Genomic DNA, 57,671 nt, shown 5'->3' with positions numbered 1-57,671 from the left:
CAAGGATATGGGCGACAAGCTGGCGGAAAACGATAAGGCACCCATCACCAGTGCGATAGAGAAAGTTCGCACCGAAGCCAAGGGCGAAGACGTGGCAGCCATGAAACAGGCACTGGATGCCCTGCAGCAGGCCAGCTACGCGATGTCGCAACAGCTTTACAAGGGCTCACAGGGCCAGCCCGGCGCTGAACCTGGCCCAGGCGGCGCCTCCCCCGCAGGCGACAAAGGCAAGGACGACGTAGTCGATGCGGAGTTTGAGGTGAAAAAGTAATCCGTTTGCTATATAAGCAGGCAGGCCGAGCATGAGAGTGCTCGGCTTGTTTTTGGTGTTCAATTACTTGTCTGCTGGCGATGGCGAGGCTTTCCTGACTTTCACCATCGTAACCATCGTCATCCCTTCTTTCAGTCTGGTGGTTGCTGTCGCATCGTTGCTGAAACAGAAGTACTTGTCCTCAGCCAGGGCTACCGTAAAGCCTTGCGAGATCAAAAGCTCCCTGTCAGTGTTCTTGCCTGGTACGGTTATTTCCTGACTCAAAGTCAGTTCGATCTGATCCTTGGTAAATTGTTTCAGCAGGCAACCAATGGAAAAACACTTACCTGGCTTTTGACCAATTTCAATCCTCGCTGGCCTGCCGGCAATAGTGACTAATTTGGGAGTTGCGAGAACGCAGTTTCTGACATCAGACATCACGAGAGTCATGAACTGTTCGAAATCGTCGCCAGTAAGAACGAGCTTTCGATCCTGTTCCGACAGCTTGTCTGATTGACTTCCTGCCCGCTCCTTGAGATGTTTCTGAAATTGATCCTGTTTCACTTCGGCTATCCAGACATTAATCTCATAGTTCTGTTTGTTCTCAGCTTTCACCGTATCCTTAGTAACCGGGTGCACTGATGGAACCGAGACAAAGGTTACTCGAACCAGATCTTTCTTATCAGCATCATCGCAAGATGTTACGAAGCAGGCGCATTGTCCAATCTGCATCCTGCTGGATATTTCTAGATCAACGACCGGCATTTCTGGATGGGGATTTTTCTTAACGGTCGCGAAACTGGATTTCAATTCAATTGATTGGCCTTCATCAGTAACGCAGGGGGTGACTAAGAACACTTTGTCTTCCGTTTCCTTTCTGGAGAGGCAGATACCTGTTGGAACTTCACTCCAAGCGGACCTGGTGCAAGAAGGTACTGTTTCTTTGAAAGAGATTCCAGCCAGTTGCTTTTTGATCTCCTCCATGCTTTTTGAGATGAATATCGTGGCGGGCAAATTTTTCTGTTGATGGAAGGCAAGCTTGTGCAAATCAGCTTCCTTCATCTCCACTATCATCACTTTCATGTTGACGACGCGTGAATTCGGATGCGGCTGGGGTCTAAAGTAAACTATGCTATCAGTCTCCTTCTCATCTGCCACAGTCCCTGTGCGGAAACCTGAGATGGCTACCGCTAGCGTTGCCAAGAGACCTGCCAGGCAAAGTCGGCTCCAGATGCCGTGCGTCAGCCTGAATGTTTTTGGTGAACGTAACATCATCATCCTCCATGACAAAGGGATTTGCACTGGAAAGAGTGCCAGGGTCAAGGTGCCTGCTCTTCGGCGTCCATGCCGAAGTGCGAGTTGGCACAGGGTACGCATGTAGTGGGTTGTCCCACCTGCAAAAGGGGCAGCCAGCCGATCAGCAGCCAGTTCGAGTTCGCCCAGCAGTTGTCTCACCAGGTAGCGAACCAGAGGGTGATAAGTGTGAAGTGCTGCAGCAAATTGAACAGCAAGCCAGAGAGGAAAATCCCGATTGCGGACGTGAGCCAACTCGTGGGCCAGTACCGCCTTGCATTCATCTTTTTGCCATTCAGTCCAGGTGGCGGGCAGCAGAATCGTCGGTCGCCACCAGCCAATCGTAGCTGGCGACCCCAGGAATGGAGAAACACGCAATGCAACAGACTGACGAATGCCCATGTGCTCACAAAGTTGCGATGCCTGCTGAAGAAGCAACGCATCATCAATGGTAACACTGCTTCGCCGCCAATGTTCGAGTGCGATAATTCCGAGTAACCATCGCAGTAACGAAGCAGTTACCAGCAAAGCAAGCAGGGCAATTACCACCGAGGTCACATCGCCGAAACTCAATCCCGTTGGTATCGAGACTGGCTCAGCTGAGACAGGTGAAAGAGAGGTGGATGGTTCCAGTGTTGTCTCAGATTCTGTTGTTACCGTCCAATTGCCGGTGACAGTAGAGGTTGCTGTCCGCCAGGATGCAGGCAGGTTCCAGAGCTGCAGGGGAAACAGTATCAGCACCGACAACGCCAGTATCCCCAGGCAAAAACAAAGGAGAAGATATCTGCAACTGGCAACCATGCGCTTGCAGGCCAGGTACACTAGCAGCCCAGCCGTGGCCCAGAGCGTGACTTGAGCGATCAATTCGAGAGCTGATTGACGAACGGGTGACATCCATTCGAGTAGAGAGTGCATCATGAGAGTTCCTCCAGCAGTTTCTCTAGTGCAGCCTGCTCTTTGCGAGGCAACGGACTGTCTTCCATCAGTCTCAAAACCAGTTGTTTGCGGGAGCCGTGAAATACCTGCTCTACCAGGTTATCGAGCATTCGACCTGAGACCTTCTCGTAAGGCTGCTTAGCCTGGTAACGAAATGGCTTTTCCTGATGAGCGATGCTCAGGTGTCCCTTGTCGACCAGGATGCGAACCAGCGTTGCCACCGTGGTGTAAGCGAGGTTCAGCTTCTTTTTGTTGAGTTCAACCTGCACTTCCTGAGCGGTGCATTCTCCTCGCTTCCAGAAAACATGCATGATCTGCAGCTCACGCTCGGTGAGGTCCTTACTTGGCAGCCGTGCCATCGGCCATCTCCTGTCATCTAATTCGTTAGAACTAATTCGTTAGATAGCAGAGGGTGCGAAAAGATGCAATAGCGATTGCGTGGTGTGGTTGGAGATTGGCAGCCCGAAGCGCGAGCGAGGGGAAACCTGCAATAACTGAGAGCCATTGCACATCGCCCCTTGCTGGCGCTGCGGGCTGCCAGTTGCAAGTAACCAATGGAGCCTTTGATTTTATCCATGCCTGGAAGGGCATGGTAAGCTACGCTGCCAACTCCTCAATCATCTCGAGCCGCCATTTCCTGGGTTGAATCGGATTGGTCATAATGCGGGGGTAGTCATCATAGGTTCTGCCTTCGAGCATGCGGCCTGCTGCTTTCTTCCGCACGCCACCCCATTGTTTGAAGAAGAAGGCGACGTTGGCCTCGTTGCACTGGTTGCGAATGTCGACAACCCATGATGGATCGAGTGGTCTGGCGCCGTGGCCACTTTCGCCGCCGACGATGACCCAGTTGATACCATTGAGGTTGATCGGCCCCAGGTGTTCCAGAAGCGGTTCCACCGAGAGGAACTTCATGGCAGCAGGTGTGGAACGGAGATGATCGATGCGAGGCAACCCATACTTGCGATCCTCCACGCTGACACCCCACCAGATGTGCTTGAGTAGAGCGATATCTCTGAACCTGGTGTTGAGCAGATTCGCGAGCCGATCCGCCCGTTTGGTGAGCACCTGATAAGTATGCCAATCTGCCACTTCCATGACACGCACTACCTGGACAATGTAGTCGTCAGGTATTTCAGGATGGAACAGATCGCTCATCGAGTTGACGAAAATTTTCTTAGGCGATGACCACTTCAGCGGCTCACTCAACTTTTCAGGAATCAGCTTCAGGTCAAAACCCTGTTCATAGGGATGCCCAGGCACACCACGAAAACGTTCTGCAAAGGTTTCCGCATAGCAGTGCTTGCAGCCGGGACTGATCTTCGTGCAACCACGCACTGGGTTCCAGGTCGCGTCGGTCCATTCGATGGTGGAGGAGATACTCATTGGTTTGCCTCTGGAAAGGATACCACAACATCTTCTGGAAAAGTATTCTTCCGAATGCTTTTACCCAACGGTCTGGATGCGTCAACAGCACCTTCTTCAAAAAGTGTTCTCAAAACCTCTTTGTAGTTTTTTAGAATGTAAGGTGTATCTACATTGTGATCATCAAATATCTGTTGCACTGACATCTGCTTCCCTGTATATTTTTGGAGGAGAAGATTTCGCAAGTCATCCAAAGGTTGAGTGAGCGCGAATAGTAACGGTTGATCAACATCAGCAGGATTATATTCAAATTTTGCGACACCTTGATCAGACGTTGAACTCTCCCTTGCCATTATTTCCTTCATGATCCCATACCCAAGAGGATGCTTGCTTACAAAGATCAGATGGTGGCTGGTCCGCGATCCATTCGCTGTTTTAAAGGTAAATGGCAACACATATCTTCCACCCATCTCCTTTAATGCTGAGCAAATCTCCTCAACGATCGCCAATTCTCGCTTCTCTGCTGACAAACATTCCAATCGTTTCGATACAGACTCGGCTCGTCCTTTTCCAAACAGTGCCTCCATGTGTTCTTTAACCACAGGATTACTTATTCCCATATTGACTCTTGTGTAGTTGAAGAAAAAGATGCATTCACAAGCCCAGTCTTTCAATACAGAATTTATCAATCGCAATGAGAGACCTTTGTAGCCCCAAGGATCAACAAAGAATAAGGTTGGGACGAAATTGAGTTCTTCAAATTTCTTGACGATTTGCTCTCCAACCTCCTGTGATTGAACTTGAGGTTTGTACTTTAGGCGTTCAATTCCAGGAAGTTCCGAAATCGCCTTCTTTAAAGTACTTGATGACGCGCTATCTTTGTCATTGAAGTACGTGACGAGGCAATCATGGAATTGTGGATCATTGATCGCTTGTTCCAAAATCAACAGGGGAGTGGATTTCGCGCCGCTCTTGTAACGCCCTGGTCCAGCAAATAAATCGATGTATGCGATTCGCCTATCAATTCCGATTTTTCCCTTTGTTTTGCTGATAATAGTAGCCCAAGCCCAGAAGTATTTAGCGACAATTGTGGCTTTGACTTGAGATTGATCTGTTTGTTCGTTGAAGAAATCGTCGGCCATATTTACCTCTGTTAATAATTTCAAACATGCTGCGAACAAATTCAAGTTTAAACGAATTTATTTGTATTATACAAGTGTACAAATAGCAGATGGACAGAAGTTCTTTAACATCAACAATGCAGTTGTTAAGAGTATTGTCTTTGTTACATCATTTTATGAATTTACACTGCTACCACCGGCATTACATACGGCCCCTTGGGGATGACAGCCAGGCTGGCGTTGGCACCGTACTGTTGCAAACATTCCGCCACTGCTGATTCGACGGTAGTTGCGGGTTCTACGTGGCATTGACGCAAGGTTTCAGCCGACAGGCCGTCGCTGACTACTTTCACTTTGCATTGCCGCAGCACCTTGGCCAGTTCTTCGAGCTGCCATTGATCCATCACGAAGTAGTCCTTACCCATGATGCGCTGGATGAAGACATCCAGGTCGGAATTGTCGTGAATGAGGTGCTGAAACTCCGGGCTGCCTATCCCTTCGCTGAGCGATGCAGCGAGGATGATAGTGCCACCCTTTTTGACGATGGGCAAAGCGCCGGTCAGGCCTTTGACTGCCTGGTACCAGGTGGTATCGAGCGGGTAGCCCGCACAACTGGTGACAACGACATCAACCGGTTCAGGCAGTTTGGCTTTGACCACCTGTTCGCAGAAGAGCACGCCTTCCATCCAGGCGACGACCATGTCGCCCGCGCCGACCCAAGTAACTTGACGGTCGCCATCCAGGCAGACGTTAACGATGAAATCGCACCCGGCTTGTTTGGCGATGTAGGTGTTTTCTTCATGCACGGGGTTGCCATCGAGTATGCCACAGTCAGCATTGGGGTTTTCGAGGAATGTTGGCCCGTGCCAGATTTTGACGGTTTCAAGAGCGACAATGCCTGGGCAAATGACTTTGCGTCCGCCTGAGTAACCCGCCATCAGGTGCGGTTCAATCAGGCCGGTGGTGATTTTGAGTTCTGCTTTCATGTAACGCTGGTCGATCCACATCGGCACGCCGCGAGGTGATTCGCCAAGGTAGATGTGTTCCTCTAGGCGTTTGCCAAAGTGATTTTCGATGCGGTAGTTCTGCATGATGTCGCTGCCGACCATCTCTTCGAGTTCCGCGCCTTCATTGGGGCGATGCAAGCCGGTGGCGATGAGGATGCAGATCTTTTCACGGGGAATGCCGCTCTCTTCAATCGTTTTGAGTAGCGGTGGCAGAATCAGCTTGTTGGGTACAGGTCGGGTGATATCGCAGATGACGATGCAGGCGGATTTCTTGCCTTTGGCTAACTCCGCGAGCGGCCTGGTGCCAATGGGATTAGCGATGGCGGCTTCGATAGCCTGTGCCGGGTTCTCCAGCGGCGGAGCTGGCTTGATCTTGAGTGGCCCCTGACAATGATCGGGCAGATCGACCCAGAGTCCCGTTCGGCCATAATCGAGTTTTATACGCATGGATGTTTACTCAAATTCGCCAAGTCAAGGGGCTGTGCCAGACCAGCATGGTTACGTCGAGTACGACGAAACCATGGCACCCAACTATTACAGAAACCTGCTGATCTCCAGTTTAAACCCAGGTAGCACAACTTCACCAGTGAGTTTGCCTTTGTGATCCAATACTTCCGAGGTGCCATCAGCGCGGTAAACAGCGACAGTGCGTTTGCGGGGGTCGATGATCCAGACGAGTTGCACGCCGGCGGAAAGGTACTCTTTAAGCTTGTTCTCAATCTCTTTCCTGGTATTGGACTTGCTGATAATCTCGATAGCGAGTTCTGGAACGACATCACTCACGGGGTGTTTATCCAGATCACGGGCACGATGGGGAAAGTGTTTCCATGAGAGATAGGCAATATCGGGCATGCGGATGGTTCGCGGAGAGATGCGAAACGGTCCATCGGGGGCGGTCAGGAAGCCAATGTCGTGCTGCATTAGGTAATGCTTGAGAAAATACCCCAGATCGAATGCCAGCCGCGACTCATTCATCCCCATGGTTTTCTCCACCAGAGTTCCGTTCACCAATTCGCAGAGTCGTTTGGGCTCGCTTTCCATCAAACGAATCAGATCAGCTTCGGTGGCAGTGCCTGGAGTTGGTGTCAGCAGAATCCGATGGGGTTTGATGCTTCCCAATTCCTTGACGAGATCGGCCATGGTGCGCGACAGTGCAGTTACGCCATTGCTGTGAGCGGGAGCTTGTTTGGCTAATCTCCGATGTTTCTTAACCGCCGTTGGCATGACAATCTCTCAACTGTATTTGACTCAGTACATCATAACAGCCCCTGGGCTTGTTTGCCTAGGGGCTGTTGTGCGGTTACTACCATGTACTATCGGAAACTACTCGCCCACCACTTTGAACTTCAACTTTTCTGGTGAACTCTTGCGTTCCACCAGAAGAGTCAGTTCCTGGCCGGGTTTGAAGGCAGCCATCACTTTCATGTAGCTGTTCTCTCCTTCATTCATGGCGGTGATTTCCTTGTCGTTGATTTTCAGAATGCGGTCACCTGCCTTGATGCCGGCTTTCTGAGCGGGTTTGCCATCAGTGACATTATCGACCATCACGCCTGGGCCTGGGTCGTTGTAGTCGAAGATAATGCCCATGCGGGGAACCTTCACACGAGGCAGATCGGGGTTGCCTGCAGCACCTGCGTGGGGATCATTATCCGGCTTTTTGGCAGGTTCCACCTTCTTCGCAGGTTCTGCTTTCTTGGCAGGCGGATTGGCATTGCGTTGCCTGCTCGGAGTGGTGGTGGTTGGTTTCTGGAAAACAGGGCGAGGCATGGTTGCCAGGCCTTCCAGTATGTTCTGGCCCAGTTCAGCACATTGGCGGATGCCCTTGATGTTGACCGTTTGCCAGACATCGGTGGGGCGATGGTACTGGGGGTGCATGCCCGTGAAGAAGAAGAGCACGGGAATGTTCTTCTTGTAGAAGGAGTAATGATCGCTGGCGCCAAAGAACTGGCTGGAGCGTGGCTTGATCACTTCAACCTGCAGATCAGCATTGGCTTTATCGATCAATGCTTCAAACTCTTTCGCAGAGGTGGCGCCGTTGATTTCGAGAGGGTATCGTTTTTCCTGTGCCCGCTTGATGCCATCAGCATCCAGGTTTTTGCCTACCTTATTTTCATCAAAGCCGAGCCGACCGACCATGTCGAGGTTGAGCATGGAGGCAGTCTTCTCTAATGGGAACAATGGATTCTGCACATAGTAGGCGGAGCCGATCAATCCCCATTCTTCAGCGGAATACCACTGGAAGACGACGCGACGGCGGTTCTTCTGGGCATTGGGGCCAGACTGGAGTTCCTGCCAGCGGCGGGCAATTTCCAGATTGCAGCAACTGCCTGATGCATTGTCATCTGCACCATGATGAATTTCCTTGCTGCGGGCCAGTGAGCCGGTTTCGCCACGCCCAACGTGATCGTAATGGGAACCAACGACAACAACTTCATCAGCCAGGTCGCCTGCGCCAGGCACGGTGGCAATGATGTTGTTGATCTTGATGCCATCGCGGTTGATGTCAGCTTTCAAGTTAACGGTGACATCCTTGATTTCGCAACTGGTGGTCTTCAGATCCTTCGCCATCTTGTCTTCGAGTGCGTTCAGTGAATCCATGCCAGCTTCTTTGAGGAGGTTGTCCACGACGGTGCGTTTGACCATGAATACCGGAGGTGTACCGCTGTTGGCACGGGTGCCTGCAAAATTGAAGGTCAGCAGGTCATCTTTTTCCTTCGTGCTGGTGGAATCATTCACCAGGATAATAGCTGCAGCTTTCTTTTCGGTGGCCTTGCGAATCTTTGCATTCAGACTCATCAGGTCTTCGCCGAATTTATGCTCAGCTTTTTCATCCTGGCGAGGACCTTTGCGGAGAATGATAGCCACCTTGCCCTGCACGGTGAGATTGGCGTAATCATCATAGGCGGGTTCATCGCTGGTCAGACCGAAACCAGCAAAGACGACATTGGCTTTTTCGAGCGATCCGGCGTTGCCTGCACCAAGTACCTGCATGTCGGAAGCTGCGCAAGTAACAGTCTTGTCTCCAACGGTGAACTGCAACTGATTATTGTTGCCGAGCCGGGGCCCTGCCAGTTTGAAATCGTATGGCTGGAAGTACGTGCCATCGACACCGGCGGGCTGCAGACCGGCCTGTTTCAGTCGGCTGACAATATAATCAGCGGCCAGGTGGATACCTGCCGTCGTACTGCCTCGTCCTTCGCATTCATCACTGGTGAGGTAATAAATGTCGGACATGATGCGGGTTTCGGAATCGAGCGAGTTAAAGAGCTTGGCATTACTGGTGACGGGTGCTTTGTCGCTGGCCCACACCAAACCCGCCACGCTGGCTACCAGCAGGGACAAGGTCATCAATCGACGACGGAACATGAGGAATGGTCTCCACAAAAGTATCGCGCAAACGGTTACAGGTTATCTTAGTTAAAAGTAAGTAACGGAAGGTGAGAAGGTTATGATAAAAGAGGCCAAACTTAAGAATTCTACGTTATTCTAACGAGAAATGACTCGTCTTGCCAAGGTTGACAGTGGCTGTTATAGCCCGTTTGCAAGTTTACCTCATTCTCCCCTCTGCCCTCGAGGGAGAGAGGTTGGGGGTGAGGGGGTTCTGAATAGAACTTGCTGGTTGGGTATCACGGTTTGTGTGTACTCACGCTAGCCGTGTCAGATCACAGCATAGTTACATTTACAAGCTTGCTTAGAACTCGCGATCAGGTGGCTTATGATACGTCCGTGCATTGCCTTGATTCTCTTGATTGCCACAACCCTGGCTATTTCTGCCCAGGCACCGGGCCTATCGCTGGTCGCGCCTCCTTCGAATATTGATTCGCGATTCTTTTTAGCTGCCGATATGCAGTGGGCATCGGTAAAAATGAATGGCACCGTCAATCCAACAGATTTTGAATCAACTCTGGTACCTCAGTTGACGGTAGGCTGGCAGCGATTGGCCGAGCAGCTTTTCTTCGCCAACTATCGCTTTCTTGGTGCGGATGTCGGTGAAAGTTTCAACGTGGGTGTGCCTGACCTGGAGTCGAGCATGTCTCGGCGAATCAGGCTCAACACTATCGATATTGTGTACCGCGAACGACTGGGAGGCGAAGGTGTGCCTTTTGGTTTGGATGTAGATATGGGCAGCCGCTTTGCATGGGCTTACTTTACTGATACGAACCATGCTCTGACGATTGCCGGGCCGGTGAATACGCAGCGTGAACTCGATTTCTATGTGGGCGGCGCCAGGCTCGGCATCAGACCCTACTGGATGTTCGATGAATCGGCATGGCAGATGACGCTCTATGCCCAAGGCAACATCGCCTGGCTATGGGGGAATTTTGATTCGAAGTATTATCAGAACTCCGCCATCAGCGGGGTGACTTCCCGTTCCAGCAACAGTTGGGATACCTTGTGGAATTATGATGCTGAGGCTGGAATGAGCATGTACATACCGGGCTTTGAAGGTATTCTGCAACTATCAGGCGGATACCGGTATGAAGGATGGTCAACTGGTCAGATGAGTTCGCTCACCGGTTCGGATCCGGGCCGACTGACTTTCCATGGTCCGTTCTTGAGATTGCAGTGGTTGTTTTGAGGGTACTGGTAGCGGCAGGGTCAGGAGACCTGAGCCTAGCACGCGAGCATATGGGGAACATTTTCATTTCACAAACGATTCAGCCGAACCCACTGCCATTGTGCTAGTCTTATAGAATACTCCTTCGCACAATGTTGTGATTGCTCGATCTGTTTACGGATAATCTCATGAGCCAGTCGGCTTCAGAACCAGTTTCGTCGGGTGGTCTGTCATCTTCTCAATGGTTGATACTTCTACTTTTGGCGCTCGTGCAGTTCACGAACATACTCGATTTTGTGATCATGATGCCACTGGCGCCGCAGTTTCATGATGAATGGAACCTGACGGCCCGTGAGTTTGGTTTCCTGGTCAGTGCCTACGCCTATGCGGCTTGTCTGTCGGGGCTTCTATCAAGCTGGTTTCTGGATCGCATTGATCGTAAGACGGCTTTGCTGGCCATCTATCTGATATTCACTGTTGCCAATTTCCTCTGTGCCGAGGCGCAGACGTACAGCTTTCTGCTGATGAGCCGTGCGGTGGCTGGTCTTTCTGGTGGTATTCTTGGCGGTGTTATCATGGCGATTATTGGTGATGGCATACCGTATTCGCATCGAGGCATGGCAACCGGAATCATCATGTCGTCGTTTGCGGTGGCATCGATTGTCGGTATACCACTTGGGTTGATTGTGGCGGAGCATTACAGTTGGCGCTATACGTTCATGGCCTTGGCCGGTTTAAGCATGATGCTGCTGGTGCTGGCCTGGTATTTACTGCCTAAGGTTCGCGGCCATATTTCGACAGGGGGCAGGCTGTCGCCCTGGGAAACCACCTGGGGCATGCTCAGCGACTGGGGACATGTGAGAGCCTACGTCCTGATGGCGTGCCTGGTGATGACGACATTTGCTATCATTCCGTTTCTGCCATCCTACATGGTTGCTAATGTTGGCGTGGACAAGAAGGATATCAAATGGATGTATCTGATAGGAGGCATTGGAACGCTGTTATCCATGACTGTCATCGGCAAGCTGGCTGATCGCTTTGGCAAGCTCAGGGTGTTTCAGGTACTGGCATTGCTGACCATCATCCCGCTACTGGTGGTCACGCATTTGCCTGTGGTACCCTTGTACGTGGTGCTGACTGCAACAACCATCATGATGGTATTCACCGCAGGCCGCTCGGTGCCGGTGATGGCAATGGTGACAGCCTGCACGACGAGTGATCGTCGTGGTGGTTTCATGAGCATTCTGTCTTCAGTTCAGCAGTTGGCGATGGGATTGGCTACCACCATTTCCGGTTTAATACTGGGGGTACAGGCATTGCCTGAACAACCAGCGATGACGGTGCAGGCAACGCAGCATGCAGGGCCGATGGCGCCGCTGGAAGGATTTCCAATAGTTGGCTGGCTGGCAGGTGCTATGTCTCTGTTAACGGTTTATCTGGCATCTCGCTTGAAAAGGGTGGACGAAGCACCAGTGAGTGCGCAGGCGTTTGAGCCAGCGGAAGCTCATTTGGCGGCAGAACTGACGTGATGTGACTGCCGATGCATATTCAACTCTGCAAGCATGACCCGTTCAACTTCATTCAGTGAAGTAGATGTAGCACGGATTAATGCACATTCGAGTGCACAGTCAGCGTTGCCTTGCAAGTGCATCATTCTCCAGACCAGGGCGAGATACAGATACGGACGAGCATCTTCAGGAGAGAGTTCAACTGCCTGCTGCAAGGCGGATTGTGCTTTGCCACACAGTTCCTGAGCAGTTGCTCCAGTGGTGTTGGCTGGGGCGAGCAGGCGATGCCGGGCGAGCAGAAACAAGCCAATGCCTCGCTGCAGTTCCTGAGTGAAACGATCTTTATTCTCACCAGCCAGTTCCATCAATCGGCTGTGGCCATGCAGTTGAACGGAAACAGTCAGTGGCGGGTCGGTAAGTTCGCCAAGCGCTGTTTGAAACTGGTAGCGTGATCGTTCGTATTGCTGCAGCTTGAAGTAGAGTTCGCCCAGTTGCAGGCGAATGAGAGTGGCATCAGGGAACGCCTGCAGGTAACGGCTGAGAATGATGGTTGCTTCAGGTAGCTGATTTTTTTCAAGAGCCTGTGTGGCTTTGAGTAACATGGTTTTAGCAGATGCGAGCGAGCGAGTTTCTTCAGCTCCCGGCGCAGCCGACCCAGGGTCGGTTTTGAGAACCGATTTCATGGTCGGCTGCGCCAGACGCGTGGAAGCAGGCGCCGTAGTGCCTGGCCCGAGAGTGGGCACCTGCTCCCTGACCTCGTCCGTCTCCTGAGCCAACGTAATGGCGGGTGGCTCGAGCAAGACGAACGAGTCCGTTACCAATCCCTGACAACCTGCACAGGCCATCCACGTCAAAGGCGTGAATACCAGTGCCGATCGCAACCAGAGACAGGAACTTTGTTTCACAAGGCAGATATCGCCCAGTGAAGATGGTAAAATAAAGTAGAAAGAAGAAGACTAAAGACTTGGCGAATTCAGTCAATCGAGTGAATTGCTGTAGTTATGGAAAATTAGGGGGTTTGCGTAGAGTTGCCATCTATTAACACTTGTAAATGGGCGGTTACACATTCGGGAAGTCGTTCCAGGTTGTAACCTCCTTCCAGACAACTGACGAGTCTTCCCTGGCAATGGGTTTTCGCAGCTTCTTTAAGCAAGACGGTCATCCTGCTGAAGTCGGCGACATCCAGGCCCAGTGAGCCAATAGGGTCTTCGGCATGGGCATCGAACCCTGCACTGATCAGAATCACATCAGGCTTGTTTTGAGATAATGCCGTGTGCAGAACAGATTCGAGAGCAGCGTGATAATCAGCCTGGCTGATACCAAAGCGCAGGGGTACATTGAAGGTGGTGCCCAAGCCTTTGCCGGTGCCTGTTTCGTTGGCTAACCCTGTTCCAGGGTAGAAAGGTGAACGATGCAGGCTTACGAAGGTTACCTGCTCATCATCGTAAAAGGCATCCTGTGTACCGTTGCCATGATGCACATCCCAATCGACGATCATCACGCGGTTCGCCCCACACTTCAAGGCGTGTCGTGCAGCCAGGGCGATATTGTTGAACAGGCAAAAGCCCATACTCAGTGAAGGAGTGGCATGGTGGCCCGGCGGCCTGACCAGGCAGAAGGCGTTCTGATCGGTTCCCTTTAATACAGCTTCAACAGCCTGGCAACAGGCACCTGCGGCCAGCAGGCCCACTTCGAAAGAAGCGGGGCTGACAACAGTATCCGCTTCAATTCTGCCACCACCCTGCTTGCATGCCGCTTGGACATATTCACCAACATCCGCATCGTGAACCAGTTGGAGTTGGGATAAGGTTAATGGCTTAATGTGTGGCGTCTGGCAATGGCTGGATAACTGCTGAAAAGGCACATGATCGCGCACGGCACGATAACGGGCAGGACATTCTGGATGTCCTGCCCCGGTTTCGTGTTCCACAAATCGATCACTTTGAAACAGCAGTGTCATAACGGCACCAGCTATTTGGGATCAAAGGTCACTTGCTGGATCTTCCAGTCTTTGCCTTCCTTGCCATAGTTGATGGCGACCTTGACTTTCTTCTCCTTTTCAAATTCGACTTGCAATATGAGCAGAACGACATCATCGGTAGCTACGCTGCCATCCTTCACGAAGGTATGGCTTTTGTAATTGCCATACTTCTCTTTGCTGGGTTTGAAGAGCACGCCATAAAGCTGGTCTGCACTGCCTTTGAGTGCGTCCATGTAATCGTTGAAAACACCCTTGGCATCGTCCTTGTTGTAAGCCTTGAACAGCTTTTCCGCCATGGCTTCCTGGTCTTTGTACTCTTTGGGCGTATCGGCGTGTAACACGTTGAATACTCCGGTGCAAAGAAGCAAACCCACTGCCAGCAGACTCGTCGGATTCATTCTATCTCCTTTTGAAAAAAACAGTCAGGCAGACATGTATGGAGCTATGATGCAGTTCACCACGCTGTCCTTCAAGAGGGGGATATTACAAGAAACCCTAACCCTTATTCCCCTCGAAGGCGAAGGGAACCTGAGGCATACTCGACTAGACGGGCAGGGAGAATCGGGTATATAGGTGATCGTTCGAGAAACCTGCCAAGGATACTCTGCGCAGGGTGGATGGACCTTCAAGGAGGAAGGTGAGATGTATCTTCGTGGCATCACCTGGTTTGTTCTGAGCTTATTGGTGGTTACCAGCCTGGCCGGGCAGCAGCCTGCGGAGACTGGTCCGGTTATCAAGTATCCGCTGACAGAGAAGGAAGGCCCCTGGCTGATTCACATTGGCAGTTTCCGGGGCGATGAGGCACTCGAGTTTGCCAATCGCTTTGCAGAAGAAACCCGGTCGAAATACAAGTATCAAACCTACGTCTATTCGATGAATGAAGAAGACGCCCGGCAGGATCGGGAAGCGTTAAGGCAAATGCAGCTCAAAACCATTGGCAGCGAAACCCTGGCTGAAAGCACTGAAAGACAGAAGCTTAAAACCGTTCGGGTCATCAAGGAATTTTCTGTCTTTGTCGGCAGCTTTCCTGACATGGAAAACGCCCGTATCGAAGCGGCACGCATCAAGGAATTTGATCCGCCATCGAGCATTCCAGCGTTCGGTGTCCATCTTTACAACGAACCCAAGGCCAAAGCAGTACGTGATCCGGAGGCCAATACCTTTGGCGGCATCTTCGGTCTACGGGCCACGACACAATCGGAAGAAGGCAAGCGCATAAAACAGAGTCTGGGTAATCCGTATCGCCAGGCTTTTGTAGTGCGTAACCCGGTGGTGACGCGGAAAAAATCACCAACAGTTACGGTTCAGAATAAAAACTCGGTGCCGATGGATCCGGCCTGGAACGAACTGAACGCCCGGGAAAAGCACTCCATCTTTTCCTGTCCCAAAAGCTGGACTCTGGTGGTCGCCAAGTTTGATCCACCTTCGGAAGTAAGTCCGCTCAATTCCAGCGTCGTGCAGGTAGGCAACCGATCCACCCCGGCGTCACTGGGGAAGGGCCTCGAGAATGCTGCAGAAACCGCCAGGCAGATGGCGGAACTGCTGCGTGATGGCGGCAAAGGCTACGATGCCTACGTTTTCCACACCCGCCAGTACAGTCTGGTGACTGTGGGTGCCTTTGAACACCGGTTTGATCCAAACATGGAACAAGCCTGGAACATTCTGTCGCAGTTTGCTCAGCAGCAGAAGGATGAGAAAAGCCCGTTCTCACTCTTGTTGAAAGTACCACAGCCCATGCAGATTCCAGGACGATGACAGTGTTTGCAATCGTCAGTTACCTTTGCTAGGATGCAGGCGACAAAGAATGAGGGGAACATGACATACGGTGATGAAGGGGGAACTGAACTGAGTACGCTGCGTGGCAGGGATTATCCTGGCGTACGCCAGTTCAGTATTTTCCTGGAAAACCGGGTCGGCGCCCTGCTTGATATGGTTCGCAGGCTGGAAGCATCAGGCAATCGCATTGTGGCCATGTCGGTGGTTGATTCAGCCGACTGTGCAGTGATTCGTCTGATTCTGAGCGACCCGGAGCGGGCAGTTGAAACACTGCAACAGGCCAAACTGCCTTTTCTGGAATGCGATCTGCTGCTGGTTCAATTGCCTCAGGGCAATGCTCCGGTTGGCATGGTCTGCAAGGCTCTACTGGCTGCTGAGATCAACATCCACTATGCCTACCCGCTGATGATTGGCAGTGCCAGCCATCGCCCGGTGCTGGCCATCCATGTGGATGACCATGAAACAGGCAGCCAGACTCTTCAAAGGCAGGGCTTCACGGTTCTGTCGGAGCGGGATCTGGACTGCGAATAAACCAGATAACCGGTTCGACGATTCGTTCAGTACCAGTGATTTTCACGCTTAGCTGAAGAATGGACTTCGTGAACTGACGAATGAATGATAGAACAAAGGATAAGTAAATAACCGGCTATCCTTCACGGGATACAGTTTTGAATCTAGCTGCCTTATATGTGTATAGCATCATCGTCGGATGGATTTTTGTCACCGGCGTAGGGCTGATCCCATTTATTCCAGAAGAAGTAGCCGTGGCAGGCCTGGGTGCCTGGATTCACAATAATCCCGATGCCATCCTTCTGATCAGTTGGCTGTTCTGCATTGGTGCTGTGCTTGGCACCGATCTGTTTCTCTACATGATTGGCAGGCTCGGTGGTCCGCGACTGATGAACAAACCTTACGTGCAGAAGTTCCTCAAACCCGAGCGTGTGCAGAACTTTGCACATAAGTTCCAGGAACGAGGCATCTGGTTCATGTTGACGGCCCGCCTGATACCCGGCTGGCGGTCAGCGGTCTTCATCACTGCTGGTGTGATTCAATACCCGATTGAACGGTTCTGCATCGCTGATGCCATCTCTTCGGTACCCCTGGTAACGTTCTTCTTCTTTGGTGGGTATTTCGCGGCAGACTGGATCAATGCGATCATCGCCAATATCCATCAGGCTCAGAATGTGCTGCTGCTGATTGCCCTGGTGGGTCTGCTTCTGGTAGCCATCATCATGTACCTGAGATGGATGCGGAAACGGGAAAAAGAAGAGGAAGCAGAAGAAGCTGTCGAGCATGAAAAGATGGAAGAGGCTGGGCAGGCAGGCCAGGTGGTGGTTGAGCCAATCACGACTGCGAGTGAAAGCTCACCAGTAGTTCCCGGTGTATCAGGGGCGGAGGCTACCGTCAGGCCGCAATCGTAGCAGGTATTGTTTCCACTGCGTTTCACATTTCTCCAGTGGCATATTCACCAGCTTCTCAAAGCGTTTGATTTCCTGCCCTGCCGGAGCTGGTCTTACGTATTCTTCCATCGCGGGTGTCGACATCAGTTTGAGATCGAAAGTAAGAAAATGGGCTAAAGCCCAACTGGCATCATACTGTCTGCTCGATTCGAAGTTTTCCTGCGTGTGTTTGACAAAGAACAGTTGTGGCGGGGCCAATAGCAATTCGCGTAATGGCATGAAGCGGTTTTGCCTGACTGCATCCTGAATCTGCTTGAGTCTCTCCTCATCCAGTCGTCCGAGCCGCAGTTCATCAATTTCGATGAACGCGTTTTCAAAGAGTTGGGCCAGGCCTTCGTTGAGCCAGCGTGGCACCTGATATTTATCTGCAGGATAGACCCAGCGGTCGAGGTAGGCATGAAAAGCCTCGTGATAGAGCGTTGCAAAAAACGCAGCTTGCAGCCTGGCAAAGATCACATCGTTATCGCTGTTCAATGCGATGAGTTGCTGTTGTAGTTGCTGCATCTGTCGGGCAAGGGTAGCGGTTGGTTTGCCGCCGAAGTGTTTGTCAATGTTCTTCCTGAGTTCCTGCAGTTCTTTCAGTTGCTTGCGGTGCCTTTCATTCAACTCCTGCAGTTGGCTGGCATATTGATCGAGTTCAGTGCCTGCGTAGATGGTTGCGGTGCGTGCATCATAAACAGCGGGGTTCAGGATGCTCAAGCTCTGTTTCTGTTGCCAGGAACGAAACTCAGCCATCGTGTGGAACAACACGACACGCACTGGTTTATCGGGGGTAAGGCGTTTGCCCATGGTGTTCACGTAAGCAGCAAAAATCGCTTCGAGCCTGACGCACACCAGCCGAACCAGGTTTTCCCGTGCATTGGAAAGCAGTTCAAAGTAAGGTCCCTGGTAGTGCCAGGCTTCCTGCTCGTCTTCGAGCCATTTGGTGCGGCTCAAGGCAATGGCTTGAATTTTCTCCTCTTCCCGCTTGTTGCTGTTGAGAAGCTTTTCGACATATTTTCGAGCAGCGCTTCGCCCCGGTTCCGAAGCACGGGTGATGCTGCTGATGTCCTGTCTTTCGTAAAGTGCTTCAAAGACCATGGTTCGTACGCCAGGCCGGCGAACAATGAATTGAAACCTGACTTGCTGTGCTGTTTCTTCGGTGATAATGCCCTGCAGCCTGGCACCTTCATTGAGCACCATCTGATCGTAGGCAGGCTGGGTTACTGAATCTTGTGCTGCGATGCTGCAAGACAATAGAACCATGAACAGTGCTGTGATCACTGTCTGTTTCACTTCGCCACTCCGAGACAAAACAGATGTTGCTTCCCTCGGATCAAGAGGTTTCCCGAAGCCAGTGCTGGTGTCGCCAGGACATCTTCATTCAATTTCAGTCGCCCGCGCAAGTGATATTTTTCTGCGTTGGCTTCGAAGATGAACAGTTCTCCATTCTCATTGACTGCGAAGATGTGCTTATCAACCAGCAACGGAGACGAAGTGAAATTGCCTGACAGGCGCTGGGCCCATCGTTCCTTGCCAGTCTTGAGATCGAGACAGCCTGCTACACCTTTATCCGCAACGTAAAAGATGTTCTGCTGATGTTCGAGCAGGCAGGTGACATAGGGGATATCGCGGTGGAGTTGCCAGACCAGTTTTGGCTGTCGTTCCTGTGAGGTATCGCCCGTCGGAAGTTGCAGTGCAATAGTGTCACGGTCGCCTCCACCATCGCCACAGGCAGCCAGCAGAATGTCGTTGTCACAAAGCACAGGCGAACTGACGCTACGGAGTGGTTTGCTGGCGAAAGGCCATTCCATGTCCCATAACTTCAGACCAGACTCCAATGCATAGCCAGTGATACCCGCCGTGCTGGCGACGATCACTTCATCGTGGGGTTTGCGGGAACGGATCAGCGGGGTTCCATAACAGGCTCGATAGTTTTTGCGTGATTGCGACCAGAGTTTTTTCCCGGTAGCTGCTTCGATACAGAATACCTCAGCGTGGTTATCTGCATCGTAGGCCACAATCACTTTGCCTTCTACCAGGATGGGAGAGTACCCTGCACCATGCTGGCTGACATGTTTACCGAGTGGAAACGTCCAGAGTGGTTCACCCTGGGCACAGGAGTAGGCAGCAAGCTGAACTGTCTGACCATCCCAATGGCAGAAGAAAACACGTTCGCCATCGGTAGCAGCGGTGCCGGACGCCAGCGAGTTTTTCTGATGCATGGCTGCAGCCCGCTTGCCCTGGATGCTTCGTTTCCAGAGTATTTTCCCTGATGAAGCATCCAGGCAGAAAATGAGCCGCTCGGTGCCCTGGTTTTCCGATGCCTGCAGGTAGATGCGACCTTTGTGAACCACGGGAGAGCCATGCCCGACTCCGGGCAGAGGCACTTTCCATCGGATGAACTGTTCATTGATATCCGTAGGCAACTTCAGGCCTGAACCGTGGCCTGAGCCATTGGGGCCGCGGAAACGAGTCCATGAATCTGTCACTTCATCCGTAGGGATGCACGTCAAAGGCCAGCTACTAAGGATCGTACATTGCTGAAAAACTGTGGCAGGGTTATCCGGTACTCCGGATGACCCTGCAGGAATTGCAGAGACATTGCATTCCAGCAGGGTCATGCATGAGTACAAGCATAACCCTGCCACTGCTATCCAGTTATTCACCAGAATCATAGATTCACCTGAAGGTTACTTCATCATGGAGTATTCAGTAGGGTCGAGCCAGATGCGTTCCACCTTCTCGACAATTTTTCCATCCTTTTCGGAAGCATCGCGGGCCTTGATCCAGTCAGGGTCAGCAACGAATGCCTTCCAGTTTGCTTCAGCTTCTTTGCGACTCTGGTGCGCAATTAGATAGTAAAGCTTGCGGCTGTTCTCTTCACCTTGTGGTTGCCAGAAGCCTAGCAAAGTCATGTGATGTTTCGTCAGCAGTGCATTGGTGTGGTTCTTGAAGCGGGCATTCATGGCATCCATTCTGCCGGGCAGCACGGTGTAGATCCGCCATTCGAAAACCCGGTTGGCATCTTCACGAGAATGAGCCAGTACAGTTTGAGCCAGCCAGCCTGTGGCAAACGCCAACAGCAGTGCAGCAATGATCTTATAACGCATCGAAATGTTTCCTTGAGCTTATTTACCAACTCGAAAGCTGTGGCAGGGATATGCTTGTACTCAAGCATGACCCTGCAAAGTTGCTGAGTTCAATTTCATCCAGCAGGGTCATTCGGAGTACCGAATAACCCTGCCACGGTTTATCTATAGTCTTCTGGGTAAAAACAAATTGCATAAAGTTGAGTTTACTTCACTTTAAGAAACGCTTGATAGTGATCTGCGACTTTGCCGATCTCGGCGTTGCCTGGGTGAATCAGAACACCGTAACGGAAGTGAAGTTTTTCACCTGCTTTGATTTTGACCAGATCGCCGGTGGCATCGGGGAACTTGCTGTGTTTTCTGCCAAAGGGGTTGGCAGTTAAAAGGCCATAATCTCGAGCATGCCAGCAGGCAGGCACGGGGTTACTGGGATGATCAAGAATCGTGATGCCCACCTTCTCACCTTTGACTTCGCCACTGTAATCGACCCAGGCGGAACGCAGGCCCCAGCAGCCTGTGCGGTCTTTATTCTCGCCTGTACCCATGTGCTGTTTGCCTTCAGCGTTCTGCATCAGGCCGCCCTTTTTGCTTTTCTCCGCCATGATGTCAGCCACGCGAACTGCCATGAACCCATCTTTCTCGTCGCCGAAGGTGATGTTCCCTTCGCTGGCATGAAGTTCGATATCGAAAACGATCAAGGCTGCAGCAGGTAGGGGCACCAGATGCAGGGTGCGTTTCTCTTCGAGAATTTTGATGCCTGCAGTCGTTTGCCAGGTGTTGTGTGTGGTTACGGATGCCTGCTTCTCAGTGATGACAGGTTCTTCGACTTTGGTGCAAATCTGCTTGCCCTGATGCTGATTCACGGGGTTGACCACTTCAGCCCAGAAATTGGCGTTGATGGGTTTGCTGTCTTTCTTTCCGATATCAATATCAAGTATGACAATTTGATGGCCTACCCAGCAGCCTCGATGATGGATGTGATCTTTGGTTTCGCCAGGCACATCCTTCTGCATGGGATACAAGCGGGTGATGGCATTTCCTTCCGGGCTGTAAAGCGGATGAAAATGCGGCCTGACCTGGCTCGGATCGAAAAGATATCGGCCAACCGATTTGTCGTTGACCTTCAGTTCCAGCATGTTGCCGATCTTCTTAATGGAGCAGGTCGGCTTGCTATCCTGCACCATCAATCCCGTTAAACAGAACCAAACCATCCAGCCACAGCAGCCAAGCATGATGAACTCACCCAGAAAAAGGTTGTAACAGATACACGATTGTAGGCACTTCATGAGAGTGATGCAAAGAAGAAGTGCATGGTTCTCATACCATAATCATGTACGGGAAATCTTCTCTCGAGGAAACGGGATGTCCAGCGGTATTGATGCACTGACGAACGCGGTGAAAACCAAGATTGTTGCCACGATTGGGCCTGCTTCCGAGACTACCCCCATGCTCTGCAATCTGGCCCACGCTGGAGCCGATGTTTTTCGACTGAATTTTGCCCACGGCAAATGGGATTGGCACACTGATGTGCTCAAACGGGTCAGGGCGGATGTATCCTCTGCCGTTCGCAAGCCGATCCCCATCTTGCAGGATCTAAGTGGTCCCAAACTGCGACTAGGCGAGATTCCGGGAGGCAGCTTTGCCTGCAACTTTGGTGAACATGTCTTTTTTGTGAAAGAACCGAGCATCAATCCGGGAGAATTTCACTGTTCTTACACCGGACTGGTGGATGACCTCAGCGAAGGGGACAACGTATTACTGGCTGATGGCAGCGTTGCCTTGGAAGTGATCAGCAAAACCAAAGACAAAGTGGAAGCTCGTGTGACGCTGCCTGGCATGGTTTACAGCAAGCAGGGCATCGCTTCGCCAAATGCGAAACTACAACTGAGCGGTTTGACTGAAAAAGACCTGAAAGATCTCGACTGGTCTGCTACCAACGAAGTCGATTTTGTCGGCATGAGTTTTGTCCGCAGGCCTGATGACATCGTCAGACTCAGGCAGGAACTCAAAGACCGGAATTGTACTGCTCATGTGGTAGCCAAGATCGAGAAGGCGGAAGCACTCGATTGCCTGGATGATATCATCCGCTTGACCGATGTGGTGATGGTGGCTCGTGGCGATCTGGGGGTGGAAGTCGATCTGGCACGGGTGCCCATGCTGCAGAAGACCATCATTCAGCGTTGCCGGGCTTTGGGTGTGCCGGTGATTACGGCAACGCAGATGCTCGAATCGATGCGTCTGAGCAACCGGCCAACGCGGGCCGAAGTGACCGATGTGGCCAACGCCATTTTGGATGGCACCGATGCCATCATGCTCTCTGCAGAAACGGCATCAGGCCAATATCCGGTGGAAGCGGTGACGATGATGAACCGCATTGCCCTGGAGACCGAGCGGAACATGCCCTCCAGTTCAGTGAGCATGGAAGCATTTCAGGGCAGCCAGGGGACCTTGTCGGAAGTGGTGCGTGCCACCGTGCAGGCTACAGGTGTGTTGGCCGACCAGGCACATGCCTCGCTGGTCATTGTGACCACGCGAACAGGCCGGGCAGCTATCGCCTTATCCAAGCAGCGGTACCGTACGCTGACATTGGGCCTGTCGGATGACATTGCCCAAGTGAGGCGGATGGCATTGTACTGGGGCGTGGTGCCGGTCTATTTCCCTGAACCTATTGATACCGTGGAACGTGTAAAAAAGGTGACCGAATGGGCCAAGAAGGAAGGGTTACTGACCAAAGGCGAACGGGTGGTATACCTGCTCGGCGCTTCATGGTCTGACAGTGCACATACGACGGTGATGGTGCAAGAAGTGAGTTAAGCCGTGACACCATTATGTCACACGGCTTTTGCAAACTTCTCTTGGCGATCAATACGCTATTTAGGGTGCACGTTGGAAGCCACTCACTGCTAACTGGCATCCCCAGAGCGTGATGACATCCCAGAAGAATATGCCGAAAAGTACGAAGAGTGCCAATATCAGCACGAAGAGTTGCTGTCGGAAACTGATATTCAGTGGGGCATCATCAGTTGGCTGATCGAACAATGCCAGTCGCAGAAGCTTACCATAGTAGCCCAGGGCAATGAGCGTGTTAAGCATGCCGATGCCGAGGAGTATCCACAACTCGATGCGATGTTTTTCCTGGCCATGCGTAAACAGGCTGGCGAAGACTTCATACTTGCCCATAAAGCCTGCCAGGGGAGGCAAGCCAATCAGGCCGATTACGAGAACGACCAGTGAGAAGGCGAGGATGGATGAGCGTCGTGATAATCCGCTCAAGACTGCCATGTCTTCACGATGAGTCGCATTGCGGACAAAGCAGACGATGGCAAAGACGCCGATGTTCATGAAGAGGTACGGGATAGCATAGACCAGTGCTGCTGTCAGCCCTTCGCGAGTCAGACAGGCCAGGGGCATCAGCAGGTAGCCGGCATGGGCAATGGTGGAGTAAGCCCAGAAGCGTTTCAGCTGCGTTTGCGGATAGGCAGCCAGGTTGCCCCAGGTGCACGTAGCTGCTGCGACAACCACCAAAAACCACGAAAGTCCCGGGGCAAGTACAGCCCATGAGTTGTTATTCGCAATGGCCAGTCCGGGTAGTGCTCCCATCAACAGGAGAATCAGCCGCCCCATTAAACTCAGTGCTGCCAGCTTGGAAACAACCGAGAGGAAAGCGCCCACTTCTGCTGCGGCTCCTTCGAAGACATCCGGGCACCAGAAGTGCATGGGAATCAGCGACAACTTGAACGAGAGACCCAGAAACACCAGGCTCAGTGCAACCCAGTTCAGTGCATCCATACCGCCCGTAGCCATGAGAGCCTGCAGGCTGATGCAGACATCGGGCAGATAACCGGTGCCTAACCGTCCACAGAGCAGGCTGATGCCATAGAGCAAGAGGCCGGTAGATGCCCCGCCATAGACAACATATTTGAGTGCCGCTTCGCTACCCTGTTTTTTCCCTTTGAGAAAACCAGCCAGGACATAGCTGGGTACGCTGGCCATCTCGATTGAGATATAGACCATCAGGAAGTGCTGAGCGGATGCCATCAGGCACATACCCAGCGTGCCACCGAGCAGGAGAACATGGAAGTCGGCGGAGTCTTCCCGATCAGGCACTTTGGACAGGACAGAGAGCAAGATGCACAGCGAGGTGGCGCCGAGTATGAGCATTCGCGTAAAGGCGGATAACCCATCGAATACCAACAAGCCACTGAACAGAACTCGCGACTCTGCAGCACTACCCAGCGGAAAGCTCAGCCATTGCAGCGAACTGATCAATAGTGCCATCAGGCAGGCAATCAGCGACAAGTAGCCCAGGTGCCAGCGGTCAAAAGTTGGAAACAGGCGCAGAATGAGCAGCAAAGTCATCGTCAGGACCAGGGCGATTTCCGGTGCCAGGATGAGCAGATCACTGAAGGTCTGGTAATTGACAAAATCAAGCTGCATGGTGAAACCAAACCTGTCAACGAGCGCTGCATTGTGCCAGGAGTTGTACCAGTCCAGTCAGTGTGGGTTCGAGCCAATCGAACACCAGCATCGGCCAGATACCCAGTACCACCGTACAGAGTGCGAGCACCGTGGTGATGAATCCTTCCCTGCCATCCAGATCATCGAGAGGCAGATGTTCCTTGCGGGCCCCCAGCATCATCCGCTGCATGGCCCACAGAATGTACGCCGCAGTAAGAATCAATGTGCCTGCTGCAATCATCGTGAAAATCTGGCCGGCATAAGGCCAGGCAGACGGTGAGAAATTCCATGTGCCAATCAGTACGCAGAACTCACCCACAAATCCACAAAGGAGCGGCAAGCCCATCGCACCCAGAAAAATGATGGTGGATAGCGATGCCCAGACCGGCATCGGCGTTGCCAGCCCACCCATGCGATTGAGGTCGTAATGGCCCAGCCTTTCGTAGACCAGTCCCGCGACATAGAACATGCCAGCTGAGGTGATGGCATGGGCAATCATCTGGAAGATGGCGCCTTTCATGCCCCACGACCAGTATTGTGCTGCATCGGGCGTAGTCCAGACTGCCAGCCCAAGCAGTACATAGCCCATGTGGCTGATGGAACTGTAGGCAATCAGCCGCTTCAAGTGTGTTTGTGCCAGTGCTACTAATGCTCCATAAACGATGGCAATGATGCCCAGCAACCCGATCAACCAGGCAAGTTGCTCCGCTGCCCAGGGACAGATGGGCATGGCAATGCGTACGATGCCGTAAGCGCCGGTTTTGAGAAGGATGGCGGCAAGCAGCATGCTGATCGGCGTTGGCGCTTCCACGTGTGCATCAGGCAGCCAGGTATGAAAGGGGACAATCGGTACCTTGATGGCAAAGCCCAGGAACAAGAGTAGAAAACAGAAAAGTTGAAATTCAGGCGACATGGCCTGCCAGTGCAGTTTTTGCTGTTCTGCTACTTCAAGCTGCTGATGCAGAGTCTGATCTTCGCTCCGATCCAGAAGTTGTTTCTGAATGTGCCTGATATTGGTTTCCAGTTGCGTAGAAGCAACCGCAGCTTGACTCAGTACCACCAGATCAAACGTGTTGATGGGGCCGGTAAATTCACCGGCATCGAAGCGGCTGCCTGCCAGCCCCAGGAAGGCATCGCGGCGGAAGGCTTCCGGGCTGAAACGTTCCTTGCCTTGGGCATTCGCTACCAGGTTCTTGTAGTAAGGCCGGAGATCGACAAAGTACAACGCCAGCATGGCAATCAGAATCAGGATGGAGCCGAGCAGCGTGTAGAGAAAGAACTTGATGGCAGCGTATTCCTTCCGAGGCCCGCCCCAGTAACCAATGAGAAAATACATCGGCACCAGCATGGCTTCGAAGAATACATAGAAGAGGAAGAAATCGAGTGCCAGGAACAGCCCCAGCACGCCGGTTTCCAGAATCAGGAACAGGATGCAGTAGCCTCGCACGGCCTTGTTTATTTTCCAACTGGCAAGAAAGGCGAGAATAAACAGCGAGGATGACATCATCAGCATGGCCATGCTGATGCCATCTACGCCTAGCGAGTATTCGATATGAAAACGGCCGATCCAGGGTTTGCGGGCGAGCAGGTCGTTGCTTTCCACCGGCTCGTGGCGTCGATAGTGCGAAAGATGCAGATCAACGCGGGCAGGCAGCAGCTGGGCTGTTCTATCGGGGTTGGTGAGCTGGTTATCAGTCAGTCGCAGAAAATCGACAAACAGAAACGAGGTCAGAACGAAGGTGACCAGGGTGCCTATCAGCGTAAACCAGCGAATAAACTCGGTACGGCGTGGCGGAACAAAAATAAGTGCCAACGCAAATGCCAGTGGCATGACAATGATGGCAGTCATCAACCATAGATCAAGCTCATCCCAGACGTTCACCATGCAGTCATCCCACTCCTGTTGATCTACTCAAGTTATGGAGTGCAACATGCAGGAGACAGGAGTGAAATGCATGAACTATTCAAGCTGCCAGCCCGGCATGGGCTGCACGACCGGACTGGATTGCCGGGTAGGTAGTGCATCGTGCACCAGACGTTCCAGTTCTTTGAGATATTCAAGATAACCTGCCCTGCCCTGTGCCGTCACCCGGTACAGCGTCTGCGAACGGATGGTTTCCTGTTTTCGCCAGATTTCAAGGTAAGACGCTTTCGCCAGGGCTTCGAGGTGACGACTCAAATTGCCATCGGTCAGGCTGCAGAGTTTTTTCAGATCGTTAAACAACAACCCTTGAGGCTGGGTCATCAGGCAGGTCATGATGGCCAGCCGGGCACGTTCGTGCAGCAGCCGATCCAGGCCTTCGTAAGCATAGCGGCCTGGCTCCGGATTCAGCGCTGGTTTGTGTCTCTTACTCACGAATCAGATCTCTTGCTGTATTGCGATACAACACCAAGGCCAGCCCAGCTTGCCCTGCAGCAAAGATAACCGCAATCGACCATGGCGAAGGCACCTGATCCATGGGCAACAGGTTTAATAGCAGGGTTCCTGTCAGGATAAAGTACAAGCCCACCCAGCCAGTTGCACGGGGCATGTAAGGGCGGACCGAAAAGAGCCCGAGTGCATAAAGGATAGCCCACAACCCGGGAAACAGGCCAATGCACTGATGCAGATGAGGCAACAGTGCCAACACCAGGAACACGCCAGCAGCCAGGCTCGGAGCCAGTTGGCTGGCGACAATACGGGCATGTCTTCTGCCCAGGTGATCATCGTAAAAGAAATAAGCTATCACCGCACCGATGGCAGCAACGCCGGCACAGATGCCTGCAGTAGTAATCCAGAAACAGACAAACTGCAGGGCATCAGGCGAGGGGATAATTCGATCCTGCAGACAGGCTGCCGTCAGTCCCAGGAACGCGCTGAGTAGCACCGGCTTGGCCTGCACACCAGCATAGATTTCACTCTTGGCCAGGTGGGCATGAATCTCGGTAATGTTACTCAGTGCATCGGATAATCGCGACGACATGGTTTTCTCTAAAGGCAAAGAGCCTGCGGATCACCGCAGGCTCTTACTTATAACCTGAAGATTGACTAGTGTCCACCTTCGGTCTTGATTCGCATGCCGTAGAAACTGCGCCACACGAAGAACATGGAGATCAGGATGAATGCGACTGCCAGACCGTAGCTCAGCGAGAGCGTTTCGGGCTTGTGTTTCATGGAAACAGCCAATTCGACAGCCAGCAGGCCAAAGAGGGTGGTGAACTTGATGATCGGGTTCAGGGCCACCGAAGAGGTATCCTTGAATGGATCGCCTACGGTATCACCGACCACGGTTGCATCGTGCAGCGGGGTTCCCTTGGCCTTCAGTTCGGTTTCGACAATCTTCTTGGCGTTATCCCATGCACCGCCGGCGTTGGCCATGAAGATAGCCTGGTACAAACCGAAGAGTGCGATGGAAATCAGGTAGCCAATGAAGAAGAACTCGTCCAGGAAGGCGAAGCCGAGGGCGGAGAAGAAGACCGTCAGGAAGATGTTGAACATACCCGCCTGGGCATACTGGGTGCAGATTTCCACCACTTTCTTGCTGTCTTCGGTGGATGCCTTCTTGACAGAATCATCGAGTCTGATGTTTTTCTTGATGAACTCCACGGCACGGTAAGCTCCGGTGGTCACGGCCTGCATCGAAGCACCGGTGAACCAGTAGATCACTGCACCGCCGGTGATCAGACCCAGCAGGAACGGAGCATTCAGGATCGACAGGTACTTGACAAATTCAGGCTTCAGGCCTTCAGTCAGCGTCACGATGATGGAGAAGATCATGGTCGTGGCACCCACCACCGCGGTACCAATCAACACCGGCTTGGCAGTAGCCTTGAAAGTATTGCCCGCACCATCATTCTTTTCGAGGTTCTCCTTGGCCACATCGAAATTGGGGTCGAAGCCAAAGTTCTTCTTGACATCGTCCTTGATGTTGGGAATCGACTCGATGTTGGAAAGCTCATAGACGGACTGAGCGTTATCAGTCACCGGGCCATAGCTATCGACAGCAATAGTAACCGGGCCCATGCCGAGGAAGCCAAACGCCACCAATCCGAAGGCGAACACCGCGGGGGCGAACATCTTGAGCTGGGCTTCGAGTCCTTCCATGCTGATGAAGAAGGCAACACCCATCAGGGCAACGATTGCCATCCCCAGCCAATAGGCACTGAAGTTACCTGCCACGAGGCCGGAGAGAATGTTCAATGAAGCACCACCTTCCCGCGAGGAGGTGACGACTTCCTTCACGTGAGAAGATTCGACCGAGGTGAAGACCTTCACGAGTTCAGGGATGATCGCCCCAGCCAGGGTACCGCAGGAGATGATAGCGGAGAGTTTCCACCACATGGTACCATCCCCCAGTTCTCTGATGAGCAGCCAGGAGAGTGCAAAGGTAAGCAAGACCGAAACGATCGAAGTCAGCCAGACGAGGAAGGTCAGCGGAGCTTCGTAATTGAAGTCCTTGGCTTCGCCATACTTACCCTTGGCAATGGCTTCGTTGATGTAGTAGGAGCCGAGCGAAGCCAGCACCATCATGACACGCATCATGAAAATCCAGACGAGAAGTTGAACCTGGATGGTGGGGCTTTTGACAGCCAGCAGAATGAAGCTGATGAGAGCGACGCCCGTCACGCCGTAGGTTTCGAAACCATCTGCGGAGGGGCCGACCGAATCGCCAGCGTTGTCGCCGGTGCAGTCTGCAATCACACCGGGGTTACGGGCATCGTCTTCCTTGATCTTGAAAACGATTTTCATCAGGTCAGCGCCGATGTCAGCGATCTTGGTGAAGATACCACCCGCTACTCGCAAGGCAGCAGCGCCGAGCGACTCGCCGATCGCGAAGCCAATGAAACAGGGGCCGGCATATTCACCAGGCACGAACATCAGGATGATGAGCATCAGAAGCAGTTCGACAGAGATCAGCAGCATGCCGATGCTCATACCTGCTTTGAGGGGTATGGCATAGCAGGGATAGGCTTTGCCAGTGAGGGCGGCGAACGAAGTACGGGAGTTGGCGAAGGTGTTAACGCGGATGCCGAACCATGCAACGAGGTAGCTGCCCAGGATACCGATTACGCTGAAGCCGAGGATGATGGCGACGATGTTCGTGGGAAAGCCTGTCTGTTCCTTCTTGGTGGCAGGATCAACGTAATGGGCCAGTGAACTGAAGTAGTAGCCGATGACGACAGCGATGAAGATCCAGAGGATGGCGAGGAACTTGCCCTGGGTGAGAAGGTAAGTTTTGCAGGTTTCGTAGATGAGTTCAGAAACTTCCCGCATGGACTGGTGTACGGGCATGTTCTTGAGTTGCGAGTAAATCCACAATCCGAAGAACAGGCCCAGGGCCGAGACGACCAGGCCTGCGTAGAGCAGCGTTTTGCCGCCCAAACCGAGGAAGGTCACGGAATCGAGCGGAGGGATGATCAAATCAGCTTCGCCTGCAACAGCAGGAGTGGCCTGGGTAAGCAGAAGGACGATCACCGTCAGAAAACAGAGAAGGTTCTTGAGCGTACGCGAGTTGGCAGGTACGCGCCGGGTAAAATCAATCATTGCGAGCGGTCCTAATAGCGTGGAGACGAAGAGGTAACGGGTCTAGAGCCCGTGAGTTCATCAATTCCTCACAGTAACAGAGAAAAGGATAGGAGCGAAAGCCCCGGTGTCCACCTGCAAATTGGGAGTGTGACAACAGGATGTCGTTAAAGCAGGTTGGAACTACTGTCCAATTCCGAGAGGAATGATAGCGACTGGGAACAATCAAAGAGAAATCTGATACAATCAAGCGGAGCTGACCTGACTTAGGGTAATCAACAAAATGGTCTTCGTATTCTTTCCTCAGTCTGGACAGGAGATGGTTGGATTAAAATGAACTCGCATTTGAAATCTCAGGATTAGTTAAGATATTTTGTATTTTTTATTGCGATAACGTAAGCTTTTGTTTATAAATAGTAATTCACCGTAGCCCAAAACATTTTTATTGAAGGAGTGTCCCATGTTGTCCGCCATCAAACGATTCCTGAAAAACGAAGACGGCCCGACCGCCGTGGAATATGCCGTCATGCTGGCGCTGATCATCGTGCTGTGCATCGTGGTTATTCGCCAGGTTGGTACCAGCGCTTCGCAGACCTTCAGCACTGCTGACTCCGCTATTTCTTAACGATTATCCCAGAAACACCAGAGTCCTGATTCAAAAGAATCAGGCTTCGTGCTTTTGAGGGTGTGGCTACAAGAGTTACACGTTTGATAAGAATGATCTTGAGAGCAACTTTTTGGGCTTGCATCTGGACGCACGCTTTGATGCACCATCAAATCATTGAGGCTAGTCTAATTAGCTCTCTCCGCAGTGACTCATGTCTTGATCCCTGCATTGGGATTGCAACAAAGCAATCACATTTGCAATCACAGTACTAACTGGCTATGCTGATGTTCGCATGAGCGATGTCACCCTCATTCTGTCGGCTATCGAGCAAGGCGACCCCAGCGCCTCGGAGAAGTTGTTGCCTTTGGTCTATGATGAGTTGCGGAAACTGGCTGCCCAGCGATTAGATCAAGAGAAGCCGGGGCAAACTCTGCAGGCGACCGCGTTAGTTCACGAGGCTTATCTCCGCCTTGTCGGCGCCAGTCAGGACCAGAAATGGGACAGTCGTGGCCACTTCTTCGCCGCCGCCGCCGAGGCCATGCGGCGGATTCTCGTGAACCGGGCCCGCGACAAAAACCGACTCAAACGAGGCGGTCAGCGGCAACGGGTCGATCTCGATCACGTAGAACTCGCGCTCGATACCAGCGATGAACAACTGCTCGAACTGGACGAAGCGCTGATCCAACTGGAAACGGTAGACCCCGACGCAGCGCGATTAGTGAAATTACGTTTCTTCGCCGGCCTCACACTAAAGGACGCTGCAGCCTCCCTGGGCATCCCGCAGCGAAACGCCGAGCGTCAGTGGGCCTATGCCCGGGCCTGGCTCTATGCCCGCCTGAGTCCGGACAGTGACTAAGAGTCAGTTGAAAAACGGTGGCAGGGTCGTGCGGTACTCCGCTCGACCCTGCTGGGAGAGCAAAATTCTGCAGATCTCAGGGTCAAGCATGAGTACATGCATGACCCTGCCACATCAACCGAGTTTTCTAACTGACTCAGTAGGCCAAGGATTATTTCAAAAAACTTGGCGGGTTTCGCCCTCTCGCGGGGCATTGTCTATTGAAGACGGGTAGGTACGACCCATGATCGATACACTCACCGATGCGAAAGCGATTTTTCTCGACGCCCTGGACTGCACCAGCCCCGACGAGATCAACCGCTTCCTCGACAAAGCCTGCAGGTCAGACACCAGCCTGCGCAAGAGTGTCGAGAAACTGCTGCAGGCCCATCGCCAGGCCGGTGCCTTTCTCGGCGGCGCCAACGAAATCGATACCAGATTCGACCAGCCCAACACGCTCTCCCCCGGCACCCGCATCGGCCCCTACTTCCTCCGCGAGTTGATCGGCGAGGGCGGTATGGGGCTCGTATTCGTCGCGGACCAGGAACAACCAGTCCGGCGCCGCGTGGCCCTGAAAGTCGTCAAGCCCGGCATGGACACACGGCAAGTGCTGGCCCGATTCGAAGCCGAGCGGCAAGCGCTCGCCCTCATGGACCACCCGAATATTGCCAAAGTGCTCGACGCCAACACGACCTCTTCTCCCCTCTCCCCCCCGGGGAGAGGGGCCGGGGGTGAGGGGATTCTCAATCAGTCCTCATACGAAGGTCTCAAACAGGATTACTTACAAGAAGAACCCCTCACCCTAAGCCTCTCCCCGGGGGGAAGAGGGAACCAGAATGCTGGTCGCCCCTACTTCGTTATGGAACTCGTCCGCGGCGTGCCCATCACCGACTACTGCGACCAGGCCCGGCTCACCCCGCGGCAGCGTCTTGAACTTTTCCTCCCCGTCTGCCGGGCCATTCAGCACGCCCACCAGAAGGGCGTCATCCACCGCGACATCAAGCCGTCGAACCTGCTGGTCACGCTCTACGATTCCCACCCGGTGCCGAAGGTGATCGACTTCGGGATCGCCAAGGCGGTCGGGCCGGAGTTCGCGGACCACTCGGTCTACACCGGCTTCGCCCAGCTCGTCGGCACGCCGATGTACATGAGCCCGGAGCAGGCCGAGATGACCGCCCAGGACGTGGACACCCGGGCGGACGTGTACGCCCTCGGCGTCGTGCTGTACGAACTGCTCACCGGCACGACGCCGTTCGACGCGGAAACATTGCGTCGAGTCGGGTTCGACGAGATGCGGCGGATCATCCGCGAGGACGAGCCGGCCAAGCCAAGCCAGCGTGTGGCGACGCTGTCGGCCGAGAAGCAATCGACGGTGACGGGTCAACGCGGGGTGGACAGCCGGCAACTCGGCCGCCAGTTGCGGTCTGGGCTCGACTGGGTGGTGATGACCTGCCTGGCGAAGGACCGCACCCGCCGCTACGAATCGGCCGGGGCATTGGCCGCGGACATCGAACGGTATCTGCGGGACGAAGCCGTGGAGGCGTGCCCGCCGTCGACATCATATCGGGTACGGACATTCGCCCGGCGGCATCGGACCAAGCTGGCGGTGGCCGCGCTGGTGCTGTTCTTCCTGATGGTGCTCGGCAGTGCTGTCGGCTGGGCGGTACGCGACCGGGCGGCGCGGAAAGCTGAAGCGGCCCGACAGCAGGCGGATCGACAAGCAAAGGTGGCCGAGCAGGTCGGGTCAATCCTGGTCGAGGTGGATCGGTTGGAGGGTGAACAGAAGTGGCCCGAGGCTCTGGCGGCGGTGCGGCGGGCTGAGGCGGCTGTGGCCGGCGGCGAGGCCGATGCCGTAATTGATGATTTGATTCATCGGCGGATGAGAGACCTCAAGTTCATCGACCGGCTGGAGACAATCCGCGTGGAAATGTCGGCAACCGTCGAAGGAAAGTTACGTTACACCTCGGCAGACTTAGATTATTGCCAGACCTTTCGTGATTTTGGGGTGGACGTGGATCAGATGACGGTCGAGGCTGCAATCGATCGACTTAATACCCGCCCGACTTTCGCGGTCGCAGTTGCGGCGGCGCTGGACTCGTGGGCTGTCGTCCGACGAGCTGCTATTGAAAATCAGCGCAGGGGCTGGGAATGGCCGAATGAAGTTGCACGAGGCATTGACCCAGATCGGTTTCGTGACCGACTGCGGTCTAATTGGGGACGACCTGACTCCGAGGTACAGGAAGAGCAACGTGACATCGCCGAGTCAATCGACATTCGGGCGCAACACCCGGCAACGCTTAACAACCTAGCGAATGCCCTCTTGCGAACCAAGCAGCCGGTCACAGCCATCCGGCTTCTGAGGAGGGCTGTATCCGCCTACCCGGGAGATTTTTGGCTCAATTATAACTTGGGCTATGCGTTGAGTGATCGAAAAGAATGGGGTGAGGCAACTCGGTTCTACACCGCGGCAATAGCCATCCGACCGAATTCTCCAAGTACACTCTCTAATCTTGGCTACGCCCTGCTCAAGCGGTCCAAATTCGATGAGGCCGTTGCCTGTTACCGGAGGGCCATCGAACTTGATCCAACCTTTGCCCGGGCTCACAGGGATCTTAGCTTAGCCCTAAGCGATCCAGGTGCCCTAAGCGATCAAGATAAGTGGGATGAGGCTATCACCTTTGCTCGCCGTGCCATTGAACTCGAACCAAAGCACCCCTTTGGCCCGATACGCCTCGCTGACTCCCTGGCGGGTAAAGGGTGGGTCCTGGCTAACAACTCGGACCCCAAGCTTCGGGATCTGAAGCAGGCCCTCGAGCTGGGCAAGAAGGCCATCGAAATCGCTCCGCAGTCAAGCTGGTCGTGGCAGAAGCTGGGGTGGATCCAGTATCGCGCAGGCAATTGGAAGGAAAGTATCGAGGCGTTAGAGACGTCTTGCAAATTGCAGAAGGTGCAGGAGGGAAGCCCCGGCGACGCTTTCCAGTGGCTTTTCTTGGCAATGGCCCACAAGCAGTTAGGCCATCAGGAAGAGGCGCATAAGTGGTATGACAAGGCGATAAAGCTTGAGAAAGGTTGGCCCTATATTCTCCGCCTCTTCCGGGCGGAAGCAGAAGAGTTGTTGGGTGTGAAACCAAAGGACAAATAGTCCACGGAGTCGCAGACAAGATGGAAGTCTTCGGTCTCCAAGGCTGATCTGAAGGCAGTTGTGTCGGTAAGGTTTTGCAGCAAGCAAGCCCATCATCGACCCGGCACTGCCACGGCGCTCGGTCTGCGCGCCGGGTACGATGCCTCTTCTTAATCGCAGACCTGTCTCCCCAAGGAGTCTTTGTTATGCAACTATTTTCCTGGCTGCGATCCACTCGGCCCCACTACGTGCCGGATGGCACTCGCTCCGCGAAACCGGCTGAGCACGCCCGATTGGGCGTCGAACCGTTGGAGGATCGGACGGTCCCCAGTACCTTCAGAGTCCTTAACCTGGCGGACAGTGGCCCAGGCTCGCTACGAGCCGCCATTGCGGACGCCAACATTCACCCCGGCGCCGACCTGGTCCGATTCGACGCTGCGGCACGCAACGGAAATATCATCTTGACAAGCGGACAGCTGAGCATCACAGATGATCTGCAGATCGACGGCCCTGGTGCTGGTCGACTGGCTGTTAGCGGCAACAATGCCAGCCGTGTCTTTCAGGTCAGTAGCAACGCGGTGGTAAGCATTGAAGACCTTACCATTTCCCACGGTGGGGCCGTTGCGCAAGGTGGCGGAATCTTCAACGCCGGCACCCTGACGCTATCCCGGGTCACCTTATCTGACAACCAGGTCACAGGTGTTCCAGGCGTTGGTCCCGTCGTGGACGCCTTCGGCGGAGGCATCTTTAATACAGGGAACCTGACCGTTCGCGACAGTCGATTCGTGCATAACCAATCGATTGGCGGCAATGGCAACGCCATCAATACGGGCACCAGCGCGCTCGGCGGAGCCATCATGTCAAACGGGACAGCGAATCTGCCGGCGACTGCAACGGTAAGCCATAGCGTCTTCATCGACAATCAGGCCGTTGGAGGTAACGCTGGTGCAGGTGCCAGTCGCGCCGGCATCGGCGGTGCCATTTCAAATGGTACCGGGACCGTGAACATCACGGATAGCCTGTTCCAGAATAATCAAGCTGTGGGTGGAATCGACAACGGTATCCCAGGCGGCTTCGGTGCTGGCGCGGGAGGTGCCGTGGGAAATGTGGCTCGCTTTGGCAATTCGATTCTCACGATCAATCGTAGCACGTTCCTTGGCAACAGGGCCGTGGGCGGAGCAAGCGGCATCGGCGGCAATGCTCAAACAGGCAGGGGTGGTGCAATCGCGAATTATATCTTCGGAGGACTTCCCAGCCCCGTGACGGTACAAGCGATCGCCACGGTCACCGCCAGCACGTTTCTCGGTAACGAGGCTATCGGCGGAGCAGGCATCATTGGTGGGATCGGGCAAGGTGGTGGCATCGCCAACCTGAACGGCGGAATTTTGACCGTGTCCAGTTCCTTGATTGCGCTGAACCGGGCTGTCGGCGGAGTGGGTAACGGTGGAAACGGCGGCAACGGCCAGGGCGGTGGCATCTTCAACGGTGGAATTTCCCCAGTCGGCACGCCAAGCCTCTCGCTCGAGCACAGTCTCGTCGTACTTAACCGCGCCGAGGGCGGCGTGGCACTAGGTGGCGGAAGTGACGGACTAGGCCAGGGTGGTGGCCTCTACCTAGCGCCAGGTGGACTCGCGTCCGCCGACTTATTGACGCTAATCTTCGCCAATGACGCCGCTACCAGTGACGAAGATGTGTATGGAAATCTGGTCTAATCAATGGCCAGCCATGAAAAATAACCGATCGTAGACCTCTTGTACTTCGAGTGGTCTACGATCTCGCCCATGACATATCCACGACTTCGTATCGATCACACTTACCAAGGAAATTTCCATGTTGATCCAGAACTTTTTCAAGTCCCTGATTTTAACTTTGACCCTTCACCGTGCTGGTTAACGGCAACCGACTCGCCGAGCCGAACGAGACCTTCGTCGTCAACCTCTCAAATTCCGTAGGAGCGACCATCGCTGACGGGCAGGGAGTTGGCAGTATCACTGACGATGATGCAACCAAGTTCTTCGTGGTGGACGATGCGGCGACGAACCAGACTTTCCGGTACGGCGCCCCTGGCAACGGCCTGGGAAGCTCGACATTGGCCGGCGGCAACACGGCCCCGCGTGGGACCGCCAGCACCATCGCCGGTGACAAGGTCTGGGTTGTTGATGCTAACAAGACCGTCTACGTTTACAACCCTAGCGGCAGCCTGCTTGGCTCGTGGTCGGCCGGCGGTTTGAACGCACAAGCCCAGGTGGAAGGCATTGCCACCAACGGCACTGATGTCTGGCTCGTGGATGCCAAGCAGGACAAGGTCTTCAAGTACATCGGCGCTGCCAGCCGGCTTTCCGGCAGCCAGAACGCCGCCAGCAGCTTCAGCCTCAGCAGCGGCAACAAGAACCCCAAAGGCCTCGTCACCGACGGCACGTCGTTCTGGGTCGTCGATGACTCCACGACGGATAAGGTGTTCAAGTACAACGTGTCGGGGACGCTGCTGGGGAGTTGGACGATCGACGCGGCCAACGCCAGCCCGACCGGCCTGACGATCAACCCGGCGAGCGTGAGCGACCTCTGGATCGTCGATAACGGCACGGACAAGGTCTACCAGTATGCCGCCGCCGCGAGCCGTACGTCCGGCAGCCAATCCGCCGCGGCGACCTTCGCGCTTGCACCCGGGAATACCAACCCGCAGGACATCGCCGATCCACCAGCACCGGACATGATCCTCACCTCGGCGTCGACGCTGGATCCGGTTGCCAAGCCCCGGCCACGACCAGCCAGCAGCGGAGTCGACGCAGCGTTGAGCAACAGCTTGCTGAACATACGCTCCGGCGTGTTGGGCATGTTCGCGGAGAAGACGACCATGCGTTACTCCGAATTCATTGCTCGCAATATCAAGAGTGGCCTCACACAACAGCAAGCCAGCGTGATATCTGACACCCTCTTTGCCAAGGCTCGTCGACCGGCGACTTCGGCCATGAAACTACCCAGCCAGGTACGTGGCGATCTGCTGCCGCTCCTGGGTGAGTTGCAGTCGATGCATCGTCTCACTTAGTGGGGAATGAAGCCGACACGAAACACAAACAGCTCTTTGAATGCATCAAAGGGCTGCTTGCAATTTACCCCGTCTGGATTCGAACCAGAAATGAGAGTACCAAAAACTCTAGTGTTACCAGTTACACCACGGGGTAGTGGTTACTGCTACGTTACAGTGATGACGCGTAACAGGCAAGGCCGGTTCACGGTAGACGCGGCATCTTGCCGCGTCTTTGAAAATGTGAGTTTCTTCGCAAGAGGAAGCCGCGTTTACTAAGCGGCCAGGCTTTCCAGCAGGAACTTTAGTTTTCTAACTTCGGTTTCCATGGGGAAAGGGTTCTCTGGCTTGTCGACAATTTCCACGGTCAGCACACGGTTGTACTTGTGCTTTTCGAGTTGGGTAATAATCCGGCTGTATTCGATTTCACCCTGGCCGACGCGCACTTGCATCTTGTCGGGGCTTAAGCCGGTGTCGCGAAGATGCACGTGCTTCACAAACGGATAGACTGCATCGTAGCTCTTGTTCTGGTTGGGGCCGCAGATGTAGTGGCTGGGATCAAGCGTAAGTCCCAGACCAGGTACCTTTTCACACAGTTTGACAGCATTGGCCGGCAATTCGGTCATGGTGCCGATGCGTGTTTCTACGGTGACTACCAAGCCATAAGGTTCAGCAAGCCTTACCAGTTCTTTTAACCGATTTACTTCGGCCTCCATGTCGCTGTTGCTGGGTGCAGCAGGAAGCGTCAGGGTTGCAACGCCCAGGTTGCGAGCCATTTTACAGATAGCTTCGAATTGCTGAACAAAAGTGGCGTGGTCGAGATTAGGTTCAAATTCAAGATTAAGAGCAGCCGGCGCGACAGAGGAAGTATAGCGAAGCAGACGGGCGCAGCGGGCCGGGTCAGCGGCGACCTCGGCAGGAGTCAGGTGCGGACCGGTGGGCGATATGGTCGCATCGACTTTGCTGAACTCGAGTTCTTCCATGGTTTTGAGAGCGCGATCCAGTGGCAGACGGCCAAAACAGAGTGTGGAACAGGCAACTTTCACAGTGACTCCCCCCTCAGGAAGCGGAGCTGGCGTAACCAGCTTCCAGGCGCCATCCCCCGATGGCATGCACGATGCAGACTCCGTAGACGAAGACAACATCATCCCACTTCGACGAGGGGTGATAACGTGATTGGTGATTTTGTCAAGGTCAAAGCCGCTATAGAAAGGATTGTCCCGGTCCATTTGCTTCGAGATGGAGAAGGAATATCATTCTGGTTGCGTTTCTATGTAGTTTTCTGTCTTTGCAACTGTCGGCGGCGAAGCGCCAACGCAATCATCGGGAAGAGCAACACCGACATCATCCCTGCACCCACCAGGCTGGCTGCGGTATCGTTCGGTAGATTGCCCGACTTCACGCCGATCTCAGCAATTGCCACCACCAGGGGTAACTGGGTTGCAGAAAATAGCGCGAGAGCAAAACGTGAAGTGAGATCGAGGTCTTTCCGGATGATGAAGGCTGGCAGCCCGCGAACCAACAGAAACAGGATTACAAACAAAGGCAGCTGCATGAGCGCCTTGTTCATGAGCGCCTTGTTCGAATTCAGCAGCGCATGCAGATCATAACGCAGCCCCGTTGTCACAAAGAAGATCGGCACAAAGAATCCGAATGCCATGCCTTCAATCTTGTGCATCAGCTCTTTGCCATATTCGCCAGGCGAGGCTAAGGAAACCACGATCCCGGCTGCCAGCGCACCCAGAATGGAATCCAGCCCCATATCGCGAGCCAGCATCACCAGGCTACCCAGCACCAGAATGGCAATTCGCATGGGCAACTGAGCACTCGTGTGCATCTTCTCCTGCATCAATACGATCAGCCGAGGTGGCCGATAGTTGATGGCAACATATACAGCCACCAGGATGATGACAACAAATACCAGCATCAGCCAGATGGAGCCGCCATGTTCTCCTTCGCCACCTGAGAGCACCAGGGCTATTAAAATGATCGGGCCAAATTCACCCATCGCTCCAGAGGCAACCGTGTAAGCCCCAAACCGCGTTGGCAACTCTCGCGCATCACGCAGAATTGGCATGATGGTGCCCAGTGCCGTGGTAGTGAGTGCTGCACCAACAATCAGCCCGGAGCCCACCATCGCCGACCATTGCAGCGAATAGCCCACCAGCAGGCAAATACCAAATGACATCATCCAGCCAACTGCTGCCAGCATCAGTGGCCTGCCTCGAATGGCTTGGAAATTAATCTCGAAGCCAGCTACGAAGAACAGAAACGCCAGGCCGAAATTGGAAAGTATTGCAATGGTGGGGCCGGGTTCCGCCCACCCCAACACCTGTGGCCCGATGATCAACCCCAGGGTAATTTCGAGCACCACGATGGGCAGACGAATCACAGGCAATATTTCGCTGATCATTGGCGAAAGTACTGCAATCAGGAATATCAACAGAAGTGAGTGCAGTTCCTGAATGGACATGTGCTGCTCCCCGACAAGCCTCATGCATGAATGGGAAACAGATTCCATCACGCACCGGATGATGAGCGCGAGCACTTTAGCAACAAATAGATTTCTTGCCTAGCGAACCTGCATCAATCAGGCTCAGGCAGATTTCTTCAACGTTCTGGAAGGCATGGTTCGCAGTGCTTCCGGCGTGCGAGTGATGAAAATAGTACCTTTGAGGCAATTGACGACGACACGCAGATCATCCGGCCCAGGGAAAATAATAGTTGCTGACGTCGAGCCCATGCGCTGGACTTTCCGCGCTGCCCGCCGGGCCAGCTTCAATTGCAGCACGCGAGGTAATAACTCGGCAGCTTCAGGCAATACATTCAGAGTGAATTTCATCTGGATGACCTTTTCATTTTGCAGCGGCAATAGCATACAATTGTCATACCAGATGTTGACTGCAGCGCGAAGATGAGTTGGATTTCAGGAGTGAGGGAATCTCATACCCTCCCCCGTTTCCAAGATTAACTTGAAGCAAGTAATCACGCTGCCAAATACTAATGCTACTGGTGTCAAGTCAGGCTAGCGCTAATTCTAGCGATCCGTTACCCACAGAATGGACTTGTCATGGGCATGGGCCCAGAGTTCGACCAGCAAGATCACCCGGTTGCTGTAACCGAGCCAAGTCGCCGAAGAATTGGGATGGTCTATTCCCATCACTAACGAGAACACAAAGGCCCACACTGTGAGATCCATCGCAGGTCTCCTTTGTAATGAGAAAGTCCTGCAATAATCGCAAACTGTTTCTCTTGACCAGGTTACTTCTACCCTTACCTGGATGCAGACTTGTGTAATGTTGCTCAGGAGGGAGAGGGAATTGTGCAAAGTATGAGCTATCAGTCCTTCTTGCCCATAAACCGGCTGATCAGACCACTTCGCTTCGATTGATTTTCACCTTCGGGCGCCTTGCGATTCAGTGCAGGGAGATTGGGCATCACGGGCAGATTCGGCGAACCAGGCTTCATCACTGCATTCTGACCCGTCGTTTGATCAATCAGTTCATCGCGCAAGCGACGCAAGGGCGATGCTTCGATCTGAGCTGCTTTCTCGAGCAGTTCCAGCTTGTGCTTCATCTCATTCTTGGAGCGTGTCATCTCATTGCGTTCGCGGGCGATTTCAGCTCGTTCACGGGCCATACCCAGTTCCAGTTGACGGAACTGCTCTTCCATGGCCGTGCGATCTTCTTCCAGCATTTTGCGTTCGTTTTCCAGTTCAGCATGCAGTGCTACCAGTTCTTCTTCGGTTACGCCGGATGACTGCTTCGATTTGAACTCTTCCACCTGCTTTTCCAGTTCTCGCACCTGGTCGGATTTCTCCTCCAGCATCTGCTCCAATTCCTGGTCGCGCTTCTGCTTCTTGAGTGCCTCTTCTTCCAGTTGCGTCACGCGACGACGAGCCTCGTCGACCAGTTGCTTGAGTTTTCTGATCTCTGATTTCAGCGTGGAAACTTCTTCTGACGAAGGCTCACCCGATTCGGACTTTTCCTCGCCGGTTGGCACTTTCGACTGAATGCGCTGCAGGCGGGCTTCAAACTCATCTTCTGACTCCCACTTGTCTGTCTTGGGAGGATCAATGACGATATTCGGGGAACTGGGCATTTCCATGTCCTGCGGTTAAGCGAATGAGTCACTCCAGTATATCTTGCATTTCTCGCATAGGCGGCAACTAGAACGAAATTTATTATATCCTGTCAAAACAGGCAAAGTAAATGAAATAGTCGATACTTCTTGCTGATTACAAGATACACGAATCTTGCAATGATGTTGCTTATTCAGACTTGTTTTCGGCATCCTGTGTGACAGTGGAAGCGTCTACCTGGCTGGTTTCTACAGCAGGCTGGGCAGCGGGCTGTGGTGCTGGCTCATCCTGAGGCTTTTTGGTCTCAAAGAGTGCCTTGAGTTCACCAAAGGTGCGAAGCGGCGCCTTGCCGGTCAATGCAGCTTCGGTCAGTTTGGGTTTGGGCTTGTCTTTACGCTTAGGTGCAGGCTTGTGATGAGGTGGCTGTGTCGATGGAGCATCCCCGCCCTGTTGATGGCCAGCAGGTCGCGGAGGCATTCGCCGGTTGCCACCAAATCTGCCTGAAGCACCACCGGGGCCGCCACTAAAGCGTCCTGGAGGCCTATTCTGGTTACGTTGATCGAATCGGCGTTCGCCACCTTCGGTGCGTTGTCCACCTTCACCTGATTCCTGCCTGGGACCGGGATGTCTTCGAGGTCCTGGTGGGCCACGGTGATCACGTCGGAACCCCTGGCCTTCCTGTGCCGGAACTGGTCCAGCACCGCGTCGTGGTTCCGGGTGCTTTCTTTCCGTACCCGGAGCGATCATGGTCAGAGAAACACGCTTTCGATCCATATCGACTGACATCACCCAGACGGTGACAACATCACCCACTGAGACAATATCGTACGGACTCTTGATAAACTTGTTGGCAAGCTGGCTGATGTGCACCAGGCCAGAATCTTTGAGGCCTACATCTACGAATGCTCCAAAATCGACGACATTCTGAACCGTGCCTTTCAGTTCGGTTCCCGGTTTCAAATCCTCCAGTTGGAGAATGCCCTGCTTGAAAATGGGAGCGGGCAGTTCTTCACGCGGATCGCGGCCTGGCTTCACGATCGCTTCGATCAAGTCATGATACGTCGGCAAACCTATACCCAGTTCGGCCGCCGTAGGTTCTGCAGGCAGTGCTTGCAGTTTCGATTTCAAATCCAACAGGGCAGCGCCATCACTGAGTACCGCTGGAGTCAGTTCCAGCTTACCCAGCAGTTTGGTAACTGCTTCATAACTTTCAGGATGTACGGCGGAATTATCGAGCGGGTTCGCAGATTCAGGAATGCGGAGAAAACCAGTCGCTTGAGTATAAGTGACTTCCCCGATGCCAGGTACCTGCCGCAGATCTTCACGTGATTTGAATGGCCCTTTTTCCTTTCGATATTCAACGATGGCATGTGCTCGCAGTTGATTCAGCCCGGCGACATAGCGCAACAACGGAGCGCTGGCCGTGTTAAGGTTCACACCCACAAAATTGACGCATGATTCGACTACGCCTTCCAGCGATTCCTTCAGCCGCTTTTCTGCAATGTCATGTTGATACAGACCAACTCCCAGGTTTTGCGGATCAATTTTGACGAGTTCACTCAACGGATCCTGCAAACGCCGCCCGATGGAAACTGTACCTCGTGCGGTGGCATCATGGTTGGGAAATTCTTCGCGAGCAATAGGGCTGGTTGAATAATGGCTGGCACCGGCTTCGTTGACAATGATGTAGGACATGCCGGGCAATGATTCCGATATGGCAGCTGCCACCAGTTCCTCAGTCTCCCGGCTGGCGGTACCGTTGCCTATCGCAATCACCTGGCACTGATGCTGCTTGACCAGTTCAACGAGTTTGGCCTTGGCTTCTGCCTTGCGACTGGCGGTCTGTTCTGGTGTTGGTTCAGCGGCTGGCGTCTCTGCCGGTGCAGCAGGTGTTACTTCTGCAACTGCAGCATCAGCAACGGGAGCAGCCTCAGAACCCTGAGCAGCATCAGGTGTTTCAGTCGATGAAGGTGAATCGCTTACTGCTACTGGTGTTTCGGAGGCCGGCGACTCTGTCGTGGAAGCTGCTGCCGGTGCAGCAACTGCCTCAGGCTTGGCCTCTTTTTCTGCCTTGGCTTCCTTGTTCTTTTTCTTCTTTTCCCATTTAGGCTGGCTTGATCCACCAAAAGGATACATGGTGGAAGTGTCCAGCAGATTGCCTTGCTCATCAAGAACTGCCAGCTTACAACCGGTTCGGTAAGCAGGGTCGATGGCCAGCACCCGTTTGCCATGCACCGGTGGCTGCAACAATAAACGACGTAGATTGCGGGCAAAGACCACGATGGCATGATCCTCGGCACGCTCCGTCAGATCGCGGCGGATTTCCCGTTCAATGCTGGGAGCCAGCAGGCGATTGACAGCATCCTCAGCAAAACCTTGAATCAAACCGGCATGAGGGTGCTCATGCAAAGGTAATCGTTCCAGTACATACCCAAGCAGCCTGGGCAGATCAGCATCAAACTTGACTTTGAGCACATTCTCCCGTTCACCCCGGTTGAGTGCCAGCACGCGGTGCGGGGGCAGATGGCGAACGCTATCACTAAACTCAAAGTAATCCTTGTATTCCTGCCCCTGGCCTTCTGCAACGTTATCGTTCTTGGTGGAAACGAGTCGCGCGGTGTCCCACAGGAAACGTCGGCCCAGATCGCGCACTTCAGGCAGTTCTGCAATCTGCTCTGCCAGGATATGTCCAACACCTATGAGGATATCATCCGCAGTGTTCACGCCTTTTTCGGGATTCACCAGTGTAGGCAAGAGTTCCGCGAGGTTATTTACCACGGGATCGCGATTCCAGATGGATGCAGCCAGTTCGCCCAGTCCTTTTTCCCGAGCAGCAGCAGCCAGCGATTTTTTCTTGGGCTTGAAGGGCAGATATAAATCTTCAAGCCGCTTGGGATGTTCGCAGTGCAGAATGGCGTCGCGCAGTTCGTCGGTCAGTTTACCTTGCGTGGTGATATTGCGGAGAATGGTCTGCTTACGTTCTGCCAGCGACCTCTGCTGTTGAATGCGCTTCTGGATCATACGCAGAACATCTTCATTCAGACCGCCGGTCCGTTCCTTGCGGTATCGCGTGATGAAGGGAATGGTGTTTCCTTCGTCAAGCATGTGGACGACGGCTTCCACCTGCACCTTGCGAATCTGCAGATCCTGAGCAATGCGCCCAAGATCGTAATGCACCACAACTTCTGGAACTTTGACAACTGTAGATGCAGTAGAATCATCTGTTGCCGTTTCAACCGCCGGAACAGGCTCACTCACAGCCGACACCGTTTCGGCTGTTGGCGCAGGCTCTGTAACAGGAGGGGAATTCGATTCAGCAGAGAGAGGTGTGTGCGCTGCCTCGGGTTCGTGGTTGGGCGCATCAGGAGTCGTCATGCCTGCGTACTCGTGTCTTAATGGGGATGCCTGGAAAAACTTCCGTAACAATACTGGAAGCTTAGCGGAACAGGCATCATGGTTACGGTTTACGTCACTGTGATGTTACGGCATAGACAGACAATGTCAAAGCAGAAAACGGGTGATTCATGCGAGTTTCTTGAACTGACAGGCCTGTTTCCTTCCAGGTTCACCCATTGCCTGAATCGACCTGAATCAGGAAGATGCTAGTTACCTCTCGAGAGAACTGACCATGCCTGAGAAAGTAGTGATCATTGGTTCTGGCCCTGCCGCCTGGACTGCTGCCATCTATGCTGCCCGTGCTAGTCTGCAACCACTCGTTTTCGAAGGGGCTATCACCGAAAAGAACAGGCTGCAGTCAACCTTGCCGCTAGGTCAACTGAACCTGACTACCGAAGTGGAAAACTTCCCCAGCTGGCCTCATGCCGACCCTGCAACGCTCCTTGCCTATGCCAAAAGTGCCCTGCCACCCGATCGATTTGCCAACGTCGAACATCTATTCAGTGGAAAGGCATCGCATGGCAAGCGTTCCGCGGTTGGCCCGGAACTCATGGAATTCATGCGACAGCAGGCGGTTAACTTCGAAACCCGTATCGTTACCGATGACATTATCAAAGTGGATTTCAACCAGCATCCCTTCAAACTGCATACCCTGGAAGGAAAAACAGTTGAAGCACTCACGGTGATAGTTGCGACCGGTGCCCGGGCCAATTATCTGGGCTTGCCCAGCGAACAGAGGTTTATGAACCTGGGCGTTTCCGCCTGCGCCACCTGCGATGGTGCTTTGCCCCGCTTCCGTCATCAACCGATTGTTGTGGTGGGTGGCGGCGACACCGCCTGTGAAGAAGCACATCACCTGGCCAAGTTTGGCAGCAAAGTCTACCTCGTGCACCGTCGCGACAAGTTACGAGCCAGCAAAATCATGCAGGATCGGTTGTTTGCCAACCCCAAGATTGAAGTCAAATGGAACTCGGCCGTCGAAGAAGTGCTGGGCAACGAAGACGATGGTGTCACGGGAGTCAAGCTGGCCAGTACCACTGGTGGAAAAGATGAAACCATTTCCGCCAAGGGCATGTTTGTCGCCATCGGCCATACGCCTAACACAGATTTTCTCGGCGGGCAGCTGCAACTGAACGAGAGTGGCTACATTGTCTGGACGAAGCCGCAACGGGCGTGGACCAGCATCGAAGGAGTCTTTGCTTCTGGCGATGTGGCAGATAATTACTACCGTCAGGCTGTCACCGCTGCCGGCACCGGCTGCATGGCTGCACTCGATGCCGAACGCTGGCTGGCTGAAAAAGGCTTGACATAAAAAAACGCCAGCAGTCGCTGGCGTTTCTTTTTGGATTGTAGTCATCTCACTCCGTGAGATGACGGGATGTGCAATCTTGAGCGTCCTTTTTTTTGCAAAGCAACTAATGGGCTTTGCATGGTTCATGACTATCGTGACGGCATTTTGTCACCGCGTCCTCACGACGGAGCGTGAGGACTACAATTAATCACTGCACGAAATAGTAATCCAGGAACCCAATCATCATTTCTTCCCAGGTTTGCTCGCCCCAGTAGACAGTGCTTCGGGGATTGGGGTTAAATGGATTGTCTTTCGAGTTATCATAGAACGCAGTGCATTCCAGTTTCACACCGGCAGGAACCCGCAAAGGTTTGCTGAGTTCATACGTAGTCTGCCAGTTGAAATCATACTTGGGGACATCGAGCACTGTTTCGCGCTTGCCATCGGGGTAAACCAGTTCGTATTTGAACGATTTGCCTCGATAGTGCATGTGAGGCAGGAAGGAAATAATGACTGCATCCTTCTCAAAAGCTCTTGTAGCCTTCACTTCATAGTTGGCTGCACCGGGTGGGATTTCAAAACGGGGATTGGCTACCGCACGAGTACGCACCACATGTTTCGGTGGTTCCTTGGCAAAGATCAGGCCAATGGAGGAACGATCGGTTCCAGCTTTGCCATTAGGCGTGTAGTGCATCTGCAACACAATCGTGCTGCCCTTGGGAATCAGCTTGGCCTGGCCAGGCTGCAGAACCGTGGGCTGATCGCCGGGAGCATAGGCGACCAGCATGCCTTGCCCGATGCCATCCAGCGTGGGGCGTCGCTGCTGCATGCGAGCATTGTTGTTGGGCAGAAATGCTCGAGCCAGATTCGTCCAACCGCCGGGAGGACCACCGCGTTTGCTGTTGCCTCGCTGCTGTTGCTGACCACCCTGCTGAGCAAACTGCTTACGCATCTCAGCCAGTTTTTCTGGTGAAATCTCTTCAGGGTCGTGATAATCAGCGGGTGGCATGATATAGGCAATGATGTGGTGCACCAGTTCACGGTTGCCTGGCCGTGCTTCTGCTGCCTGTACCCAGGTGTCTTCCTTAAAGACATCGCCTACCTGGATGTATTGATAGGGCATACCCAAGGGTCCAGCAGATGCGGGAATCTTGACAGGTTCCGGCATGGCAAGCACCACATCGGGCTTACCCATCATCCAGCCTTCGGTGTATGATTTAGGGGCAGGTTCATCCTTCGGATCACCTTGAATACAACCCTGATCAATCCAGGTGATGAGTGTCTTCTTTTCCTGATCGGAAAGTCGGCGACTATTGGAGAAATGACCCACGTTAGGATCAGCATGCCAGGGAGGCATGCGGCCATCGGTTACCACTTCCTTGATGTTATCGGCCCAGGCTGCAGCATCCTTGTACTTCATCAGCTTGAAGGGGCCTACTTCCCCAGGGCGATGGCACGATTGGCAATGTGTCTGAATCAGTGGAGCAATATGCTTGGTGTAAGTGATTGCTTCGCCGGGCGCAACAGTGAGCGGAGTCTTGCTGCGACCGAGCAGACAGCCTGCCGGGGTGGTGGCTGCATTCTTGACTTCCTTACCTTCCAGCACCGCATCGAGTGCATCGAGCAGTTCGCGGCTGGTTGCCTTCTCACGTTTGGCAATGGGAGTGTACTGATCGTCAATCTTGCCTCGGTAACGCACAAAACGCTGGCCATCCAGGACAAAGGCTTCAGGGATACGCTGAACGGTGAATTTCTCAGCGAGCTTGAATTGCTCGTCCTTCAACACCGGGAAAGGCAGCTTATAGGTTTCAGCATGCGTTTTGACTGCTGAGACATCATCCTGCTCATTGCTGTTGATGCCGACAAAAACCACACCCTTGCTTTTGTACTTATCATGCAAAGTTGCCAGCTTGGGTGCATAGGCATTGTTGACCGGACATTCGGTGCCCATGAACAGCACCACGACTGCCTTGGCATCGCGACCATGTTCCGCCAGTGACCAGGGCTTGCCAGTCACTGCGTCGGTTAAAGTGATATCGGTAATTCGTGTACCCAGGGGGGCAGGTAAATCATCTTTCTTGTCTTCGACTGCATCCGTTGCTGTCACCAGGGCAGGTATCAGGGCTGCGGTTGGCAATGCCAACCCTGCCAGCAGCATGAACGATCTCAACAACCGCATAAGGCCGTTCCTTGTGATGAGAGAGTAATGGGTATCTCATTAGCATACGTGATATATTCGCAAAATGAGAGATGAATTTGATAGCTTCATCCTCTTTTCATGAGAAAAGCCCATGACTCGTTGTGCCATGGGCTTGATTTTTTAACTTTTTCCGCTCTAGCGCTGCCCGGTGTGTGCAGTCTGCTTCTTCAGCAGTTCTACCGCCGCATCCAACTGACGGTCGATAAAGGTCTTCTTCGTTTCCATCCGGGGAGCGTCCCGGCGAGGGATCAATTCATTCTTGGTGAGAGATTCATCCAACTCAGCCCGTTCCGTGGGGCTTAACTTGATGGTATATTCCTTTGGTGGCTTGACGCCCCAGTCATCTTCATCCTTGGAATTGGGGAAACGATTGAGGTTCTTGCCTGATGGACCATAGAAGGCTGCCATAGTCATCTTGATGGCGCCGGCATGGCCATTGAGGTCCATGGGCCTGATCTGCTGCACGCTTCCCTTGCCAAAGCTGCGTTCTCCCATGACGATGCCACGTTCATGGTCCTGAATGCAGGCTGAGACAATTTCACTGGCGCTGGCTGAGCCGCCATTGACCAGTACCACCAGAGGCACATCGAGAATCTTGAACCCGCGTGTCGAGGTCTTGATCTCATTGGAGTAGCTCGTGTTTCTCGGCTTGACTGAAACAATCACGCCATCGTCCACGAACATGTCGCAGATTTCCTTGGCGGCATCGAGCAAGCCACCCGGGTTGAACCGCAGATCAAGAATCAGGCCATTCATGCCTTTCTTCTGGTAGGTCTGCAGTACATTTTTCAAGTCGCGTGCTGTCTTACCTGCAAACTGACTGAGCCGCACGTAAACAATCTTGCGATCCTTATCCAGGTAGTAGTCCCAGGTATCATCAGCCAGGCGATGCACGCCGAAGACTGTTTCACCTTCAATGCGGTTGCGAACCAGATCCACATTGAAAACCTTGGGGCCATCTGCTTCTTCCCGTTCAATCACCAGAGTAACCTTGGTGCCTCGTTGCCCCAGAATCTTCTTGACGACATCCTGAGTCGTCAGCCCTTTGGTCTCGGTCGTAACGGGCTGAGGCAACGGATTACCTTCCGGATCAAATTCATTAATGATCTTGAGGATCAGGTCACCCGCCTTGATCTGGGCACGGTATGCCGGGCTGTTCAGAATCGGGGTGGCAACTTTCACCACATCACGCTGGAACTCTTTACGAATCTGTATACCCACGCCGATGAACTCTTTCATGCCACGGTTGATCTCTTCCAGTTCATCCTGATTGAACCAGACCGTGTGGCGATCAAGCATCGTCAGCATGTATTTCAGGGTACGATCCAGCCCTTTCTCGTTCTTGATCGCATCTTTGTTACCCAAGGCCATACGGGCTTCCACCAGCAGGTTTTTGATGTCTGATTCACTGGTGGAATCAAACTTCTCCAGTTTATGCTTCATCTCATCGGGGATTTTCTCGTCAGCCCAGCGATAGAGCCCTTTTACGGCATTGACGGCCAGTTCGTTCAGCTTGACTGGCTTGACATAGGCATCGCGTGCATAGCGCATCACACGCAGAACGCTATCTGCAAATTTTTCTGCAGATTCCTGGCTGATCTTCAGTTCAGCCTGCATGTCGCTGTAGGCTTTCACCAGATCGCTGCTGGAAACTTTGCCTTCGGTAAAGCCCAGGAATGTCTTCCGCAGTTTCCGTTCTGAATCCTGCTTGGGCATATGTTCAATAAACGATTTGCCATCCTTGACAATGGCTTCTTCCAGATTGTCCTGCTTTGCCTTCTCAGCAAACTCCCTGCTCCGTTCGATAGCCTTTTCCAGACCAGGTGCATTGAGCGCAATGGTGAAATGCAGTGATTTACCCAGAGCAACCGGAAACAGGCCAATGGTCTCGGTGACGTTGATTCGCTTGAGGTACTCATCCTGGAAGTACTTGGTGACTTCATCAATGGTGATCTGGCCATCGGTGTCATCGCCTTCCTTGTCAGCCTTGCCTGAAAAAGCTTCAGACAGAATGGTGTAGAAAACATCCTTACCCTGAATCTGTGGAGCTGCAACCAGGCCGCTCGTGCAGGAAAGAACTACTCGACCCTTGAGCGCGTTCTCCATTTCGTCGTCATCATCAGGCCTGGCAGCTCCCGCTTTTTTGCCACCACTGAATTCCAGGAAACGGTTGTCCAAACCATCTTCCTGAACCTTTTCCGGACCTGCAGCATATCCTTTGAAATTCACATTCAGGAAGATGGCAACCTTACCTGTTTTGAACTGATCCACCATCGCTTCGATTTCGGCGGCGGAAATAGCGTTCTTGTTACGTTGTGCCACGGTCGAATCAGAAGTAAAATAGCAGGTTGCCTTGTCTAACGGTGCACCGGAACCGGCCCAGTAAATCAGTACGCGGTCATCTTCCTTGGCGGAACTGGTTACCCATTTGAAAGCATTGAGCACGTTTTCCCGGTTGGCGACCTGTGCCGGTACATCACCAGCCTTTTTCACATCGCTCACCAGCAGACGGGTATTGTCCTTGCTGAAGATTTTCGCATTGGCACCACTCGTCAACTGACTGTAGAGCGAAGCAGCGTCCTGATCCAGCCACGTACGCGACTGTATCTGATTATCCTGATAGTGTCCCACACCAATGATGACTGCGTAAGTCTTGCCTTCAGCCCAGGCGCAAACGGAACCAGCAGAAATGAGTATCAAGGCTAGTAACGCTTGCACAAATCGACGCGATGACATGTAACGTCCTTTCGCAAGAATGCCTTCAAATGATGCAAAAACAGTGTGGCAAAAAGCCGCTGTATGAATCTCTAACCGTTGTGCTACTGCATTATTCGACTGACAACAAGGCCAAGTTCCACAATCAGGCGTTTACTCATACCGAATTCATTAGGTGCATGGCTGAGAATCATGACTAGACGATGATTCGGCCTAGTGGCTCTGCTACGCGTTTGAGTTGTACCAGCAACTTATCAAAGGTAGCAAAATCAATGGTTTGCGCAGCATCCGACAATGCTTTGGAGGGATCAGGATGTACCTCAATCAGCAGGCCATCAGCCCCGGAAGCCAGCCCCGCCATCGCCATCGCAGGCACATATTCGGCCTTGCCGGTGCCATGGCTCGGGTCAATCAGGATCGGTAAATGTGACAGCTTTTTAACCGGCGGGACGATGGACAGATCCAGCGTGTTCCTGCTGTGATCTGCAAAGGTTCTCACCCCACGTTCACACAGGGCAACCTGGAAGTTGCCACCCGCCAGCACATATTCCGCTGCCATCAGCCATTCTTCCAGCATGGCAGACATGCCACGCTTGAGTAGGACCGGTTTGCGGGCTTGCGATACCCGTCGCAACAAGCTGAAGTTCTGCATGTTGCGAGTACCGATCTGGATCATATCCGTCGCAGCTTCCACTGCATCGGCCTGCTCGGTGTCCATCAGTTCGGTGACAATGCCGATGCCTGTTTTTTCCCTGGCTTTTACGAGCAGATCCAGCCCCTTCTGACCGAGTCCCTGAAAACTGTATGGACTGGTACGAGGCTTGAATGCACCGGCACGCATCAACTTGATGCCTCGCTGCATCAGCATTTCCGCAGACCGCATGAGCATTGTCTCATTTTCAACTGAACAAGGCCCGGCAATGATGGTAAAGGTGCCCGGGCCAATCGTGGTGGAACCCACTTTCACCAGGGTATCCTGCGGGTGCATCTCCCGGCCTGTCAGCTTGTATTGCTTGGTAACCCGGATGCATTCAAAGACACCGGGCAGCACTTCCAACGCTCGAGAATCGACTGAGCCGGTATTCCCCGTAATGCCAATGGCGGTACGTGTGGCGCCAGGCAACGGATGGGACATCAAGCCCATCTCATTGATGGCTTTCACTACTTGAGCCACCTCGTCCTGGGTAGCCTCCCGCTTCATCACCACCAGCATGGGTGTAGACCCTCGTAACGTTCTCGTCTACTGTTTAGCCTACTGCTGTATCATGCAAGTACAATAGCTGCCAGCTACACCCTCTTCTTCTCATCCCGTAATAACTGGTCCAGCCAGCGACGATCATCATCCAAAAGGGGAACATGAGGTTCGTGTTGATAGGAAATCATGCCATCGAAACAACGATCATAGACCCGATTCACCAGTGCCTGTACATCCAGCACCAGATCTCGTTCATCCGGTAACAGAGGCAGCCTGATGCGAGGCAACCGGTTTCTGATTGATGTGCCATACAGTTCATGCTTGATGGGACGCGCGGCCCGTGTCACACAGCAGACGTATTGCTGTTCGGTCAGATGGCTGAGATCAGCCTCCAGGCATGTGTTGCCTTGCAGCACCAGTTCCAACTCGACCAGGTGAGCGCCTTCCCTGCGGGCTTCCTGTCTGCGTACATCGTACCGCTTGCGTCCTTCCGGATGCGTGCGATTGACGGGCGAAATCAACTCAATGAGCGTCACGAGCTTGTCGAAGCTCGATTTCTGCCTGATTTCCAGAAAGGGTTCCTGGTGTTCCTCTTTTTGAATGGAAGTGAACAAAACCTGCTCGATCTCGTAATGCCGGGTGCCCTGCCGCAAACGGTACTTGTCACTCAAATTAGGCTGCAACGCATCACCCAGCGCAGAAATAAACTGGGCGTGGAACGTAGGCCAGTACTTCGCATCTTCCAGATACGGGTCCATTCCGGGAAACACAGTCGGCACAGCTACACTCCCCATTTCAGGTAGTGCTATTGTACCTCATACCACCAGGAGAGGTAAATGGCGGTTAGAGCGAGAAGGGTCAGGGTTCAGGCGTGAGAAAGTCTGGTTCCCCTCTCCCCTGGAGAGAGAGGGGTTATGGGTGAGGGGGTGCAACGACTGGTGTTCGTGAAAATACCACCTGCATCGTCTCATCTGAGGGTTTCTGGTGCAATGCTGAATTGGAAGCGTATACGAAGCAAGCTTCGTGGCTTACACTGATATTATCTATGAATCCTTCCACTGGTATTTTCCCCTCTCCCTCCGGGGGAGAGGGGGTGCCAGACAGGAGAAGAGAGAAACCAGTGATATGCATAAGCCATTGCCCCCCCCTCACCCCTCTCCCTCCAGGGGAGAGGGGAACCAGACCAGGGAAGCGGGGGAGCAGAGATGAGCATCCCCCTCAAGAAACTCCCCCTGGCCCTCTGGCATGAGCAGTTCACTTCCCCGCATCTTCCGATGACGAAGGCGGAGATGGATGCTCGTGGCTGGGATGCCGTGGACATCGTTTTCGTGACGGGCGATGCCTACATCGATCACCCCAGTTTTGCGATGGCCATCCTGGGGCGAACGCTGGAATCGGCGGGGTTCCGGGTGGCGATCCTGAGTCAGCCTGACTGGCGTAGCGTGGATCCCTGGCGACAGTTCGGCAAGCCTCGCCTGTTCTTTGGCGTGTCGGCTGGCAACATGGATTCGATGATCAACCATTACACCGCCAACAAGAAGGTGCGGAACGACGACGCCTACTCGCCCGGCGGTCGGATTGGTCTTCGCCCCGACCGGGCCACGATGCCGTACAGCCAGCGGTGCCGTGAAGCCTACCCTGGAGTGCCAGTGATCGCCGGTGGGGTGGAAGCCTCGCTGCGAAGGCTTGCCCATTACGATTACTGGAGCGACACGGTCAAGCGGGCGATCATGCTCGATGCCAAGTGCGACATGGTGGCCTATGGCATGGGCGAGAAGACCATTGTCGAGTTGGCCAAGCGGCTTCAAGCCGGCGAGACGATTCAGCAACTTCGCGGCATGCGTGGGATGGCCTTCGCCCTTGGTGCCAGGGAAAAGCTCGAAGACCTGCCTGCACTGGATGAACCGACACCAGAAGATGGTGCCAGCAAGGCAGGGCGCCCTGCACCGGAACGGCCCAGCCCGGTGACGAACCGTGATGTACTCATGCTGCCTAGCTACGAAGAAGTGAAGACCGACAAGAATCACTTTGCCGAAGCGACCCGGCTGATTCACCTGAACAACAGCCCGTTTAATGCCCGCACGTTGGTGCAGTACCACGACCGGGAAGCGGTGGTGGTAAACCCGCCTGCCTTCCCGCTTACTGAAGCGCAGATGGATGCCCTCTATGATCTGCCTTACACCCGTCGGCCGCATCCCATTTATAAGGAACCGATTCCTGCCCAGGAGATGATCAAGGATTCGGTCACCATCATGCGTGGCTGCTTTGGTGGCTGCACGTTCTGTTCCATCACCGCCCACCAGGGTCGCGTGGTGCAGTCGCGCTCGAAGGAGAGCGTGCTGAAGGAACTGAACAAGATGGCCAGCGACCCCGACTTCAAAGGCACCGTCAGCGACATCGGCGGGCCGACCGCAAACATGTACCAGATGCGCTGCACCCGCCCCGAGGTGGAAGCCAAGTGCAAGCGACTGTCGTGTGTTCACCCCAGCATCTGCAAACTGCTAGGCACCGATCATGGCCCGCTGGTCGAGCTGATGAAGGAATCACGCACCATCCCCGGCATCAAGAAGGTGCTGGTGGCGAGCGGCGTGCGGATGGATCTGGCTCAGCTCTCCAAGAGTTACATGAAGGAACTGGCCGGCCACCACGTTGGCGGACTCCTGAAAGTGGCCCCCGAACACGTCGACCCCGATGTGCTGGCAGTGCAGAAGAAGCCTGACATCGGCAACTTCGACAAGTTCGCCGAGAGCTTCAAGAACGCATCGGCCAAGGGTGGCAAGCCGAAGCAGTACCTGGTGCCTTACTTCATCTCGGCCCACCCAGGGTCTGACCTGAAGGCTATGATCAACCTCGCCCTCTACCTCAAGCAGAATGGCTACAAACCGGATCAAGTGCAAGACTTCATCCCCGCCCCGTTCGACATCGCCACCTGCATGTACTACACCGGCATCGACCCGTTCACCAAGCAACCGGTGAACGTCGCCAAAGACATGAAGAGCCGGAAGATGCAGAGGGCCTTGATGCAGTTCTTCAAACCGGAGAACTATTTTGAAGTACGAGCGGCCTTGATTGAAGCAGGACGTTCGGATTTAATCGGAGGCTGTGATGGGTTGATCCCAGCACAACCTCCCAAGGTGGCGTTGGATGAGAGAAGACGCCGGGCGAATGAGCAGGCGAGCGGGGAGTATTATCACAAAGTGAAGAACCCGAGCGAGAAACGTGGGTATCGTCCGGGGCGAAGTAGTCAGGTGAGGCAGGTGAAACCGGGACGGGGGAAGGGAACAAGCATATAGTAGTTATTTGATGTTGGAGGACCGTAGAAGGGAATTGAGATGACGATGAAGGATGAAATTCCATTTCTCAATCAGATGCCGTTCCGACCATACAAGCGATTTGTTTCGACTTCTATCTCACCAGCAGATTATTACACTTATGTACAACTTTCTGCCATCACAGCAGGTGCCGAGGAGGAAGAACTTCTCGCGATTGGAGGTCGACTAGCCGTATTGCAAAGTATAAGGCGACATATTTCCGCATTTGATCCAAGTGATGCAACATATGCATACGCACCTGCTTGGGTGAAGCTAAAACCATATCTGGTCCAAGCTGGTCTCAATCCAGTGAATGAGCACACGACTTTATCCGACATCAAGTCATTTCTAGATGCTTATGATCCGTCGAATGTCACTAGCAGATTGTCGACTTTAACACCAGCCTCCAACTACCAAGTACTGGCTAATATGATTGGCGATTCAGAGATAACTTCAGTATTTGACCCATACCTTGAGAATAGTTCACTATGCACACTTAGCACGATCCTCTCGTTTGGTCGTGGGGGCATTGCTAAGGGGATTCGACTTCTTGGCTCTGCTGACAAGGCAAATGGACCGATTCCAAGATTAACCAAGCTCGGTCTTGATGCATGGTTGAAAGAATGTAAAGGTGAACTGCGCGTTCTTCCAACTGGTTCCAAAGAACACCGAAGGTTCTTATTACTGTCCGACGGTAAGTCACTGATAATCGGTCATTCGCTAAACGCTTTCCATAAGAACGAAGCAGTCAGAGTCGAAGATGGTTCGAGCGATACCACTTTCTTTGAAGAAATGTGGAGTAGAGCTACGCCATTGTTGTAGTCGGGCCAAATGCGTGAAACATGCAATTGTGGTCGTCTGGCATTCCACTCGACCCTGCTGAGTTGCAATTACTCTTTGCCAGATTGGTGCCGAATCATCGACTCGCGAAGTTGTGGCAGGGTTGTGATGGTACTCCATCTCAATCCTGTGGACTTGCAACCACGTCACTCCATCGCCAGCAGGGTCGAAGCTGAGTACAGCTACGATCTGCTAGTACAAAGTATGGGCGACGATGGTGAGAGTTCCGTGCAACGTACAGCCCGGAACGCCAGTGACGGGGTGGTCATGCGGAGGTGAGAGTAAAACGCTTATGTGATGACGAGTGGTGTCACGACATTTTCTCTGAGCGATTGTAGACATTACCAGCATACGCAAGGTTTCCCCCGTCACTGGCGAGCTTTTTGCGTCATGCAACGTAAGTCCTTAATTGTCCGTGCCGTTTGAGTGCTGTAAGGACAAGTTTGGCTTGCACAAAACGATGGACGCGTCGGTGGCCGCGTACCCAGGCGGGGAGGCAGGTTAGTCCGCCTCCCCAATTGGTCAGGTTACCGAAGGAGCGTTCGATATCATCGCGTCGTCGCATGAGTGCCTGTCCAAACGCTCCGAAAGGTGCTTCCAGCAACTCCTTCGATCGCAATCGACCTGGTGCCTGCTGGCGATGCCCCAACCCTTTGCCTCTCCCGAAAGGGCGTGGCGACACCAGCTGTAGATTGCCGCGCTGATCACAGATGGCATGCAGCTTGTTGGAATCATAATGACCGTCAGCCGCCACATAACCTTGCACCGGT

The 57,671-nt window shown here is 53.4% G+C and carries 45 protein-coding genes (1 of these 45 running past the window's edge); 15 read left to right on the top strand and 30 right to left on the bottom strand.

The window, feature by feature from the left end; translation table 11 throughout:
- Positions 1-271, top strand: partial view of a molecular chaperone DnaK gene (dnaK, locus tag JNJ77_03895; GenBank protein MBL8821707.1) — the 3' end only. 1,682 nt of this gene lie to the left of the window's left edge; 271 of the gene's 1,953 nt are visible here — the last part of the coding sequence; its start codon lies off the left edge, out of view; its stop codon occupies positions 269-271.
- 63 nt (positions 272-334) lie between these two features.
- On the opposite strand, the gene JNJ77_03890 is transcribed toward dnaK, so the two are convergent.
- The 7 genes from JNJ77_03890 to JNJ77_03860 all read right to left on the bottom strand — a co-directional run bounded on the left by JNJ77_03890 (position 335) and on the right by JNJ77_03860 (position 9,335).
- On the bottom strand, positions 335-2,461 hold the full coding sequence (locus JNJ77_03890; GenBank protein MBL8821706.1) for a M56 family metallopeptidase: 2,127 nt from the start codon (positions 2,459-2,461) through the stop codon (positions 335-337).
- Entirely contained in the window at positions 2,458-2,838 is a 381-nt protein-coding gene (locus JNJ77_03885) for a BlaI/MecI/CopY family transcriptional regulator (protein ID MBL8821705.1), read from the bottom strand. The genes JNJ77_03890 and JNJ77_03885 overlap by 4 nt, the downstream gene beginning before the upstream one ends.
- 238 nt (positions 2,839-3,076) lie before the next feature.
- Positions 3,077-3,862: a phage Gp37/Gp68 family protein gene (locus tag JNJ77_03880; GenBank protein ID MBL8821704.1), complete on the bottom strand. Its 786-nt coding sequence runs from the start codon at positions 3,860-3,862 to the stop codon at positions 3,077-3,079.
- Entirely contained in the window at positions 3,859-4,983 is a 1,125-nt protein-coding gene (locus JNJ77_03875; protein MBL8821703.1) for a three-Cys-motif partner protein TcmP, read from the bottom strand. Before JNJ77_03875 ends, JNJ77_03880 begins: the two co-directional genes overlap by 4 nt.
- 161 nt (positions 4,984-5,144) lie before the next feature.
- Entirely contained in the window at positions 5,145-6,416 is a 1,272-nt protein-coding gene (gene larA / locus JNJ77_03870; protein MBL8821702.1) for a nickel-dependent lactate racemase, read from the bottom strand.
- A gap of 87 nt (positions 6,417-6,503) precedes the next feature.
- Positions 6,504-7,193, bottom strand: a complete 690-nt coding sequence (locus tag JNJ77_03865) for a Uma2 family endonuclease (GenBank protein ID MBL8821701.1) — start codon at positions 7,191-7,193, stop codon at positions 6,504-6,506.
- 99 nt (positions 7,194-7,292) lie between these two features.
- Complete coding sequence (locus JNJ77_03860) at positions 7,293-9,335, bottom strand: M28 family peptidase (protein ID MBL8821700.1); 2,043 nt, start codon at positions 9,333-9,335, stop codon at positions 7,293-7,295.
- Positions 9,336-9,684: 349 nt separating this feature from the next.
- Here JNJ77_03860 and JNJ77_03855 point away from each other — a divergent pair, with 349 nt between their 5' ends.
- Entirely contained in the window at positions 9,685-10,548 is an 864-nt protein-coding gene (locus JNJ77_03855; GenBank protein ID MBL8821699.1) for a hypothetical protein, read from the top strand.
- A gap of 167 nt (positions 10,549-10,715) precedes the next feature.
- The gene (locus JNJ77_03850; protein MBL8821698.1) at positions 10,716-12,056 is read left to right on the top strand and encodes an MFS transporter; all 1,341 of its coding nucleotides are present in this window, start codon (positions 10,716-10,718) and stop codon (positions 12,054-12,056) included.
- On the opposite strand, the gene JNJ77_03845 is transcribed toward JNJ77_03850, so the two are convergent.
- The 3 genes from JNJ77_03845 to JNJ77_03835 form a co-directional block, all read right to left on the bottom strand.
- Positions 12,032-12,940, bottom strand: coding sequence for a hypothetical protein (locus JNJ77_03845; protein ID MBL8821697.1), 909 nt, complete (start codon positions 12,938-12,940; stop codon positions 12,032-12,034). The genes JNJ77_03850 and JNJ77_03845 overlap by 25 nt on opposite strands.
- A gap of 104 nt (positions 12,941-13,044) precedes the next feature.
- Positions 13,045-13,995 carry a histone deacetylase gene (locus tag JNJ77_03840; GenBank protein ID MBL8821696.1) on the bottom strand — a complete coding sequence of 317 codons (951 nt, stop codon included), beginning with the start codon at positions 13,993-13,995 and terminating at the stop codon, positions 13,045-13,047.
- Between the two features lie 11 nt (positions 13,996-14,006).
- Positions 14,007-14,414, bottom strand: a complete 408-nt coding sequence (locus tag JNJ77_03835; protein ID MBL8821695.1) for a hypothetical protein — start codon at positions 14,412-14,414, stop codon at positions 14,007-14,009.
- Between the two features lie 244 nt (positions 14,415-14,658).
- Between JNJ77_03835 and JNJ77_03830 the strand changes: the two genes are divergently transcribed.
- From JNJ77_03830 to JNJ77_03820, 3 genes are all read left to right on the top strand, one after another.
- Positions 14,659-15,771, top strand: coding sequence for a hypothetical protein (locus JNJ77_03830; protein MBL8821694.1), 1,113 nt, complete (start codon positions 14,659-14,661; stop codon positions 15,769-15,771).
- A 60-nt stretch (positions 15,772-15,831) separates the two neighbouring features.
- Entirely contained in the window at positions 15,832-16,323 is a 492-nt protein-coding gene (locus JNJ77_03825; GenBank protein MBL8821693.1) for an acetolactate synthase, read from the top strand.
- A gap of 137 nt (positions 16,324-16,460) precedes the next feature.
- Entirely contained in the window at positions 16,461-17,213 is a 753-nt protein-coding gene (locus JNJ77_03820) for a VTT domain-containing protein (protein MBL8821692.1), read from the top strand.
- On the opposite strand, the gene JNJ77_03815 is transcribed toward JNJ77_03820, so the two are convergent.
- The 4 genes from JNJ77_03815 to JNJ77_03800 all read right to left on the bottom strand — a co-directional run bounded on the left by JNJ77_03815 (position 17,178) and on the right by JNJ77_03800 (position 21,609).
- Positions 17,178-18,527 carry a DUF1570 domain-containing protein gene (locus tag JNJ77_03815; protein MBL8821691.1) on the bottom strand — a complete coding sequence of 450 codons (1,350 nt, stop codon included), beginning with the start codon at positions 18,525-18,527 and terminating at the stop codon, positions 17,178-17,180. The two genes, JNJ77_03820 and JNJ77_03815, sit on opposite strands and share 36 nt — an antisense overlap.
- The gene (locus JNJ77_03810; GenBank protein ID MBL8821690.1) at positions 18,524-19,855 is read right to left on the bottom strand and encodes a PQQ-binding-like beta-propeller repeat protein; all 1,332 of its coding nucleotides are present in this window, start codon (positions 19,853-19,855) and stop codon (positions 18,524-18,526) included. Before JNJ77_03810 ends, JNJ77_03815 begins: the two co-directional genes overlap by 4 nt.
- Positions 19,856-19,924: 69 nt before the next feature.
- Positions 19,925-20,344 carry an NIPSNAP family protein gene (locus JNJ77_03805; protein MBL8821689.1) on the bottom strand — a complete coding sequence of 140 codons (420 nt, stop codon included), beginning with the start codon at positions 20,342-20,344 and terminating at the stop codon, positions 19,925-19,927.
- A gap of 185 nt (positions 20,345-20,529) precedes the next feature.
- A complete protein-coding gene (locus JNJ77_03800; GenBank protein MBL8821688.1) occupies positions 20,530-21,609 on the bottom strand; it encodes a PmoA family protein in 1,080 nt (359 codons plus the stop codon).
- 76 nt (positions 21,610-21,685) lie between these two features.
- On the opposite strand from JNJ77_03800, the gene pyk reads away from it, so the two are divergent.
- Positions 21,686-23,137, top strand: a complete 1,452-nt coding sequence (gene pyk, locus JNJ77_03795) for a pyruvate kinase (protein ID MBL8821687.1) — start codon at positions 21,686-21,688, stop codon at positions 23,135-23,137.
- Positions 23,138-23,197: 60 nt separating this feature from the next.
- On the opposite strand, the gene JNJ77_03790 is transcribed toward pyk, so the two are convergent.
- From JNJ77_03790 to JNJ77_03770, 5 genes are all read right to left on the bottom strand, one after another.
- The gene (locus tag JNJ77_03790) at positions 23,198-24,760 is read right to left on the bottom strand and encodes an NADH-quinone oxidoreductase subunit N (protein MBL8821686.1); all 1,563 of its coding nucleotides are present in this window, start codon (positions 24,758-24,760) and stop codon (positions 23,198-23,200) included.
- A 16-nt stretch (positions 24,761-24,776) separates the two neighbouring features.
- Positions 24,777-26,666, bottom strand: a complete 1,890-nt coding sequence (locus tag JNJ77_03785; protein MBL8821685.1) for an NADH-quinone oxidoreductase subunit M — start codon at positions 26,664-26,666, stop codon at positions 24,777-24,779.
- A 75-nt stretch (positions 26,667-26,741) separates the two neighbouring features.
- Entirely contained in the window at positions 26,742-27,113 is a 372-nt protein-coding gene (locus tag JNJ77_03780; GenBank protein MBL8821684.1) for a transcriptional regulator, read from the bottom strand.
- 16 nt (positions 27,114-27,129) lie between these two features.
- Entirely contained in the window at positions 27,130-27,744 is a 615-nt protein-coding gene (locus tag JNJ77_03775) for a hypothetical protein (protein MBL8821683.1), read from the bottom strand.
- A gap of 65 nt (positions 27,745-27,809) precedes the next feature.
- Entirely contained in the window at positions 27,810-30,305 is a 2,496-nt protein-coding gene (locus JNJ77_03770) for a sodium-translocating pyrophosphatase (protein MBL8821682.1), read from the bottom strand.
- Positions 30,306-30,744: 439 nt separating this feature from the next.
- Here JNJ77_03770 and JNJ77_03765 point away from each other — a divergent pair, with 439 nt between their 5' ends.
- From JNJ77_03765 to JNJ77_03745, 5 genes are all read left to right on the top strand, one after another.
- On the top strand, positions 30,745-30,909 hold the full coding sequence (locus JNJ77_03765; protein MBL8821681.1) for a Flp family type IVb pilin: 165 nt from the start codon (positions 30,745-30,747) through the stop codon (positions 30,907-30,909).
- A 274-nt stretch (positions 30,910-31,183) separates the two neighbouring features.
- Positions 31,184-31,747, top strand: coding sequence for a sigma-70 family RNA polymerase sigma factor (locus JNJ77_03760; GenBank protein MBL8821680.1), 564 nt, complete (start codon positions 31,184-31,186; stop codon positions 31,745-31,747).
- A 223-nt stretch (positions 31,748-31,970) separates the two neighbouring features.
- Positions 31,971-34,868 carry a tetratricopeptide repeat protein gene (locus JNJ77_03755; GenBank protein MBL8821679.1) on the top strand — a complete coding sequence of 966 codons (2,898 nt, stop codon included), beginning with the start codon at positions 31,971-31,973 and terminating at the stop codon, positions 34,866-34,868.
- A 185-nt stretch (positions 34,869-35,053) separates the two neighbouring features.
- A complete protein-coding gene (locus JNJ77_03750; protein ID MBL8821678.1) occupies positions 35,054-36,559 on the top strand; it encodes a hypothetical protein in 1,506 nt (501 codons plus the stop codon).
- Positions 36,560-36,729: 170 nt separating this feature from the next.
- Positions 36,730-37,893: a hypothetical protein gene (locus tag JNJ77_03745; GenBank protein ID MBL8821677.1), complete on the top strand. Its 1,164-nt coding sequence runs from the start codon at positions 36,730-36,732 to the stop codon at positions 37,891-37,893.
- Positions 37,894-38,147: 254 nt separating this feature from the next.
- Here the strand turns inward: JNJ77_03745 and JNJ77_03740 are convergent, their stop codons facing one another.
- The 6 genes from JNJ77_03740 to JNJ77_03715 all read right to left on the bottom strand — a co-directional run bounded on the left by JNJ77_03740 (position 38,148) and on the right by JNJ77_03715 (position 45,328).
- Positions 38,148-38,918 (bottom strand): sugar phosphate isomerase/epimerase, encoded by a 771-nt coding sequence (locus JNJ77_03740; protein MBL8821676.1) that lies wholly within the window; start codon positions 38,916-38,918, stop codon positions 38,148-38,150.
- A gap of 224 nt (positions 38,919-39,142) precedes the next feature.
- A complete protein-coding gene (locus JNJ77_03735; GenBank protein MBL8821675.1) occupies positions 39,143-40,345 on the bottom strand; it encodes a cation:proton antiporter in 1,203 nt (400 codons plus the stop codon).
- Between the two features lie 123 nt (positions 40,346-40,468).
- Positions 40,469-40,750 carry a hypothetical protein gene (locus JNJ77_03730; GenBank protein MBL8821674.1) on the bottom strand — a complete coding sequence of 94 codons (282 nt, stop codon included), beginning with the start codon at positions 40,748-40,750 and terminating at the stop codon, positions 40,469-40,471.
- Positions 40,751-40,909: 159 nt separating this feature from the next.
- Entirely contained in the window at positions 40,910-41,071 is a 162-nt protein-coding gene (locus tag JNJ77_03725; GenBank protein MBL8821673.1) for a hypothetical protein, read from the bottom strand.
- A 140-nt stretch (positions 41,072-41,211) separates the two neighbouring features.
- Positions 41,212-41,973, bottom strand: coding sequence for a hypothetical protein (locus JNJ77_03720; GenBank protein MBL8821672.1), 762 nt, complete (start codon positions 41,971-41,973; stop codon positions 41,212-41,214).
- Positions 41,974-42,142: 169 nt separating this feature from the next.
- On the bottom strand, positions 42,143-45,328 hold the full coding sequence (locus tag JNJ77_03715; GenBank protein MBL8821671.1) for an RNA-binding transcriptional accessory protein: 3,186 nt from the start codon (positions 45,326-45,328) through the stop codon (positions 42,143-42,145).
- Positions 45,329-45,581: 253 nt separating this feature from the next.
- Here JNJ77_03715 and JNJ77_03710 point away from each other — a divergent pair, with 253 nt between their 5' ends.
- Positions 45,582-46,661, top strand: coding sequence for an FAD-dependent oxidoreductase (locus tag JNJ77_03710; GenBank protein MBL8821670.1), 1,080 nt, complete (start codon positions 45,582-45,584; stop codon positions 46,659-46,661).
- A gap of 187 nt (positions 46,662-46,848) precedes the next feature.
- Here the strand turns inward: JNJ77_03710 and JNJ77_03705 are convergent, their stop codons facing one another.
- The 4 genes from JNJ77_03705 to JNJ77_03690 form a co-directional block, all read right to left on the bottom strand.
- Positions 46,849-48,819, bottom strand: a complete 1,971-nt coding sequence (locus JNJ77_03705) for a redoxin domain-containing protein (GenBank protein ID MBL8821669.1) — start codon at positions 48,817-48,819, stop codon at positions 46,849-46,851.
- Positions 48,820-48,975: 156 nt separating this feature from the next.
- Positions 48,976-51,576, bottom strand: a complete 2,601-nt coding sequence (locus JNJ77_03700) for a S41 family peptidase (GenBank protein MBL8821668.1) — start codon at positions 51,574-51,576, stop codon at positions 48,976-48,978.
- 175 nt (positions 51,577-51,751) lie between these two features.
- A complete protein-coding gene (gene aroF, locus JNJ77_03695) occupies positions 51,752-52,768 on the bottom strand; it encodes a 3-deoxy-7-phosphoheptulonate synthase (GenBank protein ID MBL8821667.1) in 1,017 nt (338 codons plus the stop codon).
- Positions 52,769-52,842: 74 nt separating this feature from the next.
- Positions 52,843-53,529 (bottom strand): DUF4058 family protein, encoded by a 687-nt coding sequence (locus JNJ77_03690; protein ID MBL8821666.1) that lies wholly within the window; start codon positions 53,527-53,529, stop codon positions 52,843-52,845.
- A gap of 426 nt (positions 53,530-53,955) precedes the next feature.
- Here JNJ77_03690 and JNJ77_03685 point away from each other — a divergent pair, with 426 nt between their 5' ends.
- Positions 53,956-56,043: a YgiQ family radical SAM protein gene (locus JNJ77_03685; GenBank protein MBL8821665.1), complete on the top strand. Its 2,088-nt coding sequence runs from the start codon at positions 53,956-53,958 to the stop codon at positions 56,041-56,043.
- A gap of 45 nt (positions 56,044-56,088) precedes the next feature.
- Positions 56,089-56,883 carry a hypothetical protein gene (locus tag JNJ77_03680; GenBank protein ID MBL8821664.1) on the top strand — a complete coding sequence of 265 codons (795 nt, stop codon included), beginning with the start codon at positions 56,089-56,091 and terminating at the stop codon, positions 56,881-56,883.
- Between the two features lie 406 nt (positions 56,884-57,289).
- Here the strand turns inward: JNJ77_03680 and JNJ77_03675 are convergent.
- A partial coding sequence (locus JNJ77_03675; GenBank protein MBL8821663.1) for a hypothetical protein occupies positions 57,290-57,671 on the bottom strand: 382 nt, incomplete at its 5' end.

Source organism: Planctomycetia bacterium (assembly GCA_016795155.1).
GTDB lineage: Bacteria > Planctomycetota > Planctomycetia > Gemmatales > HRBIN36 > JAEUIE01.
Note: the sequence above shows the minus strand (reverse complement) of the source record. Positions and strands in the feature narration are given on the sequence as shown.

Bases quoted from the DNA above. Each gene is read 5' to 3' on its own strand.
- JNJ77_03890 (MBL8821706.1), bottom strand. From the start codon at position 2,461: ATGATGCACTCTCTACTCGAATGGATGTCACCCGTTCGTCAATCAGCT.
- JNJ77_03885 (MBL8821705.1), bottom strand. From the start codon at position 2,838: ATGGCACGGCTGCCAAGTAAGGACCTCACCGAGCGTGAGCTGCAGATC.
- JNJ77_03880 (MBL8821704.1), bottom strand. From the start codon at position 3,862: ATGAGTATCTCCTCCACCATCGAATGGACCGACGCGACCTGGAACCCA.
- JNJ77_03875 (MBL8821703.1), bottom strand. From the start codon at position 4,983: ATGGCCGACGATTTCTTCAACGAACAAACAGATCAATCTCAAGTCAAA.
- larA (MBL8821702.1), bottom strand. From the start codon at position 6,416: ATGCGTATAAAACTCGATTATGGCCGAACGGGACTCTGGGTCGATCTG.
- JNJ77_03865 (MBL8821701.1), bottom strand. From the start codon at position 7,193: ATGCCAACGGCGGTTAAGAAACATCGGAGATTAGCCAAACAAGCTCCC.
- JNJ77_03860 (MBL8821700.1), bottom strand. From the start codon at position 9,335: ATGTTCCGTCGTCGATTGATGACCTTGTCCCTGCTGGTAGCCAGCGTG.
- JNJ77_03855 (MBL8821699.1), top strand. From the start codon at position 9,685: ATGATACGTCCGTGCATTGCCTTGATTCTCTTGATTGCCACAACCCTG.
- JNJ77_03850 (MBL8821698.1), top strand. From the start codon at position 10,716: ATGAGCCAGTCGGCTTCAGAACCAGTTTCGTCGGGTGGTCTGTCATCT.
- JNJ77_03840 (MBL8821696.1), bottom strand. From the start codon at position 13,995: ATGACACTGCTGTTTCAAAGTGATCGATTTGTGGAACACGAAACCGGG.
- JNJ77_03835 (MBL8821695.1), bottom strand. From the start codon at position 14,414: ATGAATCCGACGAGTCTGCTGGCAGTGGGTTTGCTTCTTTGCACCGGA.
- JNJ77_03830 (MBL8821694.1), top strand. From the start codon at position 14,659: ATGTATCTTCGTGGCATCACCTGGTTTGTTCTGAGCTTATTGGTGGTT.
- JNJ77_03825 (MBL8821693.1), top strand. From the start codon at position 15,832: ATGACATACGGTGATGAAGGGGGAACTGAACTGAGTACGCTGCGTGGC.
- JNJ77_03810 (MBL8821690.1), bottom strand. From the start codon at position 19,855: ATGACCCTGCTGGAATGCAATGTCTCTGCAATTCCTGCAGGGTCATCC.
- JNJ77_03805 (MBL8821689.1), bottom strand. From the start codon at position 20,344: ATGCGTTATAAGATCATTGCTGCACTGCTGTTGGCGTTTGCCACAGGC.
- JNJ77_03800 (MBL8821688.1), bottom strand. From the start codon at position 21,609: ATGAAGTGCCTACAATCGTGTATCTGTTACAACCTTTTTCTGGGTGAG.
- pyk (MBL8821687.1), top strand. From the start codon at position 21,686: ATGTCCAGCGGTATTGATGCACTGACGAACGCGGTGAAAACCAAGATT.
- JNJ77_03790 (MBL8821686.1), bottom strand. From the start codon at position 24,760: ATGCAGCTTGATTTTGTCAATTACCAGACCTTCAGTGATCTGCTCATC.
- JNJ77_03785 (MBL8821685.1), bottom strand. From the start codon at position 26,666: ATGGTGAACGTCTGGGATGAGCTTGATCTATGGTTGATGACTGCCATC.
- JNJ77_03775 (MBL8821683.1), bottom strand. From the start codon at position 27,744: ATGTCGTCGCGATTATCCGATGCACTGAGTAACATTACCGAGATTCAT.
- JNJ77_03770 (MBL8821682.1), bottom strand. From the start codon at position 30,305: ATGATTGATTTTACCCGGCGCGTACCTGCCAACTCGCGTACGCTCAAG.
- JNJ77_03765 (MBL8821681.1), top strand. From the start codon at position 30,745: ATGTTGTCCGCCATCAAACGATTCCTGAAAAACGAAGACGGCCCGACC.
- JNJ77_03760 (MBL8821680.1), top strand. From the start codon at position 31,184: ATGAGCGATGTCACCCTCATTCTGTCGGCTATCGAGCAAGGCGACCCC.
- JNJ77_03755 (MBL8821679.1), top strand. From the start codon at position 31,971: ATGATCGATACACTCACCGATGCGAAAGCGATTTTTCTCGACGCCCTG.
- JNJ77_03750 (MBL8821678.1), top strand. From the start codon at position 35,054: ATGCAACTATTTTCCTGGCTGCGATCCACTCGGCCCCACTACGTGCCG.
- JNJ77_03735 (MBL8821675.1), bottom strand. From the start codon at position 40,345: ATGTCCATTCAGGAACTGCACTCACTTCTGTTGATATTCCTGATTGCA.
- JNJ77_03730 (MBL8821674.1), bottom strand. From the start codon at position 40,750: ATGCTATTGCCGCTGCAAAATGAAAAGGTCATCCAGATGAAATTCACT.
- JNJ77_03725 (MBL8821673.1), bottom strand. From the start codon at position 41,071: ATGGATCTCACAGTGTGGGCCTTTGTGTTCTCGTTAGTGATGGGAATA.
- JNJ77_03720 (MBL8821672.1), bottom strand. From the start codon at position 41,973: ATGCCCAGTTCCCCGAATATCGTCATTGATCCTCCCAAGACAGACAAG.
- JNJ77_03715 (MBL8821671.1), bottom strand. From the start codon at position 45,328: ATGACGACTCCTGATGCGCCCAACCACGAACCCGAGGCAGCGCACACA.
- JNJ77_03710 (MBL8821670.1), top strand. From the start codon at position 45,582: ATGCCTGAGAAAGTAGTGATCATTGGTTCTGGCCCTGCCGCCTGGACT.
- JNJ77_03705 (MBL8821669.1), bottom strand. From the start codon at position 48,819: ATGCGGTTGTTGAGATCGTTCATGCTGCTGGCAGGGTTGGCATTGCCA.
- JNJ77_03700 (MBL8821668.1), bottom strand. From the start codon at position 51,576: ATGTCATCGCGTCGATTTGTGCAAGCGTTACTAGCCTTGATACTCATT.
- aroF (MBL8821667.1), bottom strand. From the start codon at position 52,768: ATGCTGGTGGTGATGAAGCGGGAGGCTACCCAGGACGAGGTGGCTCAA.
- JNJ77_03685 (MBL8821665.1), top strand. From the start codon at position 53,956: ATGAGCATCCCCCTCAAGAAACTCCCCCTGGCCCTCTGGCATGAGCAG.
- JNJ77_03680 (MBL8821664.1), top strand. From the start codon at position 56,089: ATGAAGGATGAAATTCCATTTCTCAATCAGATGCCGTTCCGACCATAC.